Origin of the sequence: Pseudonocardia ailaonensis (assembly GCF_039531635.1) — a bacterium.
In the GTDB taxonomy this organism is placed as follows: domain Bacteria; phylum Actinomycetota; class Actinomycetes; order Mycobacteriales; family Pseudonocardiaceae; genus Pseudonocardia; species Pseudonocardia ailaonensis.
The window spans coordinates 1-56,507 of record NZ_BAAAQK010000012.1 but is presented as its reverse complement, the minus strand read 5'-3'; the positions used below and the strand labels follow the sequence as shown (position 1 = coordinate 56,507).

Below are 56,507 nucleotides of genomic sequence, written 5' to 3'. Positions count from 1 at the left end.
TCGATCGGGTCGGCGAACCCCGAGATCACCGCGTCGTCGTAGGAGATCGTCATGCGGGTGATCGGGGTGGCGCCGGTGGCGAGGACGTCGTCGAGCAGACCCCAGGAGGCCAGGCGGGCGAGGCCGTACTGCTGCATGTAGTGGGTGGAGACCGTGTCGGCCGGCAGGGCCGTGCGGTCGACGACGAGCACGCGGTGACCGGCGCGGGCCAGCAGCATCGCGACAGGTGATCCTGCGCAGCGGGCTCCGACCACGATCGCGTCGTAAGGCTCGTTCATCTTCTCTCGTCAGCTCCCCGATGGGTGACGGCCGATCCCGGGTCGAGTGGATCACCGTCGCCGTCGACGGGGCAGGAACGGCACAAGGGCTCGTCTGGCGGTACGAGAAATGTGTCTACGGGGGCCGGGAACGGAAGTCAACGACGGCGAACGGTCAATGGTGGCCCACTATCGCATCATGCACCGACCCGATCAGCCACCCATTTCGCCGTTCTCCACCCGCGGATTCGTCGCCATTCGGGAAACCGTTGTTCATCCGCTGTCCACCGCGGCCGGGGGTAATGGTGGGCATGGCTACCACGACCGATCCGCTGTCCGCCGTCGTCGCCCGCCTCGCCGCCGCGGGCGGGCCAGTCGACCTCGAGGAGCTCCGCCGGACCGTCGACACGATGGTCCCGTTCTGCAACCACGTCGGCGTCCGGGTCACCGAGCTGGCGCCGGACCACGGGCAGGCGGAGCTCCCCGTCCGCCCCGAGCTGCAGAACCACTTCGGCACCGTCCACGCCGGCGCGCTGTTCCTCGCCGGCGAGGTCGCCGGGGCCGCCGCCTTCGCGGGCGCGATGGCGCCGCGGATCACGCAGCTGCAGGGCTTCGTGCTCCGTTCCTCGAAGATCGCCTTCCTCAAGCCCGCGAACGGCCACATCCGCGCCCGCGCGACCCTCGACGAGCAGGCCGTCCGCGCGATCCTCGCCGGCGGAGCAGGCCGCTTCGAGCTCCCCGGTCTCGCGGTCCTGCACGACGACGCCGACCTCCTGCTGGGCCGCATCGAGCTCGACTACGTCGCCTGGCTCGGTGCCGCGGCCTGACCCCCTCGAGCGAACGGCACTCTCGCTCACACCTNGTGAGCGAGAGTGCCGTTCGCTCATGCGTAGAGGGAGGCGACCTGCTCGGCGTAGCGCTCCGCGACCACGGCGCGGCGGAGTTTCAGGCTCGGTGTCAGCGTGCCGTCCGCGATCGAGAGGGCGCCGGGGACGATCGCCCACCGGCGGACCGACTCGGCCCGGCTGACGAGGGAGTTCGCGTCGTCCACCGCGTCCTGGACCCCGTCCGGGGAGGCGCCGGGCTCCAGGAACACCAGCGCCGTCACGTAGGAGCGGCCCTCCCCCACCACGACGGCGTGGGCGATCCCCGGGTGCAGCCGGATCCGGTCCTCGAGGGGTTCCGGGGCGACGTTCTTGCCCCCGCTCGTCACGATGATCTCCTTGCGGCGCCCCGTGATCGCGAGGTAACCCTCCCGGTCCAGGGAGCCGAGGTCCCCCGTCCGCAGCCACGGTTCCGGCTCACCGGTGAGCGGCCAGTAGCCCGGCGAGACCTGGTCGCCGCGGACGAGGATCTCGCCGTCCTCGGCGATCAGCACCTCGCTGCCGGGCAGCGCCCGCCCGACCCGGCCGGCCTTCACCGCACCCGGCGCGCTCATGCTCACGCCACAGGCGGTCTCGGTGAGCCCGTAGGCGCCCAGCACCCGCACGCCGAGGGCCTCGGTGAACGCCGCCGTCGTCGGGTCCAGGGCGGCGCCGCCGCAGATCACGTGGGCGAGCCGCCCGCCCAGGGCCGCCCGCAGCGCGTCCGCGACCGGACCGGACCAGTCCGCCCCCGCCTCGACGGCCTCCGCTTCGAGGGCCGGCGTGAGGCCGGCCGCGCGGGCCCCCTTGCGGAGCTTCTCCAGCGCGTACGGCACGAGCACGAGGAACGAGGGGCGGAAGCGCGGCAGCTCCGCGGTCAGCTCCGCCGCCGAGGCCAGCAGCCCCGTCCGCACCCCCGCCCACAGGCAGCCGTGCGCGGCGACCCGGCCGAAGACGTGCGAGAGGGGCAGGAACAGCAGGGTCGACGCGTCGGGGGCGGCGAAGAGCTCCGGGAGCAGCGCCACCACGTTGCCGGCGGCCGCGAACAGGTTCCGGTGGGTGAGCACGCAGCCCTTGGGTGCGCCCGTCGTCCCGCTCGTGTAGACGATCGTGGCGACGTCGTCCGCCCCGACCGCGTCCGGGTCCGGGGTCGGCGCCGCGGTGACGGCGAGCCGGGCCACGGCGTCGCCGAACAGCTCGCCGCCGGACATCGCCGCCTGCGCGGGGGTCTCGGCGAGCACCCGCGCCGCGCCCGAGTCCGAGAGCACGTGCGCGACCTGGGCCGGCGACGACGTCGGGTAGATCGGCACGGTGACCGCGCCGGTGGCGAGCACCGCGAGATCGAGGACGAGCCACTCGGGGGTGTTCCCGCCGAACAGGGCGACCCGGTCGCCGGGGCGGACGCCGTCGGCGACCAGCCCGGCGGCGACGGACCGGACCAGGCCGGCGAGGACGCGGGCCGAGGTGTCGGTCCACTCCCCTCGGGCCGGTGCGGCGAGGACGGGCCGTGCGCCGGCGGCGTCGAGCCGGCGCAGGATCTCGGCGGCGATCCCGCCGCGGTCGGGCAGGGTGACGAGCGGCGGGTTCAGGACGGCGGTCACGAGAGGGCTCCCCTGGAGGCGTAGCTCGCGGAGCCGACCATCGGCCCGCGGCGTGGCTCGCGGAGCCGACCATCGGCTCGGCGAGGGGGCCCGGGCGTCAGGCCCCGCTGACCGGCGCCGGTGCCGGGTGGGTGTCGACGCGCAGGCCCGGTTCGGCGATGCGGATCGGGCCCGGGTACGCCGCGGCCGCGTCGTCGCGGCGGGACGCCAGCCAGGCGGGGTCGGTGGAGACGAAGTGGGTGAGGACGAGCTCGCCGACCCCGGCCTCGGCGGCGGCGGCCCCGGCGTCGTGGCCGGAGAGGTGGCCGTGCGGCCCGGTGTCGGTGGCGGCGAGGGTGGCTTCGGCGAGCAGTAGGTCGACGCCCGAGGCGAGTGGCCGCAGCCCGGGTGTGACCCCGGTGTCGCCGGTGTAGGCGAGCGAGGAGCGGCCGCTGTCCACGCGTACCCCGCAGTTCGCGGCGACGTGCCGCAGCGGGTGCAGCGACACTCCCGCGTCGCCGATCCCGAACTCGTCCCCGGCGGCGTACTCGACGACGTCGAAGGCCAGGTCGAAGGCGCGGTCGAGCAGCGGCATCGTGGTCACCGGGAACAGCGACGACAGCCGGTCGAGGACCGCGCGGCCGCCCTGCGGTACGTACAGCGGGACGCGCGGGCCGTTCAGGTCGAGGTGCCGGGCGGCGGAGACGGGATCGCCCGCGCGCTCACCGATGACCTCCTGCAGCCGCCGGTAGAGCAGCGCCTTGCCCAGCGGCAGCAGGTCGTAGCAGTGGTCCGAGTGCAGGTGGCTGATCACGACGCCGTCCGGGACAACCGCGGGCCCGAGCGCCGAGAACGCGGTGGCGATCCCCGGGCCGCAGTCGAGCAGCAGCCGGGTACCCCCGTCCGTCTCGACCAGGTAGCCGGAGCTGGCCTGTCCCTCGGCCGGCATCCCCGACCGGCACCCGAGCACCGTGAGCCGCACACGCGCCCCTTTCCTCGCAAGGCGACCGGAGCCTGCACCGGCCGTCCCCGACAACCTCGCGGACGGGAGCGGAGCCGGCAAGGAGCGATCCGCAACCGTGCGATTCAGCCCGCCGATCACCGCTGCTGGCGGAACCCGCCCCCGAACTTCGAGGTGTAGGTGAAGGGACCCGCCTGGTCGAGGGCCGCCAGCAGCGCGTCGACCAGCGGGGTGCGTTCCTCGGCCCGCCACACCACGTGCAGGCCCAGCGTCGGGGTCGGTTCGGTGAGCGGCAGCGCGACCAGCCCCTGCGCGGGTGCCCGGGCCGCGCGGGAGGCCGAGGCGAAGCCGACCACCTGCCGCGCCGCGACGAGCACTCCGGTCGCCACCGGATCGTCGACCTCGCCGCTGATGGTGAGCTTGATCCCGGCGCGCTCGGCCGCGCCCATGATCGCGTCGTGCATCGCGGGGCTCTGCTCGCGGCGGAACAGCAGGCAGGGCTGTCGTTCGAGCAGCCGCATCGGCATGCAGTCCCGGTTCGCCCACGGGTGCCGCTCGCCCACGAGCGCGACGATCGGGACCGTCATCAGCTCCTTGGACGCCACCTGCGGGCTCACCGGCCGGCCGTAGACGAAGCCGACGTCGAGCTCCCCGGAGACCACGCCGTCGATCTGCGGGCCGGTGCGGCGCTCCCAGAGCTGGGTCTGCACGCGGGGGTGCTCGGCGTTGAGGTGCGCCAGCGCGGCGGGCAGGACGTCCTGGCCCGCCGGGAAGTTGAACCCGATGTTGAGGGTGCCCGCGCGGCCCATCGCGACGGCGTGGGCCGCGGCGACGGCGCGGTCCACCTGGTCGAGCAGCTTGCGGGCCTCCTCGCGGAACGCCTCGCCCGCGGGTGTCAGCCGGACCTCGTGGGAGCTGCGGCGCACGAGCTCCACGCCGACGTCGCGCTCGAGGCGCTGCAGCTGTTGGGACAGTGAGGGCTGCGCGAGGTGCAGGCGCTGCGCCGCCCGCCCGAAGTGCAGCTCCTCGGCGATCGCCAGGAACGACCGCAGGTACCGGAACTCCATCTCGCCCGCCCTCGTGCGGAGTCGTCGGCTCCGCCTCGTGCGGAGTCGCGGCTCCGCCCCGTGCGGATGGTCGGCTCCGCCTCCGGGCGGATGGTGGCTCCGCGCTGCGCCGAGGGGTCCGCCTGCCCGACCCGGTGCGCGGGAACCGTAAGCCGCGCCGGTCGTCGCCGGACGACGCCGAGGGGCCCGGCAGGCGAACGCTCCGTGACCAGCAGCTCCACGTGCGGGTGACGGCGCAGGTCAGGCCCGGTGTTTCGGCCCCCGACCGAACCGATCACATCATCGCCGTTCACTCTCGCCCTCGGCCCCGCGCCGGGGCGGCCCTAGCGTCGGCCTCCCGATCACCGACTCCTTGGGGGCCTCGTGCTGCTCGAGATCACCGCGCGCCGGGCGGTCGCCGACGACGTCGTCGAGCTTGCGCTGTCCGGTCCCGACCTGCCCGGCTGGGCGCCCGGCGCCCACGTCGACCTCACCCTCACCCCGGACCTCGTGCGCCAGTACTCCCTGTGTGGTGGCGGGCCCGACCACTACCGCGTCGCCGTGCTGCGGGAGGCCGCCGGCCGCGGCGGATCGGCGTTCGTCCACGACCGGCTGCACGTCGGCGAGCTGGTCGAGGTCGGCCTGCCGCGCAACACCTTTCCCCTCGTCGACGCCCGCGGGTACCTGTTCGTCGCGGGCGGCATCGGCATCACCCCGATCCTGCCGATGATCGACGCCGCCGAGGCCGCGGGCGCGGACTGGCAGCTGCTCTACGGCGGCCGCACCCGGTCGTCCATGGCCTACCTGGAGCGGCTGGACGACCCTCGGGTGACGGTGCAGGCCGGTGGGCTGCTCGATCTCCGCGCCGCCGTGGCCGGGATCGCGCAGGCCCCGGGCGCCGCCGTGTACGGCTGCGGACCGGCGCCGATGCTCGACGCGCTGCTGGCCGCCTGCCCCGCCGCGCACGTCGAACGCTTCACGCCGGTGGAGGTCGACCTGCCGGAGCGGCCGTTCGAGGCGGTGCTGGCACGCAGCGGTGTGACGGTGCAGGTGCCGGCGGGCACGAGCCTGCTGACGGCGGTGGAGGCGGCGGGGATCGACGTCCTGCAGTCCTGCCGCGAGGGCACCTGCGGCACCTGCGAGGCCGTGGTCCTCGACGGCGAGCCCGAGCACCGCGACTCCGTGCTCGACGAGGCCGACCGCGCCGACGGCGGCGTGATGATGGTCTGCGTCTCGCGCGCCCGCGGCCCGCGCCTCGTGCTGGATCTGTAGTCCGATCGATCCTCCCGCAAGTCCGATCGTCGCAGGTCGGAGGCCCGATCGGAGCCTCGCCGCAGGGCCCGCCGAACCCGTCCGACGCCCGCTGTTCACCGCCGCTCCATTCCGCGCTGCTGACATCCGCGCCGAACCACCGCCCCAGGAGGAGACACCGTGAGCCGTATCCAGATCGAGGGACTGACCCGCCGCTTCGGTGATGTCACCGCCGTGGACGGGGTCTCCCTCGACGTGGCCGACGGCGAGTTCCTCGTGCTCCTCGGCCCGTCGGGCTGCGGCAAGTCGACGCTGCTGCGGATGATCGCCGGGCTGACCCCGCCGACCGGCGGCCGGATCCTTCTCGACGGCCGGGACATCACCGCCGTCGAACCGCGCGAGCGGGACCTGGCGATGGTGTTCCAGAGCTACGCGCTGTACCCGCACCTCACCGTCGCGAAGAACATCGGCTTCCCGCTCCGCGCCCGCCGGCTGCGGCGCGCCGACCTGGACGCCAAGGTCGCCGAGGTCGCCGCGGTGCTCGGCCTGGAGGGGCTGCTCGACCGGCGTCCGCGCGCGCTGTCCGGCGGCCAGCGCCAGCGCGTCGCCCTCGGTCGTGCCCTGGTGCGCGACCCCGGCGCCTTCCTGCTCGATGAGCCACTGTCCAACCTGGACGCCACGCTGCGCACCGCCACCCGCGCCGAGCTCACCGACCTGCACCGGCGCCTGCGCTCGACCTTCGTCTACGTCACCCACGACCAGGTCGAGGCGATGACGATGGCCACCCGGATCGCGGTGCTGAACGGTGGGCTGCTCGAGCAGGTCGGCACGCCCGAGGAGGTCTACGACGCCCCGGCCTCGACCTTCGTCGCCGGGTTCATCGGCTCCCCCGCGATCGGCCTGCTGCCGGCCGAGCTGCGCAGCACCGCCGGTGAGCTGCGGGCGACCGGTGCGGGCGTCGACGTGCCCATCGGTGCGGGTGAGGACAGCGCGGACGTCCTCGTCGGGGTCCGGCCCGAGCACCTCCGCATCGGTGCCGCCCTGGGCACCGGTGCCCCCGAGTTCCGCGGCACCGTCCGGCTCGTCGAGAACCTCGGCGGCGAGGAGGTCGCCCACATCGCCGTCGGAGACGGCAGGAGCAGCTCCGCGGTGGGCGACGGCCGGATCGCCCTGCGCGGGCCGCGTCCCGTCGGCCTCGCCGTAGGCGACGCCGTGACCCTCACCTGCGATCCGGCCCGGATCCACCTGTTCTCCGCCACCAGCGGCCGTCGTCTGGTGCGCGCCCCCGAACCCACCCGTGCCGCACACGCGGTCGCGGTCTGACTCCCTGGAGGAGCCCGTGCGTCCCATCCGTCTCGTCGCCGCCATCGCGGCCGCGTCAGCCTTGCTGCTGGCCGGCTGTGGTGTGGGGGGTGCTGGCAGCGCTGACGGCACCGCCGGCACCGTCGCCCGTGCCCCGGAGCTGGCCCCGGACCAGAAGGTGTCCATCACCTTCGAGTCCTACAACTTCGGCCAGGCCGGCGCCTGGACCGACACCTTCACCTCGGTCCTCGACGCCTTCCGCAAGCAGTACCCGAACATCACGGTCACCGCGCAGAAGCCGCAGGGCACCAGCGCGAACCCGGCCGCCGACGCCGTCTCCAGCGTGCAGACGCAGGCGGCCACCGGCAAGGCCCCGGACGTCGCCCAGCTCGGCTTCTCCGACCTCGGCTTCACCGTGAACCAGCTCGGTGCCAAGCCGCTCGACGACCTCGTCGGCGCGGACGCGCTGAACCAGACCTTCGGCGGCACCAACCCGTACTCCCCGGCCGCGTCGAAGCTCGGTCAGCTGAACGGCAAGACCTACGGCGTGCCGTTCGTCCTCTCGACGCCGGTGCTCTACTACAACGCCTCGATCTTCACCGCCGCCGGCCTCGACCCGGCCAAGCCCCCGGCCACCTGGGCCGAGGTCGCCGCGGCCGCCGCGAAGATCAAGGCGGCCACCGGCAAGGAGGGCGCCTACGCGGACTGTGTGACCACCCAGGCCAAGGACTGGTGCCTGCAGAGCATCATCCGCTCCAACGGCGGCCGGGTGCTCTCCGAGGACCGCACGAAGCTCCAGTACGCGGACCCGCAGTCCGTCCAGGCGATCAGCACCCTGGCCGACATGGTCAAGTCCGGTGCCAGCCCGAAGTTCAGCCAGCAGCAGGCCGTGGAGGCCTTCACCCGCGGTGACCTGGGCATGATCCTCGAGTCGTCCTCGCTGCAGGCCACGTTCGCCAAGGGCGCCAAGGGCGCCGGCTGGGACCTCAAGGGCGCGGCCACGCCGTCGTTCGGTGCCACCCCGTCCGTCCCGACGAACTCCGGTGCGGCCCTGTTCGTCCTGTCGAGCGACCCGGCCAAGCAGCGCGCGGCCTGGGACCTCATCACGTTCCTGACCAACGACCAGTCGTTCACGACGATCGCGCAGAAGATCGGCTACCTGCCGCTGCGCACCGGGCTGATGAACACGACCCTCAAGGACTGGGCCGCGACCAACCCGACGACCGGGATCAACATCGCGCAGCTCAACCGGATGGAGCCGTGGGTGTCCTTCCCCGGTGACAACTACCTGCAGATCCGCGACGGGATGATGGACGCCGTCGAGAAGGTCGTCCTGCAGGGCGCGGACCCGCAGAGCACCCTCACCGCGGCCCAGCAGCGGGGGCAGGCCCTCGTCCCGGGGACCAAGTGACGTCCCTGGCGGTCCTCTCCGACCTGCACCTGACCGGGGACCCGGCCTCGGCCGCGGCGTTGCGCGAGGCGCTCGCCGTGGTCGGGGCGGGGGCCCGGCCGGACGCCCTGCTGCTGCCGGGTGATCTCACGGCGGAGGGGGCCCCGGCGGCCTACGCGCTGCTGACGTCCCTCCTGGACGAGCTGGAGATCCCCGTCGTGCCCGTGATGGGCAACCACGACGAGCTCGGGGCCTTCACCGCGGCGTTCGGCGCGCCGGACCGGGTCGTCCGCGTCGGCGGCGCCCGCGTCGTCGCGCTCGACAGCACGATCCGCGGCCATCATCACGGCCAGGTCGACCCGGAGCAGCGGGAGTGGCTCGCCGCCGAGCTGGCCACCCCGGCCCCGGAGGGCACCGTGCTCGTGCTGCACCATCCCCCGCTGCCGTCGCCGGTCCCGTCCGTGGACCTGCTGCGGCTGCGGGAGCCGGGGACGCTCGGCGAGGTGCTGGCCGGCACGGACGTCCGCATGGTCGTCTGCGGGCACGCGCACTACGCGGGGGCCGGGGCCCTGGCCGGGATCCCGGTCTGGGTCGCGCCGGCGCTCTACTACCGGGTGGACGCGTTCCCGCCGGCCGGGCGGCTGCGCGGCCTGTCCGGCCCGGCGATCAGCCGGATCGACCTCATCGACGGCAGCGCGGTGGCGACCGCGTCGCCGCTCGGCGGGGACACCGTCTACGACGTCGACGCCGCCGAGCGGGTGGCGTGGATGAAGGAGCGGATCCCGGCATGACCCTCCTGGAGGTCCCGGCCCCGCCGCGCCTCTCCGCACCCGCCGCCGTCACGATCCCGTGGTGGCGGCGGGTGGCCCGCGCCGCACCGCCGTACCTGTTCCTCGCGCCCGGCCTCGCGTTGCTCGTGGTCTGGACCTACCGGCCGTTGGTCTCCGCGGTGCAGCTGTCGTTCTACTCGTGGAACCTCCTCCCGACGAGCCCTGCGCGTCCGGTCGGGTTCGACAACTTCGGCCGGCTGTTCGCCCTTCCCGACTTCGGCGCCTCGATCGGCCGCACCGCCGTGCTGATCCTGGGGCTGCTGCCGTTCACCCTGGTCGTCCCGGTGGTCGTCGGCCTGCTGGCGCGGCACGTCCGGGGTCGGGCGGCGACGGTCTACCAGGCGCTGGTCTTCGCGCCGATGCTCGTCGCCCCGGTGGCCGGCGCGGCCGTCTGGCAGTGGATGCTCGACCCGCGCGCCGGCCTGGTCAACCGGGTGCTGGGCACGACCACCAACTGGTTGCAGGAGCCCGGTTCCGCGCAGCTGGCGGTCATCGTGATCACGGGCTGGCACGTGCTCGGCTTCGCGACGCTCGTCGTCGCCGCCGGGCTCGCCGGCATCGACTCCGAGTACTCGGCGGCGGCCTCGCTCGACGGCGCCACCCGCTGGCAGACCACCCGCTGGCTCACCCTGCCGCTGCTCTCGCCGACGCTGTCCTTCCTGCTGCTGATGACGCTGCTGCTGGCCGCACAGTGGAGCTTCCCGCTGATCAACACGATCACCCACGGCGGTCCCTCGGGCGCGACCACGAACATCTACTTCCTTTTGTGGGACTACGCTTTCGGCTCCTTCGACGCCGGGCTGGGCGCGGCCGCGGGCCTGGTCTTCTTCCTCGGCTTCGGGCTGATCGCCCTGGTGCTGGTCCGCCTCACCGAACGGTTGTCCTTCCATGACTCCTGAGCTGCTCGTCGAGGTCCCCGGCCCGGTCCACGCCCCCTCGGACGGCGCCGTGGTGCTCCGGGAGTCCCGGCTGCGCGCGGCGCTGGGCCACGTCGTGCTGGGGCTGCTGGGTGTCGCCTGCATCATCCCGCTGTACTGGCTCTACGCGACCTCGCTGCGGGCTCCGGAGAACATCTACTCGCTCAGCCCGTTCCCGTGGCCCCTGTCCGTCGCGAACTACGTCGAGGCATGGGGCGCGGTGAACCTGCCGCGGCTGCTGGTCAACACCTTCGTCATGGCGGCGATGGTGGCGCTCGGCCAGCTGCTGACCGGGCTGCTCGCGGGATACGCCTTCGCGGCGTGGAGGTTCCGGTTCCAGAACGCGCTCTACCTCGTGTTCATCGCGACCTGGCTGGTGCCGTTCCAGGTGACGATGGTCCCGAACTACGCCCTGCTCAACCAGCTCGGCGTCCTCAACACCATCGCCGGCGCGATCATCCCGAACCTGTGCACGGCACTGGCGGTGATCATGCTGCGCACGCACGTGCGCTCCATCCCGCAGGAGCTGCTCGAGGCCGCCCGGATGGACGGCCGCAACGCCTGGGCGACACTGTGGACGGTCGTCGTCCCCAACCTCGGGCCCGCGCTGGCAGCACTCGGCGTGCTGCTCTTCATCAACGCCTGGAACGAGTACTTCTGGCCGGCGCTCGTCCTGCAGCGCACCAACGACGTCCTCCAGCTGGCCCTGCACAGCTTCATCGGGCCCGAGGGCACCCAGTGGGGCCCCCTCATGGCCACCGCCGGCCTCGCCTGCCTCCCGGTCCTGATCCTCTACCTGGTCCTGCAGCGCCGCATCGTCGACGGCTTCGTCCGCTCCGGCCTCAAATAGCGCGTTATGGAGCCACAACTGTCGTTCGGAGGCCCCGAAACGACAGTTGTGGCTCCATAACGCGGGTCAGGTGAGGGTGAGCGGGAGCTCGCGGAGGCCGCGGATCAGGAGGTTCGGGCGGTAGACGGGCTCGCCGGCCAGGTCCGGGGTGTGTACCCGGCGCGCCAGTTCGCGGAAGAGGATCTCACCCTCGAGCCTCGCCAGGGCGGCGCCCATGCAGTAGTGGATGCCGAGGGCGAAGCCGAGGTGCCGCGGCGTCGGGGCGGTGCCGGCGTAGCGGGTGACGTCGAAGGCGTCGGGGTCCGGGAACGCGCGCGGGTCGCGGTTCGCCGAACCGACCAGGACGCAGACGTTGTGTCCCTCCGGGAACGTCCGGTCCCCCACCGTCAGCTCCCGCTTCGCGGTGCGGGTGGTCATGTGCACCGGCGAGTCGTAGCGCAGCACCTCGTCGACCGTCGGGCCGGCGAGCTCGGGGTTCTCCCGGACGAGCGCGAGCTGCCCGGGGTTGCGGGCGAAGGCGAGCAGGCCGTTGCCGACCATGTTCACCGTCGTCTCGTGGCCGGCGATGAGCATCGTGACGCAGGTGGCCAGCATCTCGCTCTCGGACAGCACGTCGCCCGAGTCGTAGACCTGCGTCAGGCCGCTGACCAGGTCGTCCTTCGGCCGGACCCGGCGCTCCGCGATCAGCTCGCGGAAGTGCTGCAGGATGTCGCGGGAGGCCTCGTCCCGGGCCGCGCACTCCGCGGCCGACAGCACGAAGTCCGGGTCGAAGCCGCGGGCCAGGTGCGGGCCGACGCGGTGCACGAGGTCGACGTCCTCGACGCCCAGCAGCTCGCAGATCACGATCAGCGGCAACGGGTACGCGATCGCCTCGATGGCCTCGACCGTCCCCTCCGCGAGGGCCGCGTCGAGCAGCCCGGCGACGAGCGCCGTGATCCGGGGCCGCAGGTCGGTCACGCTCTTCGGGGTGAACGCCTTGCTCACCAGGCGGCGCAGCCGGGTGTGGTCCGGCGGGTCCATCCAGAGGAACGAGGTCGGCAGGTCGACCTTCGCGGCCTCGGGATGGAACAGGTCCGCCTCGTCGCGGTGGCTCCACAGCGTCTCGGAGAGGATCTGCGTGCACTCGGCGTGGCGGGTCACGAACTCGACCCCGAACCCGCTGTCCAGGAAGGGTGTCGCCTCCCGGACCAGGGCGTAGCGCGAGTACGGGTCGGGGCGGTGCTCGGGCGCGAACGCGTCGAACACCGGTGGGGCTGACGTCACGGGGCTTCCTCTCACCGGATGGGGGTGTCGCCGTCGAGCGCACCGTGCCGACCCGTCCGAGAACTGAACCGGAAATGGACGGAAAGCGTCGCCGACCGACCGGTCGTCGAACCTCGATCGCGGTTCCTTATGGACCGATCCCCGTGCGCCGCAGGGCGTTGAAGTGCGCTTGCATTCTTGGTCGGCTGAATGGGCCGGATGCCGCGACGCGAGGAGAATGCGATGACCGCACCGCCGACCCACCGCACCGAGGTGACCGTTCGCGGCTACGAGATCGACGCCCTCGGCCACGTGCGGCACACGGTCTACCTGGACTACGCCGAGCACGCCCGCTGGGAGTGCCTGCGCGCCGCCGGGCTCTCCGCGCAGACCCTGCTGACCCACGGCGTCATGCCGATCATGCTCGAGACCACGATCAGCTACCGGCACGAGCTGCGCTACGACGACGTGGTGCACGTCGGCTGCGAGTTCGAGTGGGGCACCGGCAAGACGGCCCGCATCGTCCAGCCGCTCGTCCGCGACGAGGACGGGACGGTGGCCGCCGAGGTGCGCAGCGTCTCCGGCCTGCTCGACCTCGGCTCCCGGAAGCTCGTCGCCGATCCGCTCACCACTCTCCGCGAGCTCGCCTCCGCGCCCGAGATCCTGGGGCTGTAGCCGTGCGGTCCATCGTGATCGGGGGCGGCATCGCCGGTCTCCTGGCCGCCCGGGTGCTCGCCGAGCGCGGCCCGGTGACCATTGTGGAGCGAGATCCCGGCGGGGGTGCGCGACGCGGGGTGCCTCAGGGCCGCCACCTGCACGGGCTGCTCGACGGTGGCCGGGAGATCGTCGAGGAGCTGCACCCCGGCTTCACCGCCGATCTCGTCGCCGCCGGCGCGCTCACCGCGGAACCGTTGGTGCACACCCGCTGGTACCTGCACGGGCGGCGTCTGCACCCGACCGGCACCGGGATGCGTTCGGTCCTCGCCTCGCGGCCGCTGCTGGAGGACGTCCTGCGCCGGCGCACCGACGCCGCCGTGCGGACGGGCACCGCGGCCGGTCTGGAGCTCGACGCCGGCCGGGTCCGCGGGCTGCTGCTCGCCGACGGCGAGGTGCTCCCCGCCGATCTGGTCGTCGACGCCTCCGGGCGCGCCTCACGGCTGCCGGACTGGCTGGCCGAGCTGGGCCTGGCCCGGCCGCGGGAGGACCGCGTCGACGTCGACCTCGGGTACGCCACCCGCACCTTCCGCCGCCACCCGCACCACCTCGGTGGCGACCTCAACGCCCTGGTCTCGACCGTGCCGCGCTCGCGCGGCGGCGGCGCCATGGCGATCGAGGGCGACCGCTGGCTGGTCACCCTGGCCGGGCTGCTCGGCGACCATCCCCCCACGGACGACGCCGGGTTCCGCGCCTTCGCCGCCTCCCTGCCGGCCGGTCCGGTCGGCGAGATCGTGGCCGAGGCCGAGCCGCTCGACGACGCGGTGCCCTACCGGTTCCGCGGCTCGCGGCACCGCCGCTACGACCTGCTGCCCTGCCTGCCCGAGGGCCTCGTCGTGCTCGGCGACGCGGTCTGCAGCCTGAACCCGCTCTACGCGCAGGGCATGACTCTCGCCGCCCAGCAGGTGAAGGCGCTGCACGCCTGGGACGGGCGGCGCGCGCGGGACCTGCACCGGACCATCGGCCGGCTGTGTGCGACCGCCTGGGAGATCGCGACCCGCGCCGACCTCGCGCTGCCCGAGGTGCACGGTTCCCGCCCGCTGCCGGCCCGGGTTCTCGACGGCTACGTGAGCCGCGTGCAGCGGGTGGCGCACGCCGATCCGGTGGTGGCGCGGGCGCTGATCCGCGTCGCGAACCTCGCGGATCCCGCCGCGGCGCTGCTCGCCCCCGAGATCCTCCGCCGGGTGCTGCGCCCGGGCGCGGACCACCCGGTCGCCCACGAGGAGCGGACGGGGGTGCCGGCATGAGCGCGCGGCCCTCGGTGCCCCGGGCCGCGCCGCGCGGCGAGCCCACGCTGCACGAGCGGCTCGACGCGGTCGCCGCCGAGCACCCCGACCAGCTGATCCGCTTCCACTCCGAGCGGACCGAGCTGACGTACGCGGAGCTCGTCGCCTCGTCCAAGCGAGCCGCCGCCCGGCTCGACGCGGGGCCGGGCGAGGCCGTCGGGATCCTGGCGCCCAACGGTCCCGAGTTCCTGCAGACGGTGTTCGCCGCCTCCCGGATCGGCGCCGCGGCCTGCCCGCTCCCGCTGCCGGCCGGGCTGCGCGACCTCGTGGAGTACGGCGAGCGGACCGCGCGGATCGTCGCGGCCGCCGAGATGCGCTCGCTGGTGCTCTCGACGCGGCTGCGCCGGATGCTCGGACAGCGTGCCGAGGCCTTCGGCGCCAAGGAGATCCTGGACTCCACCGAGCTGGTGGCGCCGGGCCGCGAGACCGCGCCCGTCGCCGTCGATCCCGAGCTGCCCGCGATCCTGCAGTTCACCTCCGGCAGCACGTCGGCACCGAAGGGCGTGCTGCTCACCCACGACAACGTGCTGGCCTGTGCCGAGTCGATCACCGAGGCGATCGCGCTCGGCCCGGCGGACGCGCACGCCTCCTGGCTTCCGCTCTTCCACGACATGGGCCTGTTCGGCACGCTGACCGGGATCTTCACCGGCATCCCCGTCAACCTGTGGAACCCCACCGCGTTCGTCAAGGATCCCGGCCGCTGGCTCGCAGAGTTCGCGCAGACCCGCGCCACCATCACGACGATGCCCAACTTCGCCTTCGACGCCCTGCTCGACGCCGACCCGGCGGGGCTCGACCTGTCCGCCTGGCGGGTCTGCTTCAACGGGGCGGAGATCATCCGGCCGGAGTCGGTGCGCGCCTTCGCCTCCCGGTTCGCCGGCGCCGGCTTCCGCGCCGAGGCGATGACGCCCGGGTACGGCATGGCCGAGGCCACCCTCGTCGCGACGCTCCCGCCGCTGGGCCGGACCCCGGTCGTCGAGGCCGTCGACCGGCACGAGCTCGCCCGCGGGCGGGCGGTGAAGGGCGACAAGGAGATCGTCGGCCTGGGCCGGGCGGTGCCGGGCATGGAGATCCGCATCGCGGGCGGCTCCCCCGACGGCAGCGTGGGCGAGGTCGAGCTGCGGGGCGCCGCGGTGACCAGCGGCTACCTCGACGACCCGGTTCGTCCCGCCGACGACGGCATCTTCACCGCCGACGGCTGGCTGCGGACCGGCGACCTCGGCTACCTGCGCGCGGGCGAGCTGTTCTTCGCGGGCCGCGCCAAGGAGATGATCACCGTCCGCGGGGTGAACACCTACCCGTCCGACGTCGAGGCCGAGGTCTCGCAGGTCAGCGGTGTGCGGCGCGGACGCTGCGTCGCCTACGCGGTGCTGGAACCCCACGAGCACGTCGCCGTCGTCGCCGAGACCGCACTCCCCGAGGCGGAGCACGACGCGCTCCGCCGCGCGATCGCCGCGCGGGTCCGCCGCGCGCTGGGCCTGGCGACGGGGTCGTCGCTGACGGTCCACCTCACCGCCCCCGACTCCCTGCCCCGCACCACCAGCGGAAAGCTCCGCCGGCTGGCGACGGCGGCACTTCTCGAGAGGTCAGCATGACCAGCGTCGTCCCGGGTATGGGCGCAATGCACTCCCTCGATGTCTTCCGGCACTACGACCGCAGCCACTGGAAGCTCGACCAGCTCGACCTCGCCGCGATCGACAGGTCGCTGGTGAGGCCGGAGCACGTCACCCTCGTGAAGAGCGCGGTGATGGGCGAGTCGAACGTGATCGCGGCGGTGCACGGCTTCCTCAACGAGTTCGCCGACGACTACGACTTCTCCGCCTTCGCGGTGATCTGGGGCTACCAGGAGGTCCAGCACCACTACGCCTTCACGTCGTGGCTGCAGGCCGTCGGCGAGGACGTCGACTCCCGCGCCGTCGCCGCGATGCGCGCGCCCTACGAACCGGGCACCACCCCGTCCGCCACGCTCGCGACCAACATCATCTCCGAGCTGACCGTGAACCACGTGTACCGCGCCGTCGCGGAGTGGGTGGACGAGCCGGTGCTCGCCGATCTCCTGCTGCGCGCCAGCCGGGACGAGGCGGGCCACGCGCGGGAGTTCCGGCACTTCGCCGCGCAGCGCCTCGCGCAGCACCCCGACGAGCTGGCGAGCGTGCTGGAGACGCTGTACTTCTACACCTCCGACGCCACGATCAAGCATCCCGTCAGCGTGTTCAAGTCCGGTCTGGACGCGCTGGAGGGCCACGAGACCATCGACACCGGCTTCCGGATGTTCCTCGACGAGCTCGCCGGCACCGGTGGCCTCGACGAGCTGCAGGGCAAGATCCGCAAGACCTTCGGCTCGCTCACCGGCAGGGACCTCTCCAGCAACGGCAAGGTCCGCCGGGCGCTCGCGGAGACGCTCGCATGACCGTCGCCCTCCCCTGGCGCACCCGCGAGGACCACCGCTGCTTCGGCTGCGCGCCACGGAACCCGCACGGCCTCGGGCTCACCTTCGAGCAGGCGGGCGACGCGCTGTGGACCGAGTTCGACCTCGGCCACCATTACGAGTCCTATCCCGGCGTGGTGCACGGCGGGATCGTCGCGCTGATCTGCGACGAGACGATGGGCAACCTGATCGTGCTGCGGAACGGCACCCCGGCCGTCACCACCAGTATGCGCATGCGGTACATCGGTACCGTCCATGTCGGACTCCCGCACCGGGTCGCCGCGACCCTCACCTCTGCGTCCCCCACGCTGATCGGCGCCGCGGCCGATGTCACCGACGCCCGCGGCGACCTCGTCGCGAGCGCCACCGCCACCTACCACCGGAGCGCATCATGACCACCTCGACGGACACCCCCGCCCAGATCACCGACACCGTCCGCGGCATCGTCGCCGAGGTCCTCGCCGTGCCCGCCGACGCGCTGTCCCTCGACACGGACCTGCGCGGCGTCGAGGGCGCCGACTCGATCAAGGTGCTGCGGATGATCGCCCGCATCGAGCGCGAGTTCGACGTCGAGCTGGAGGACGAGGACGTGTTCGGCGTGAGCACGATCGCCGAGGTCTCCGACGTGGTGCGGAAAGCGCTGTGACCACTGTCGAGCAGCACCCCACCAACCAGCACTACGACCTGGACCCGCGGGTCTTCGGGCTCTTCCTCGACGAGTCCCGCAAGTACAGCTCCGGCTGGTACCTCGGGCCCGAGGACTCCCTGGAGCTGGCGCAGCAGCAGAAGATGAACCTGGTCGCCGATCTGGTGCACGCGCAGGCCGGCAGGCGGGTGCTGGACATCGGCTCCGGCTGGGGCGCGCTCGTCCTGCACCTCGCGGGCGTCCGCGGTTGCGACGTCACCGGGATCAGCCCGGCGCCGAAGCAGCGGGAGTTCGTGGAGAAGCGGGCCCGGCAGCGGGGGCTCGCCGACCGGGTCCGGATCGTCACCAGCCCGTTCGAGGACGCCACCGGCCTGCCGACGAAGCTCGACGCGATCACCGCGCTGGGATCCGTGGTCCACATGCCGGACCTGCCGGCCGTGTTCGGCAAGGCCCGTGGCCTGCTCCGGCGGGACGGGCTCATGTACGTCTCGGAGTCCTGCTTCCGCAGCCAGGCGATCCGCGCGCGGTTCGACGAGGTCGAGGGCACGGACTTCGTGCGCGAGGCGATCTTCGGCAACGGCGAGCTGCGGCCGCTCTCCGAGCTCGTGGCCGCCGCCGAGGACGCCGGGTTCTCGATCGAGACCAGCGTGGACCTCACGAGGCACTACCACCGCACCATCGAGCAGTGGATCGAGAACGTGCGGGCCAACCGGGCGGCGCTCGAGAGGATCCAGCCGGGCATCGCCGCGCAGCTCGAGCACTATCTCGACATCTCCAACGCGGGCTGGGGCTACACCACCAAGCACTACGCGCTGGTCCTGCGGAACGCCCGGTGAACGGCCTGCTGACCGCGGCCCAGCTCGCCCCGGCCGTCGACACCTACCTGGGGGCGACCACCCCCGAGCGGCGCTGGGACGCCGAACGCTCCTTCGCCTGGGAGGCCGCGGACGCGGACCGGCTCACCGAGGGCCAGCGCTCGGCCGTCGAGTTCGTGACGGTGATCGAGGACCACCTGCCCGGCTACTTCGACGTCTACCACCGGCACTTCCCGGTCGACGGCACCGTCGCGCCGGAGGTGTTCGCGCACAACCGCGAGCTGTACCACTTCACGGTGCGCTGGGCCTCCGAAGAGGACACCCATGCCCGCGCGCTCGCCCGCTACCAGCGGGAGTCCGGGATCGCGGAGCGCGACGCCCTGCGCACCGCGCTGGCCGGCGTGGGCGCGGCCCCGTTCGACCTGCCCTTCGAGCACCCGGTGCAGTTCTTCGCCTACGCGCTGGTGCAGGAGAAGGCCACGCAGATCTACTACCGGCAGCTGCGGTCCGCCGTGGACGAACCGGTGCTCGTCGACCTGCTGACCCGGCTCTCGCGCGACGAGGCGCGGCACTTCACCTTCATGGCGGACGTCGTGACCCGGTACCTGCACGCGTTCGGGGACGAGGTGGTGGAGCCGGTCCGGGACGTCATCGCGACGTTCCGGATGCCCCTCGCGGACACCCTGCGCGGGTACTGGCGGTGGGCGCTGAAGATCGCCGACACCGCCCGCTACGACCACACGGACGCCTACGACGGCCTGATCGCCGTCCTGGACCGCGCCACCGAGGCCAGGTCCGACAAGCTCTCCGAGCTGGTCCACTTCGTCAGGGCCGCCCGCACCGTCGTCTGACATCGTGAGTGGCAATAGTCGCCATGGCGACTATTGCCACTCACAGGGGTTCAGAAGGTGATCGGGAGTTCCCGGACGCCGCGGTGGATGAGGCTGGGCAGGTACTCCAGCTCACCGGTCGCGAGCTCCAGATGCGTGGTGCGGGCGAGAAGCGCGCCGAAGCAGGCCTCCGCCTCGATCCTCGCCAGCGGGGCACCGAGGCAGAAGTGCAGGCCCAGGCTGAACCCCAGGTGGCGACGGGCGGGGTGGCTGCCGGCGTAGCGGGTCACGTCGAACTCGTCCACCCGCTCGAAGACGCGCTCGTCGCGGCTGGCCGACGCCATCAGGACGACCACCCCGTCGCCCCGCCGGAAGCGCCGCCCACCGACCTCGGTGTCGCCCAGGGCCACCCGGATCGTGAACTGGGTGGGGGCGTCGTGGCGCAGCACCTCGTCGACCGCCGCCGGGACCAGCTCGGGCCGCTCCCGCAGCAGGTCGGCCTGGTCGGGCGCCCGCAGCAGGGCGAGGACACCGTTGCCGACCAGGTTGACCGAGGTCTCCGTGCCCGCGACGAGCAGCAGCAGCGCGATCCCGACGACCTCAGCGGGCTGCAGGACCCCCTCGGCGATGCCGGCGGCGAGGCTCGAGAGCAGGTCGTCGCCGGGTTCGCGGCAGCGGCGTGCGACGAGCTCGCCGAAGTACGCCGCGCAGCCCTGGGCCGCCTCGATCCGGGCGGCCTTGTCGGCCTCGGTCAGCAGGTCGTCCGGGTCGGTGCCGCGGGCGATCGCCAGCTCCCAGGCGCGCAGCATCGGCCGGTCCGCCTCCGGGATCCCGAGCAGGCGACCCTGGATCATCGCCGCGGCCAGGGGCTCGGACAGGCCCGCGATGGCGTCGAGCTCCCCGGCGGCCAGCGCGGTGTCCATCAGCCCCTCGACGATCCGCGCCGCGGTCGGGCCGAGCTCGGCGACCGCCCGCGGGAGGAACTGCCGGGTGAGCAGGCCGCGGAAGCGGCCGTGCTCGGGCGGGTCCATGCGGACGAAGGAGCCGGGGATCCGGGCGCCGGGATCGCGGAACGGGCTGATCCCCTCCGCGTAGCCGTGCCCCCAGACGGGGCTGGTGAGGATCTCGGCGCACTCCGCGTACCGCGTGACCAGGTGGACCGGGACGTCGTCGAGCAGGTAGGGCAGCAGCGGGCCCTCGTCGCGGGCCGCGCGGTAGGCCGGGTACGGGTCCGCCTGCTGCGCGGGGTCGAAGGCGGCGAACAGGGCCGTCGAGCTGGTCATCGGTGTGTCTCCGTGATCCGCACGGGCAGCTCCGCCATCCCGCGCACGACGAGGTTCGGCCGGTAGCGCGGCCGTTCGGTCAGCAGCTCGACCTCGACACCGCGGGCGACGAGCGCGCGCAGCACGGACTCCAGCTCGAGGCGGGCGAGGGCGGCACCGAGGCAGTGGTGCAGGCCCAGCCCGAACGCGAGGTGCCGGCGGGCGACGCCGCGCTCGGCGTAGCGGGTGACGTCCAGGACGTCCGCCCGCGGGAAGGCGGCGTCGTCCCGGTTGGCGGCGCCGAGCAGGAGCAGCAGGCTCTCCCCCGCCTCGAACCGGCGACCGCCGACCGTCAGCGCGGTGCGGGCCGTGCGGGTGGTCAGGTGCACCGGCGGGTCGAACCGCAGGATCTCGTCGACGGCCGGGGTCGCCAGCTCGGGGTCCGCCCGCAGCAGGTCGAGCTGCGCGGGATGCGCGGCCAGCGCCCGGACGCCGTTGGCCACCAGGTTGACCGTGGTCTCGTGGCCCGCGACGACCAGGATCAGCAGCGTGCCCAGCAGCTCGACCGGCGACAGGCGGTCCCCGTCCTGCGCGGAGCCGGAGCGTGCGGAGGCGACCATCTGCGCGGAGCCGGAGCTCGCGGAGGCGACCGTCGTCTCCGCCCGGACCAGGGCGGTCACCAGGTCGTCCTGCGGCTCGACGCGCCGGCGCGCGGCCAGCTCGCCGAAGAACTCCGTGAAGTCGTGGACGGCGGTGGTCCGCGCGGCGAGCTCCTCGGGTGTGAGCAGCACGTCGGGGTCGAGGCCGCGCGCGATGCCCGCGGACATCCGGCGCACGTCGTCCTCGGCCGCGGCGGGCACGCCCATCATCCGGCAGATCATCCGCAGCGGCAGCGGATAGGCCAGGGCCTCGACCAAGTCGACGGTGCCCTTCGCGACGGCCTCGTCGAGCAGGCCGGCGACGATCGTCTCGGCGTCGGAGCGCATGCCCTGGATCCGGCGCGGGGTGAACGCCTGGGCCACGAGCCCGCGCAGCCGGGTGTGGTCGGGCGGGTCCATCCAGAGGAACGAGCCGGGCAGGTGGACCTCGCTGTCCGGGTGGAGCAGGCGGGCCTCCTCGGCGTGGCTCCACGCCGGGTCCGCGAGGACCGTCTCGCAGTCGGCGTACCGGGAGACGGCGTGGGTGCCCAGCGGTCCCGGCGGGAAGCCGGGGGTGTCCCGCAGGACGGCGTAGGAGGGATAGGGGTCGTGGCGGTGGGCGACGTCGAGGGACGCGGCCACCGCCGCGGCGACGTCCGACGGGGAGGGGACGAGAACGCTGGTCGAGTCCACGGGCGGATCCGTTCGGGAGGTGTGCACCGGGGGCGCACCGAGCCTGCGCGACCGGCGATCCGCCCGGCAACGGCGGCCACCGACGCCTCTGGGCCCATCGGCGGGACGAATCGGGCCAGGGAGTGTCCGGCGGATCGCCGTCGAGCCCGCGGCGGGCCGGCCGTGGTCCGTCAGACGCTCCTAGCCCACCCGCACGATCGCCGACGCCGGGCCGCGGACGTTGATCCGCCCGTTCCAGCGGACCTCCTCCAGCTCGGCGTCGGCGAAGCGACGGGCGAAGCGGGAGAACGCGATCCGGGCCTCCACGCGGGCCAGTGCGGCACCGAGGCAATGGTGGGCGCCGGCCCCGAAGGACACGGCTCGGTGCGCGTCGGGACGGTCGAGGCGCAGCTCGTCGGCATCGGGTCCCCAGAAGGCGGGATCGCGGTTGGCCGCCGCGAGGCAGGCGACGACCCACGCCCCGGCGGGGATCTCGGCGTCGCCGATCCGCAACGGCGCCAAGGTGATCCGCCGCATCAGGTGGACCGGGGTGTCGTAGCGCAGCAGCTCCTCCACCGCGGTGCCCGCCAGCGCCGGATCCGCGCGGAGCCGGCGCAGCTGCCCGGGATGGCGCAGCAGCGCGACGAGCCCGCCGGCGATCTGGTTCATCGTGGTCTCGTGTCCGGCGACGTAGAGGAACGCGACCTGGGCGACCAGCTCGTCCTCGTCGAGCACGTCGCCGTGGTCCTCGGCCTCGATCAGCGCGCTGAACAGGTCCGGCCCCGGGTGCCCGCGCTTCCACCGCGCCAGGTCGCCCACCAGCGCCGTCAGCTCGCGGCCGGCCTCGAGGACCCGCGCCTGCAACGCCGGATCGGGCAGGGGCTCCAGGCCCAGCGCCAGCACGCCGGTCAGGGCGCGGATCCGCTGCTGCTCGGCCACCGGGATCCCCAGCAGCTCGGAGATCACGGTGAAGGGCAGCGGGAACGCCAGCTCGTCGACCACGTCCGCCCGGCCCTTGTCCGCGATCCGGTCCAGGGCGGCGTCGACCAGGTCCGTGATGCGCGCCTCCAGCTCCCCCACCGCACGCCGGGTGAACGCGGCCGTGACCAGGCGGCGCAGCCGGGTGTGGTTCGGCGGGTCCTGGTCGAGCATCGCCAGCCCGCGCAGCATCCGGTTCTCGCGCCCGATCGAGCCCGAGTCCCGCTTCCAGCTCGGCAGGGCGCCCAGGTTGCGCTCGTCGACCGAGTGCGGGCCCCGCTGGACGGCGACGACGTCCGCGTGCCGGGACACGAGCCAGAACCCGAGCGGGTGCTCGTGGACCGGCGCGGCGGCGCGCAGGGCCGCGTAGTGCGGGTACGGATCGTCGGCGAAGCCGTCCGCGAAGAGGTCGAGGGTGAAGGCGTCAGCGGTCAACGTCGGTCCCGCGGGTCGAGGGGTCGTTCGAGGCCTCCTGAGGCTAGGAGGCCGAACGCCGCCGGTCCCGCGGACGAGGCACCGGCAATCGCGGGATCGGGCTCCGGAATCGCCTCCCCGGCGGGCGACGGGGCTGCACCGGCCGGCCACCCGAGCGGCCCCCAGGGAGTGTCTGACGGATCGCCGTCGAGTCCGCGGCGTTCCAGGTGGGTGCCCCGCAAGGCAGCGCCGGGCCCTCATACCGGGCGTATTCGGGTTCGGCGCCAACGCCGCGGGGTACCCGCCTGGGGCGTCGCGGGCCGACGGGGGTCCGTCAGACGCTCCCTAGCGTCCCGAGGTGAGATCCCCGGCCCGCTCGCGAGCCGGGCCGACGCCGAACTTCTCGCGGGCCGCTGCGGTGACCGGCGTGAACAGGTTGACCAGGTTGCCGTCGGGGTCCCGGAACAACAGCGCCCGGTTTCCCCACGGCATGTCGGTGGGTGGGGTGACGACCTCGTCGAGGGCGTCCCGCAGGCGGGCGAAGTCGGCGTCGACGTCGTCGACGAGGAACTCCACGATCACGGTGCGGTTGGCCGCCGGCACCGCGCTGCCCTCACCGAAGAGCGCCACGGTGCGCTCGCTGCCGATCGCGAGGGTGCCTGCCGCTGTCGGGACCTCGGCGAAGAGCTCGGTGCTCCAGACCGCCTCCGTACCCGTCACCCGTTCGTAGAAGGCGACGAGACCCGGCACGTCGGCGGTGATGATGCGGGCGGAGACGAACTCCATGACTGGCTCCTCGGGATCGCTCGGTGCCACCGGGGCCGGCGGCACCGCCGACGCTAGGACCCATACCGGGCGAGAACCGCCCGGTTTCTCTGACATCCTCGACGCCATGGCCCGCCCGACCAGCCGAGTGCTCGCGCTGCTGGAGATCCTGCAGGCCGGCGGGACCCGCACCGCGGGCGATCTCGCCGCGACGATCGGCGTCGACGAACGCACCGTGCGCCGCTACGTGGAACACCTCGTCGAGCTCGACGTCCCGGTGCGCTCCGAGCGCGGTCGCCACGGCGGGTTCCGGCTCGCCCGCGGCTACCGGATGCCCCCGCTGATGCTGACCGGCGAGGAGGCGGTCGCGGTGCTCGTCGGCATGGTCGCCGCCGACCGCGCGGGCCTCGTCCCGTCGTCCGCCGCGGCCGCGAACAGCGCCGCGGCGAAGATCCGTCGCGTCCTGCCGGAGCGGCTCGGCCTCCGCCTGGAGGCACTGCTCGAGGGCACCGGCGCACCGCGGGGACGTCGAGGGGACGTCCCGGAGACCGAGGTCCTGCTGGTCATCGCCCATGCCGCGCGGGAGCGGCGGGCGGTCGCGATCAGCTACCGCGCCGCCGACGGGCACCCCAGCGAACGCACCCTCGCCCCGTACGCCGTGGTCGCCCACCACGGCCGCTGGTACGTCCACGGCGCCGACTCCGCCACCGGCGAGGACCGGACCTTCCGGATCGACCGCATCCGGAGCGCGCGCCTGCTCCCGGCCACGTTCCCGGCACCCGTCGATCGCGATCCGCGCGAGCGCGTGCTGTCCGCGCTGGCCGAGGCCCCACGCCGGCACACCGTCCGGGTCCTCGTGCACGCCGATCGCGAGCACCTCGCCCGCCACCTCCCGCCCGGGCTCGCGACCGTCACCGCGACGGCCGACGACGGCTGGCAGCGGATCCGGCTCGAGGCCGAGCGCCTGGACTGGGTGCCCTCCGTGCTCGCCGGCCTCGACCGGACCTTCGTCGTCGAGGAACCCGACGCCCTGCGCGACCACGTCAGGGCCCTCGCCCGGCGCCTCCTCGACAGCGCCGAGGCCGCGGACGGCGGCGGCGTCCGCCACCACGGCGGCACGGAGCCCGATCACGGCACCTGACGAGCGGGAGATCAGCCGCCCAGCTCGGCGACGAGGCTGAAGCGGTCCCCGCGGAACAGCGAGCGCACCCGCTCGATGGGCCGGCCCTGCGGGTCCCACGAGACCCGGTTGAGCAGCAGCATCGGCAGCGCCGGGCCGGTCCCGAGCAGGTCGGCCTCCCGGGGGGAGGCGAGCACCGTCTCGATGTGCTCGGTCGCCCGGTGGAAGGTCACGCCGGTGCCCCGGATGTAGGCGTAGAGGGACGTCCCCGGGTCGAAGTCGGTGCGCAGCAGCGGGAACCGGGCCGCCGGCAGGAAGGTGCTCTCCAGGCCCATCGGCTCGTCGTCGGAGAGCAGGATCCGTTCCAGGTGCAGCAGCTCCGCGCCCGGCTCGATCTCGAGGTGGCCGGCCTGCACCGGATCCGCCGGCTGCGACTCCAGGGCGACGAGTGCGCGCCCCGGCGTGCGACCCTGGCGGCGGACGCCCTCGGTGTAGGACTCGATCGAGAGCGGCTGCACGATCTTGGGGCCCGCCACCACGGTCGCGCGCCCGTGGCGGCGCCGGATCCGGCCCTCGACGAGCAGTTCCTGCAGCGCCTGCCGGACGGTCTCGCGGGCGATCCCGAACCGGGCGGCCAGCTCCCGCTCCGACGGCACCGCGGCACCTTCGCCGAGCTCGTCGACCAGCCCGACGATCTCGATCTTCGCGAGGTAGTACTTCGGCACCGCCCCGCCCGCCGGCACCCCGGACCGGACCGGGCCGCCCCACATGCTCGTCATGCGAGCCGCGCGACGATCCGGAGCACGTCTGCAACCGTGGGCGCGGGCGCTCCGGGGATCTTGGCCGCGTCGTCGAACCGGCGCAGCCGCACGGCCGCCGGCCACCAGGGATGGTCGAGCGGCAGGCCGTCGGCCGTCGCACCGCCCTGGGTCCGCAGGGACTCCGTGCTCACAGCCGACAGGGGGTAGTCGTCCGTGGCGACGAGCCAGCGCTTGGCCTGCACGTGCGCGCCCACGAGCCACGCGACCCGCTCCCCCAGCCGCGGCGCGAGCCACCGTGCGCCGACCCGGTCGTGCGGCCCGTCGGGGAGCAGCGGGGACCGGGCCACGTCGTGCAGCAGGGCGGCGACGACCAGCTCGTCGTCGGCCCCGGCGGCCTCGGCGAGGCCGGCGGCCTGCAGCGCGTGGGAGAGCTCGTCGACGGGTTCCCCGGGGTCGACCACGCCGTCCAGCGAGGCCAGGACCTGCTCGATCTCGTCCGGCACACCGGCACCCTAGCTGGTCTGGACCAGTGGTCACGACTCGTTCACGGACCCTTCATCCCATCTGGTCTAGACCAGCTGCGGCGCACTCGTCAGGGTGGTGGTCATGCGAGTCGTGGTGGTGGGCGCCGGGATCCTCGGCACGGCCCACGCGTGGCAGGCGGTCCTGCGGGGACACGAGGTCGTGCACCTGGAGCGCGAGCGGGAGGCCCGCGGCGCCAGCGTGCGGAACTTCGGGCTCGTCTGGGTGTCCGGACGCTCCCCCGCCGAGCTGCCGGCCGCGCTCCGCTCCCGGGAGCTGTGGGAGAAGCTCGGGGCGGACGTGCCGGGGATCGGCTTCCGCCCCAACGGATCCCTCACCCTGGTCCGGACCCCCGCCGAGCTCGCGGTGGCCGAGGAGGTGATCGCCCGGGCCGATGCCGCCGACCGCGGCGTCACCCTGCTCGAGCCGGACGAGGTGCGGCGCCGCAACCCGGCGCTGCGCGGCGAGTTCCTGGCCGGTCTGCACTGCGAGCGGGACGCCGCCGTCGAGTCGCGGGTCGCACTCCCCGCGCTCCGTGCCCACCTGGCGGCGTCCGGCCGCTACACCTTCCACGCCGGGCGCGAGGTGGTCGGCATCGACGGCGGCACGGTGGTCGACGATCTCGGCGGCCGCCACGGGTCCGATCTCATTCTGCTCTGCACCGGCGCCGCCCTCGGCGGCCTGGTCCGCGAGCTGGTCGGCGAGCTGCCCGTGCGCCGGGTGCGGCTGCAGATGATGCAGACCGAACCGCTGGGTGAGGAGCTCACCACCTCCCTCGCGGACGGCGACAGCTTCCGCTACTACCCCGCGTACGCCGGGGCCGCGCTGGACCGGCTGCAACGGACCCAGCCCCAGACCGCGGTCGCCGCGGCCCACCGCATGCAGCTGCTGTGCGTGCAGCGCCTGCACGGCGGCCTGACGATCGGCGACACCCACGCCTACGACGAGCCCTTCGACTTCGACCTCGACGACGCCCCCTACCGCCACCTCACCGAGGTGGTCGAGGGGCTCCTCGGCCGCCCGCTGCCGGCGGTCACCCGCCGCTGGAGCGGCGTGTACGCCCAGGCCACGACCCCCGACGAGCTGGTGCAACGCGCCCGGACCGGCCCGGTCCACGTGGTCACCGGCCCCGGTGGACGCGGGATGACCCTCGGCCCCGCCCTCGGCGAGGCCACCGCCGACCTGATCGGACTGTAGAGATGGACTTCGCCCTCGCCGTGCTGGACATGGCCGGCACCACCGTGGCGGACGACGGCCTGGTCGTCCGCGCCTTCACCGCGGCGCTGGACGACCTGCGGGTCGGTGACGCCGAGCGCCCGCGCATGCAGCAGTACGTCCTCGACACCATGGGCCGCTCCAAGATCGAGGTCTTCCGCGCCCTGTTCGCCGCGGAGTCCGACGCGCAGCGGGCGAACGCCGCGTTCGCCGCCGCCTACGACGAGCTGGTCGGCTCGGTGGTCCCGATCCCGGGCGCCGAGGACGCGATCCGGGCCCTGCAGGAGGGCGGGACCAGGGTCGCGCTCACCACCGGCTTCGGCGCCGGCACCCGCGACGCGCTGCTCGACGCGCTGGGGTGGGCCGATCTCGCGGACCTCACCCTCTGCCCGGCCGAGGCCGGCCGCGGGCGCCCCCATCCCGACCTGGTGCTCACCGCCGTCCTCCGCCTGGAGATCGACGACGTCCGCACCGTCGCCGTCGCCGGCGACACCACCTCGGACGTCCTGACGGGCCTGCGCGCCGGGGCCACCGTCTCGGCCGGGGTGCTGACCGGCGCCCACGACGCCGCCGCTCTCACCGCGGCCGGCGCCACGCACGTGCTCGACTCGATCGCCGACCTGCCCGGTCTCCTCGGCCATCGATAACGACTATCGCCGCAATACGGACAGCTATCGTGGCCGATTCAACGGTTCTTCATCTCGTGGACGTGAACCGCGTCGGAGTCGGTCAGGTTCCGCTGTCACCTTCTTCCGGCCGCACCCGATCGGGTGATGCGGACGGTGTGCCGCCGCGACGTCGTGGCCGGCTTCCGATCGATCGAACATGGAGCGACGCATGCGGAGAACTGTGATCGGCGCCGCCCTCGCGGTGGCGGCAACCCTGGTACTGGGGGCCTGCGGATCGGGCGGGGGCTCGACCGCGACGAACGCGTCCGGCGGGTCCGGCGCCGACGTGAGCAAGGCGGCGAGCCTCGCCGACGTGGGCGGGATGGACGCCCTGGTCGCCGCGGCGAAGAAGGAGGGTCAGCTCAACACGATCACCCTCCCGGCCAACTGGGCCAACTACGGCACCATCATGAAGAGCTTCACGGACAAGTACGGGATCACGATCACCAACGCGAACCCGGACGGCTCCAGCCAGGACGAGATCAACGCCGTCAAGCAGCTCAAGGGCCAGGACCGCGCCCCGGACGTGCTCGACCTCGGCCAGTCCTTCGCGATCGGCGCCGCCAAGGACGGGCTGCTCGCGCCCTACAAGGTCGCGTCGTTCGGCGACATCCCCGCCGCGGCGAAGGACCCCGACGGCAAGTGGTTCAGCGACTACGGCGGCTACGTCTCGATCGGCTACGACCCGGCGAAGGTCCCGAACCCGCCGATGTCGTTCGCGGACCTGCTCAAGCCCGAGTACAAGAACATGGTCGCCATCAACGGCAACCCGACGCAGGCCGGTGCGGCGTTCGCCGCGGTCTACGCCGCGTCGCTCGCCAACGGCGGGTCGTTCGACAACATCGGGCCCGGTGTCGACTTCTTCGGCAAGCTCAAGGCGTCGGGGAACTTCGTCCCGGTCACGGGGTCGCCGTCGACGGTCCAGAGCGGCCAGACCCCGATCCTGATCTGGTGGGACTACCTGCAGGAGTCCTCGGTGGCCAGCCAGCTGCCGTCGTGGAAGGTCGTCATCCCGACCGACGCCACCTACGCGTCCTACTACTCGCAGGCGATCAACGCGACCGCCCCGCACCCCGCCGCGGCGCGGCTGTGGGAGGAGTACCTCTACTCGGTCGAGGGCCAGAACCTCTGGCTGAACGGCTCGGCGCGCCCGATCCTGCTGCCGAAGCTGGTCAAGGACGGCACGGTCGACAAGGCCGCCCTCGCGAAGCTGCCGCAGGCGCCCGCCGGCGACCCGACCTACCCGTCGGACGACCAGCAGACCAAGGCCAAGGCCGTCCTCTCCCAGCAGTGGACCCAGGCCGTCGGTGCCTGACCTGACCACCACGCCGCAGGACCCCGCCGCGCGCGGTGGGGTCCTGCGGTCCCTCACGCCGTGGGCGGGCCTGCTGCCCTTCGCCGCCTACACGCTGCTGTTCCTCGGCGTGCCGGTGATCGCGATCGTGGTCGGCGCGCTGCAGGACCCCGACACCGGGGCCTTCACGTTCGCCAACCTCGGGATCGCGACCAGCGGCGTCTACGCCAAGGGCTTCGTCACCAGCATCCAGCTGTCGATCGTCACGGCCGTCGTGCCCGGGATCGTCGGGCTGCTGGTGGCCTACGCGGTGCAGACCAGCCGCAGCTCCGTGCTCAAGCGGGCGGTGTCGACGGCCTCCGGGGTGTTCGCGAACTTCGGGGGCGTCCCGCTCGCCTTCCTCTTCATCGCGACGCTCGGCAGCAGCGGCATGGCCGTCGGCTGGCTGAAGGCGCTGGGCTTCGACCCGTACGACCACGGCTTCAGCCTCTACACCTTCACCGGCATCGCGCTCGTCTACATGTACTTCCAGATCCCGATGATGGTCCTGGTGATCACGCCCGCCCTGGAGGGGCTGCGGCCGGCCTGGCGCGAGGCCGCGGACAACCTCGGGGCGAGCTCCTGGCAGTACTGGCGGATCGTCGGCATCCCGGTGCTGTTGCCGTCGTTCCTCGGCTCGGTGCTGCTGCTGTTCGGCAGCGCCTTCTCCGCCTACGCCACCACCCAGGCCCTGACGAGCGGCAGCCTCGCCCTCACGCCGATCCAGATCGGCTCGTTCCTCAACGGGAACGTCCTGTCCGGACAGGAGAACGTCGGCAAGGCACTCGGGCTGGGCATGGTCGTGATCATCGGCGCCGTCATGGTCGTCTACAGCCTGGTGCAGCGGAGGGCGTCGCGATGGTTGCGCTGAGCGTTCCCGAGGCGGTGCCGGCACGTCCCGCCCGGCGCCGGCGAAGCACCGGCGCGAGCTGGCTGCGGTGGGTCGTGCTTGTCCTGACCGGCCTCTACTTCCTGGTGCCGCTCTACGCGGCGCTCGACTTCGCGGTGCAGACGCCCGACGGCCCGTCGCTGCAGGTCTTCGGCGGCATCCCGGGCCAGGCGGGCTTCCTCGACGCGTTCGGGCTCTCGCTCACCCTGGCCCTGGTGACGACCGTGATCACCCTGGTGCTCATGGTCCCGACCGCGATCTACGTCCACCTGCGGCTGCCGCGGGTGCAGCGGCTGTTCGAGGGCATCACGATCCTGCCCATCGTCATCCCGCCCGTGGTCCTGATCGTCGGGGTCCTGCAGGTGGCGCCGGGCGAGCTCAAGGGCACGCCGATGCTCCTCGCGCTGGTCTACGCCGTGCTGGCCATGCCGTTCGCCTACCGGTCGCTGGACTCCGGCCTGCGCGCGCTGTCGCTGACCACGCTCGTCGAGGCCTCCCGCTCGCTCGGGGCCGGCTGGACCACCACGCTGTTCCGGGTCCTGCTGCCCAACCTGCGGTCGGCGCTGCTGTCGGCGACGGTCCTCACCGTCGCCCTGGTGCTCGGCGAGTACACGATGGCCAGCCTCGACCAGTACGAGACGTTCCCGGTGTGGGTCGTCGTGTTCGACCAGGACAACGCCCACGTCTCCGTGGCGGTGTCCCTGCTCGCCCTGATCGGCACCTGGATCCTGCTGCTCCTCATCTCGCTGATCGACCGGCGGCGCCGGTCCCCGAACTCGGGAGAGTCATGACCGAGACATCCGTGCACACCGGGACCGCGCAGGCCGGGACGTCCGCCGCGGCGGCGGGCGGCGCCGCGGTGCTGCTCCGCGACCTGCGCCGCACGTTCGGGGCCACCCGGGCGCTCGACGGGCTGACCCTCGAGCTGGCGGCGGGCGAGCTCGTCGCGCTGCTCGGCCCGTCCGGCTGCGGCAAGACGACCGCGCTGCGCGCCCTGGCCGGCATGGAGACCGTCGACAGCGGCGAGATCCTCGTCGACGGGCGGGACATCACCGGGGTACCCACCCGCCGTCGGGACATGGGGATGGTGTTCCAGAGCTACAGCCTGTTCCCGAACCTCTCCGCGGCGGACAACGTGGCGTTCGGGCTGCGGGTCCGCGGCCGACGCGGCGCGGCGCGGGGCGCGCGGGCCCTCGAGCTCCTCGACATGGTCGGCCTCGCCGACCACGCCGCCAAGTACCCGCACCAGATGTCCGGCGGCCAGCAGCAACGCGTGGCGCTGGCCCGCGCGCTGGCCATCGAGCCGCGCGTCCTGCTGCTCGACGAGCCCCTCTCGGCCCTGGACGCCAAGGTGCGCCTGCAGCTGCGAGGGCAGATCCGGCTGCTGCAGACCCGGCTCGGCACCACCACCCTGTTCGTGACCCACGACCAGGAGGAGGCCCTGTCGATGGCCGACCGGGTCGGGGTCATGCGCGCCGGGCGGCTCGAGCAGATCGCCGCGCCGAACGAGCTCTACGACCGCCCGGCCACGGACTTCGTCGCCGAGTTCGTGGGCACCACCAACCGGCTGCCGGCCACCGTGACGGCGGACGGGGTCACCGCGCTCGGCGGCCCGGTGCCTGGCGTCGAGACCGGTGCACGAGGCGCCGGCACCGCGGTGGACCTGCTGGCCAGGCCGGAGTCCCTCGAGCTGAGGGCCGTCGACCACGGCCCCGGCATCGTGACCGTGAAGACCTTCCTCGGCGCCACCACCCGGGTCGGGGTCCTGCTCGACGAGGACCTCTCCGTGCTCGTCGACGTGGCCAGCCCGGTCGCCGCCGAGCTCACGGTCGGGCAGTCCGTGGAGGTGTCCGTCGCCCCCGACAGCCGGCGCCGCCTGCTCGTCGCCGACCGCCGGCCGTGACGGGGCGTGATCCTCGGCGGGACCTTGCCGAGGCAGGCGAGACCGGCGCGCGTGCTCCTCGATGACCGGCGGGCGTCAGGGGGCGTGCGCCACGCCCGGCGGACCGTCACCCCCTGCACCCCTGCGGGTGGCCAGCACGGTCACCACGCTGCCCAGCGACACGACGGCGGCCACCAGGAACGCCGCCGAGTACGACCAGGACGCCGCCACCGCGCCGCTGGCCAGCGGCGCCACGACACCGGCGACGTCGAAGGCCATCTGGTACCAGGCGATCGGAGGGCCGGAGCGGCCGGCCAGGACGTCCCCGAGCATCGCGCCGCCGGCGACCGTGCCGAGCGAGGCCGCCAGGCCGGAGAGCGCCATCGCGACCAGGTAGCCGGGCACGGTCTCGTCGACGGCGAGCAGCACCGCCGATCCGGCGGCGACCACCCCGCCGATCGCGAGCGGCCCCCGCCGGCTCCACCGGTCGACCAGCCGCCCGCTGACCGGCGCACACGCCACCTGCACGACCCCCGCGACGAGCAGACCCACACCCGTCCAGAACGGGTCGCGGTGCAGCACGGCCGCCACGAACAGCGGGATCACGGTGAACCGCAGCCCGTTGCCGATCCACGCGTTGGCGAACTGTGTCGCGATCGCGACGCCGAAGCGTCGGTCGGCCCAGGCCTCGCGCAGCCCCATCACGGCCGCGACCGCGGGGACCTCGGCGGTCTCGGTGCGCCGCAACCGGCCCAGCATCGCGACGGCGAACAGGCCGCCCACCAGCAGCAGACCGCCGTAGATCAGCAGCGGCGCGGCCAGCGACACCTCCGCGATCAGGCCGCCGACCAGCGGCCCGGCCACCCCGCCGGCCAGGAAGCCGGCGTGGAACGTCGCGGTGGCGCGACCCCGCGCGTCGGCTGGGGCGACCCGGTACAGCAGGGTCTGGCCGGCGACCGAGGTGAACACCGTCGCGGCGCCGCCGATCGCCCGCCAGATCAGCAGGCCCTCGAACGAGCCCGCGAGCCCGGCCAGCAGGCTGGTGACCGCGGTGACGGTCATCGCGACCGCCATCAGCGGGCCCGGGCTGACCCGCGCCGCGATCCGGGAGGCCCACGGCGCAGCGATGATCCGCGCCAGCGCGTAGGCGCTGACCACGCCCGACGCCGCGAGATCGGACACCTGGAACGCCGCCGCCAGCACCGGGATCACGGGCGCGGCGATCCCGTACCCGAGCCCGATGCAGACGTTCACCCCGGAGAGGACGAGAACGGCCCCCGGCATCGGCGCCCGCCCGCCCGCACCAGGGAACCTCAATGCGCCCACAGGCCCTCGAATTCGCCGTTACGGATCCATGACGCGGGCATCGGGGTCAGAACTCGCGGAGGGTGTCGCGGAGGGTTCCGCCGCTGTACGCGGAGCGGGTGAGGCCGCGCCGCTGCAGCGCGGGCACCAGGCCCTCGGTGATCTCGTCGACGAACCGGCGGGTGATGCTGCCGGTGATCAGGAAGCCGTCCCCGCCGACCTCCGCCATGACCTCGCCCATCTGGGCCGCAACGGAATCGGGGGTGCCGACGAACGTGACGTTCTTCATCGACCAGCCCAGCGCCGCCTCGCGCGGGGTACGGCCGGCGCGCATGAAGTCCGCCAGCGTGGAGCGGTGCCCGTTGGTGGTCAGGTCGCCGAACTCCTCGTCGAGCCCGAACTGCGACAGGTCGTTCTCGGTGAGCGCGGAGATGTGCCCCAGGCTGGACTCGATCCGGGCGTCGATCCCGGCGAGCATCCGCTGCTTCTTGGCCTCGGCGCGCTCGACGGTCTCGGCGAGCACCGGCTGCGTGATGAACATGATCGTGAGCTCGTCCGGGTCCCGGCCGTACGCCACCATCCGGGCACGGATGTCGTCGCGGAAGGCCTTCATCGCCTCGACCGAGTGGGTCTCGGCGGAGAGCAGGGTGTCGGCGTAGCGGGCGGCGAAGTCCCGGCCCGCCGGCGAGCCCCCGGCCTGGCACAGCACCGGATGGCGCTGGGGCGAGGCGACCATGTTCAGCGGGCCCCGGGAGCGGTGGAAGCGGCCCTCGAAGTCAATGGTGTGGACCTTCGTGTGGTCCACATAGGTCCCGGTCTCGGGGTCCATCACGAGGGCGTCCGGCTCCCACGAGTCCCACAGCTGCCGCGCGACCTCGACGAACTCGCCGGCCACCTCGTAGCGCAGGTCGTGCTCGGGCAACGTGTCCATGCCGTAGTTCTGCGCGGCCCGGTCCTCGCTGGAGGTGACCATGTTCCAGCCGATCCGCCCGTGCGAGAGGTGGTCGAGGGTCTGGAACCGGCGCGCCAGGAGCCACGGCGGGTAGAAGGTCGTGGAGCAGGTGGCGATGATCCCGATGTTGCGGGTGGCGTCGGTGAGCGCCGGAGCGAGGATCATCGGGTCGTGCTTGGGGGCGTAGAGCCCGTACTTGAGGTCGACCCGCGAGGATCCCTCGAACGCGTCGGACACCATCGAGGAGTCCTCGAGCATGACGTAGTCGAAGCAGGCGCGTTCGAGCGAACGGGCGAACTCGACGTGCGCCTCCCCCGTCGGCCAGTCGGCGCCCTCGGTGCTCGACCACGGGGAGGCCCACGGCGGGTTGGAGAAGTTGCAGAACCAGCCGAGATGGAACATGGGTCCGACCTTTCAGAAAGCGAGCAGGTTGTCCCGCAGGAGCGGGCTCGCGTACTCGGTGCGGGTGAGGCCGCGGCGCTGCAGCTCCGGCACCAGCCCGTCGCAGATCTCGGTGATGTAGCGGCGGGTGAGCTGCCCGGAGCCGCTGTAGACCAGGAAGCCGTCGCCGCCGACCTCGGCCATCACCTCGGCCATCTCCCCGGCGACGGCGTCGGGGGTGCCGACGAGCTCGAGCGACTCGGTCTGGTCCCCCACCGCGGCCTCGCGCAGCGTCTTGCCCTGCGCACGGTCGAGGAAGGTCTGCAGGATGCTCTGGCTGCCGTTCGTGGACGCCGCCGCGATCGCGGGCAGCGGCTCGTCGAGCGGGAAGCGGCTGAGGTCGAGATCGCCGCCGGACATCAGCAGCAGCCGCCTCTCCAGCCGCTCGCTCTCCAGCCCGTAGAGCCGGTCGCGACGGGCCAGCGCCTCCTCGTGCGTCTCGGCCACGATCGGCGAGACGATGTAGAAGACCTTGACCGCCTCGGGATCCCGGCCTGCCTCGACCGCGAGGCGGGACATGTCCTCGCGGTAGGCCCGCATCGCCTCGATGCCCTTGGGGATCGCCACCACCGCATCGGCATGGCGAGCGGCGAAGGCCCGCCCGACGGGTGAGCCACCGGCCTGCAGCATCACCGGCCTGCCCTGCGGCCCGGGCAGGGTGTTCAGGGGCCCGCGGCTGGCGAAGTGCTTGCCGCGGAAGTCGATCCGGTGGACCTTCTCGTGGTCGACGTAGGTGTCCGTGTCGTGGTCGACGCGCAGTGCGTCGGGCTCCCACGAGTCCCACAGCTGTTCGACGAGCGTGGCGAACTCCTCGGCGATCTCGTACCGCTCGTCGTGGGGCGGCAGGTCCTCCATGCCGAAGTTCTGCGCCGCGGCGGACCCGGCCGAGGTGACGATGTTCCAGCCGGCCCGCCCGTTCGTCAGGTGGTCCAGTGTGGACATCGTGCGGGCCAGCAGGTACGGCGGGTAGAACGACGTCGAGCAGGTCGCCACGACTCCCAGGCCGCGGGTGACGTGGGCCAGCAGCGGGACCAGTGGCACCGGATCGTGCTTGGGCGCACGCACCATCTGCCGCAGCTCCGCCTCGAACGTGCCGCCGTAGGTGTCCGACAGCGCGGTGGAGTCCTCCAGCATCACGAAGTCGAACCCGGCGCGGTCGAGCTGGCGGGCCATGTCGAGGTAGAAGTCCCCGTTGGCCCAGGTGCGGCCGGCGTTGCCCGCCCAGGGCTTGTTCCAGGCCGGGGTCATGTAGTTGGTGAACCAGCCGAGATGGAACATCAGACCCCCTCTTCGACGACGGGTGTGCGCCCGCGCAGCGCCGAGATGCACACCGCGACCAGCGACAGCACCGCCAGCACCCCGACGGTGAGCGGGAAGGCGTGGGCGTAGACGGTCAGGTCGGCGGCACCGAAGTCACCGGTCCGGCCCGAGAGCGCCCCGGCCCGCAGCGCCTCCGGCAGCCCCGCGGTCAGCAGCATCAGCGCCACCGCCGAGCCCAGCAGCGCGGCCGAGTTGTCGATCATCACGCGGAACCCGTTGGCCATGCCGCGCTCCCAGGGCCGCACGCCGATGTTGATCACGGACGCGTTCGTCGTCTGGAAGATGCCGTTGCCCAGGCCGATCACGAACAGGGCGCCGGCGACCGGGAGCCCGGAGCCGCCCAGGGCGAAGGCCGTGGCCAGCAGCGCCGCCCCGACCACCGCCACGAAGGCGCCGGCCGTGGCGAGGACCCGGGCCTGCATGTGCGCCGCCCAGCGCCCGGCCAGCGGCCCGACGAGGATGTTGCCGCAGGCCTGCGCGGTGATGCAGAGCCCGGCCGACAGCGCCGTCAGCCCGTGCAGGCTCTGCAGGTACAGCGACACCAGCAGCGGGCCGGCGGCGAGCCCGAGGTTGAGCAGCGCCGTGGTGGCGTAGGCGCTGCCGCGGAAGCGGACCAGCACCAGCCGCAGGTCGAGGATCGGGTTCGGCACCCGCCGCTCGATCATCACGAACGCGACCAGCCCGAGCACCGCCGCGGCGGCCGGCACGAGGAACGACGCCGAGCCCACGCCGTCGCCCACCCGGTTGACGGCCAGCACCACCCCGCCGACCCCGACGATCGAGGTCACCGTGCCCCAGACGTCCGCCCGGATCCGGCCGTTGGTGATCGGCCGGGTGCGGCGCAGGGACACCGCGGACCACACCGTGCCCAGCAGCGCCAGCGGCACGGTGAAGGCGAACACCGCGCGCCAGCCCAGGCTCTCGGTGAGCACCCCGCCCAGCAGCGGGCCGAGGGCCACCGCAGTCGACATGATCGTGATGTTCCAGCCGATGCCGCGGGAGACGTGGCTGGCCGGGAACGCGTCGACCAGCAGCGCCGTGGTGTTGGTGATGACCGCGGCCGCCCCGATGCCCTGCAGCGCCCGGAGCGCGATCACCGGGCCGGGGGCGGTGCAGAAGCAGATCGCCAGGGTGGCGACGGTGACCAGGGACAGGCCGCCGACGTACATCGCGCGCCGACCCACCACATCGGACAGCCGCCCCAGCGGCAGCATCAGCGTGGCCGTGAGCAGCTGGTAGGCCAGCACGAACCAGTCGCCCTGCGCCGGCCCCGCGTTCAGGTCACCGACCATGTGCGGCAACGCGAGCGGGACCATGCTCACGCTGGAGAAGGTGACCCACATTCCGAGCCCGGTCACCGAGAGGACCCGCCAGGCGTACCGGAGGTCCGCGGACGGGGCCGCTGGGTCGATCCCGAGTGCCATCAGAACTCGAGCAGGTTCTCGCGCAGCGTCGAGCCGGAGTACCCGTCCCGGGTCAGGCCGCGCCGGCGCAGCGCCGCGCCGAGGCCGTCCGCGATCTCGGCGACGTAGCGGCGGTGCAGCGAGCCCGAGATGAGGAACCCGTCGCCGCCGGCCTCCTGCATGATCTCGTCCATCTGCCCGGCGACGGTGTCGGGCGTGCCCACGAGGTCCACGGACTTGCGGGTGTCCGAGGTGACGAACTCCCGCAACGTCTTCCCCGCCGCGAGCTTCTTGAACAGGGCGAGCGAGCTCTGCGTCGCGTTGGTCTCGATGTCCGGGAACGGGGCGTCGAGGTCGTACTTCGCGAAGTCCTGCCCGGTCGCGTAGGACAGCGACGCCAGGTTCTGCTCGACCGCGCCCGCCATCGCCTTGCGGCCGCGCTCGGCCCGGTCCTGCGCCTCCCCGTCCGTCTCGCCGAGGACCGGCGTGATGATGAAGAGGACCTTGCACTCCTTGGGGTCCCGGCCCGCGGCGATCATGTGGTCGGTGACCTCCTCGCGGTAGGCCTTCATGTCCTCGACGCCGTTGACCTGCGCGATGATGGTGTCGACGTTCTTCGCGCCGAACGCGCGCCCGGCCTTGGAGCCGCCGGCCTGGCAGAGCGCGGGCCGGCCCTGCGGAGACCGCGTCGTGTTGAGCGGGCCGCGCGAGGAGTAGAACTCGCCCGCGAAGTCGATCGGGCGGACCTTCGATCCGTCGGCGAACACGCCGCGCTCCTCGTCGAGCACCACCGCGTCGGCGTCCCAGGTGTCCCAGAGCTTGCGGCACAGGTCGATCCACTCGTCCGCCATGCGGTAGCGCTCGTCGTGGTCGAACAGGGTGTCGTGCCCGAAGTTCTGCGCGGTGCGGACGTTGTGGCTGGTCACGAGGTTGAGCCCGAACCGGCCGTCTGTCAGGTGGTCGATCGTCGCCGCGGTGCGTGCCGCCATGAAGGGCGGATGGAACGACGTGGTGACGGTGGCGAAGAAGCCGATGTTCGACGTGTGCTCGGCCAGCATCGGGATCAGCGGCAGCGGGTCCTGCTTGGGCACCGAGCGGGCCGCGGCGAGCCACCAGTCGTGGTTGCTGCCGTATGAGTCCGGGACGAACGAGCCGTCCTCGAACATCATGTAGTCGAAGCCCGCCCGCTCCAGCGACCGGGCCACGTCGACGTAGAGCTGCGGCTTGTTCCACTCGGTGCCGCCGTTGCCGCTCCACATCTGGTTCCAGGACTGCACCTGGAAGGACAGGAACCATCCGAGGTGCATCATCAGAACGCCAGGAGGTTGTCGCGGAGCAGCTGGTGGGAGAAGTTGCTGCGGATCAGGCCGCGCCGGCGCAGGGCCGGGGACAAGCCGTCGGTGACCTCCGCGACGTAGCGGCGGTGCATCGGCGTTCCGACGATCAGGAACCCGTCGCCGCCCACCTCCTGCATGATCTCGTCCATCTGCGCGGCCACGGTGGCCGGTGTGCCGCAGAGGTGCACGGCGTCCGTGGCGCTGTGGGCGAGGATCCGCTCGCGCAGCGTCTGGGTGCCGTCGCCCTTGAAGTTGGCGAAGCTGCTGCGGTGCCCGTTGGAGATCAGGTCGTCCGGCAGCGGCTCGTCGAGCGGGAACTGGGAGAGGTCGATGCTGGCCAGGTGCGAGCGCCCGGCGAGCAGGCCCTCGATGTTGGAGTTCTTCGCCCGCTCGCGGCGGGCGAGCTTCTCCTCGGCCTCGTCGTCCGTCTCGCCGAAGACCGGGGAGACCAGGTACATCACCTTGATCGTGTCCGGGTCCCGGCCGTGCTCCACCGCGCGGCGGCGGATGTCCTCGCGGTACGCCTTCATCTTCTCGACGCCCGGCGGGTTGGCGATGATCGCCTCGACGTACTTCGCCGCCAGGTCCTTACCCTGGTCCGACCCGCCGGCCTGCAGGAACACCGGCCGTCCCTGGGGCGACGGCGTGGTGTTGAGCGGGCCGCGCGAGGAGTAGAACTTCCCCTCGAAGTCCAGGGTGTGGACCTTGGTGTGGTCCGCGTAGACGCCCTTCTCGACGTCGGCGAGGACCGCGTCCGGCTCCCACGAGTCCCACAGCTTGCAGGCGAGCTCCACGAACTCGTCCGCCATCTCGTAGCGCAGGTCGTGCTCGGGCATGTCGAACCCGAAGTTCTTCGCCGCGTACGTGCTGGAGCCGGTGACGATGTTCCAGCCGATCCGGCCCTTCGAGACGTGGTCCAACGTGGACATCAGCCGGGCCACGGTGAACGGGTGGTAGAAGGTCGTGGTCAGCGTGGCGACGATGCCGAGCTTCTCCGTGAACTGGGACAGGATCCCCGCGAGGACGGCCGGGTCCTGCTTCGGCGCCGCACTCGCCGTCCTCAGGTAGTACTCGCTGGATCCCTGGTAGGCGTTCGGGATCTGGACCGAGTCCTCCATCATCAGGAAGTCGAACCCGCCGCGCTCGATCGAGCGGGCCAGGTCGATGTACTGGTCCGGCATCATCCAGTCCGTGGCGCCGGTGCCGGCCCACTCGGAGTTCCAGGCCTGCACCCCGAACCCGTTGCCCAGGAACCACCCCAGGTGGAACATCTTCGCGCTCATCTTCCGTACTCCTGTCCGATCCTTCAGAACTCGCGCAGGTGGTCCCGCAGGTGGGTCCCCGCGTACTCGGTGCGGACCAGGCCGCGGCGCTGCAGCTCGGGCACCAGCCCGTCCGTGATCTCGTGCACGTACCGCCGGTTGGTCGGGCCCATGACCAGGAAGCCGTCGCCGCCCACGAACTCCATCGCCTCCTGGAGGGTGTCCGCGGCGGTCGCCGGGCTGCCGACGACCTCGATCGCCTCGGTCCGGTAGGCGGTGAACGCCTCGCGGAGCGTCCGGCCGTTCGCGAACTTGCGGAACGTGGCCAGCGTGCTCTGGTGGCCGTTGGTCACCGCGTCGTCCGGCAGCGGCCGGTCCAGGTCGAACCGGGAGAAGTCGATCTCCATGGTGGCCGACCAGTTGACCATCTGGGCCTTGATCTTGGCCTCGACGTCGGAATTCATCATGGCTTGCAGCTCGCGGGCCTCGTCGTCGGTGTCGGCGAGGATCGGCGAGATGATGAACAGGACCTTGATGTCGTCCGGGTCCCGGCCCGCTTTCTCGGCCAGCTCCCGGATGTCGTCGCGGTAGCGCTTCATGTCCGGCAGGCCCTTGGGCAGCGACAGCAGCACGTCCGCGTTGCCCGCGGCGAACGCCTTGCCCGCGGGCGAGCCGCCGGCCTGGCAGATCACCGGATGGCCCTGCGGCGGGCGCATCAGGTTCAGGGGGCCGCGGCTGCGGTGCCAGCGGCCCTCGAAGTGGATCGGGTTGACCTTCGTGTGGTCCACATAGGTCCCCGACTCCTGGTCCATGACGAAGGCGTCCGGCTCCCACGAGTCCCAGAGCTGCTTGACCACCTCGACGTACTCGGCGGCCCGCTCGTAGCGCTCGTCGTGCGGCGGCAGGGCGTCCATGCCGAAGTTCTGCGCCGCCCGGTTCTCGCTGGAGGTCACGCAGTTCCAGCCGAACCGGCCCCCGGAGAGGTGGTCGATCGTCGCCGACGTGCGCGCCAGCAGCCACGGCGGCACGAACGTCGACGACATCGTCGCGATCACGCCGATCCGCTTCGTCTCGCTGAGCAGCATCGAGGCCAGCAGTGCCGGATCGCCCTTGGGCGCGTAGCCGCCCTGCGCGAGCGACGCCTCGGCCGTGCCGCCGTAGGTGTCGGACACCATCAGCGAGTCCTCGAGCATGAGGAAGTCGAAGCGGGCCCGCTCCAGGGCCCGGAGGAAGTCGACGTGCGAGTCGCCCGTCATCCAGTCCCGCTCCTCGCTGCCGCTCCACGTCGAACGCCAGTCGTGCGGGGTGAAGCTCTTGAACCAGGCCAGGTGGAACTTCGCGGCCTCCACCGTGGTCATCAGAACTCCAGCAGGTTGTCGCGGAAGTGCTCGTGCGTGTAGCCGGTGCGCATCAGCCCGCGGTTCTGCAGGGCCGGCACGAGCCCGTCCGCGATCTCGCCGATGTAGCGGCGGTTGTGCGGCTGGTTCCAGATGAGGAAGCCGTCGCCGCCGACCTCCTCCATGGCCTCGCCCATCTGCGCCGCCACCTCGTCGGGCGTGCCGATGAGCTCCATGGACTCGGTGCGGTAGGCCACGCAGGCCTCGCGCAGCGTCCGGTCGCCGGCCCACTTGCGGAAGTTCGCGAGGGTGCTCTGGTGGCCGTTGGTCGCGACGTCGTCGGGCAGCGGCTTGTCGAGGTCGAACGTCGAGAAGTCGATCTCCATCGAGCCCGACCAGCCGATGAGCTGGCCCTCCGGGTGCTGCCGCACCGCCTCGTCCTTGGCCGCCTTGCGGTCCAGGGCGTGCTGGTGGGTCTCCCCCAGGATCGGCGAGACCACGTACATGACCTTGGTCTGGTCGGGGTCGCGGCCCTCGGCGGCCACCCGCATCCGGATGTCGTCCCGATACTCCTTCATCGCCGGGACGCCCTTGGGCAGCGCCATGACCATGTCCGCGTACCGCGAGGCGAACTGGCGGCCGGCGGGGCTGCCGCCGGCCTGGGTCAGCACCGGGCGGCCCTGCGGCGGGCGCAGCGTGTTCAGCGGGCCGCGCGACTTGTAGTACTTGCCCACGAAGTCGATCGGCCGGACCTTCGTGTGGTCCACGTAGACCCCGCGCTCACGGTCCATCACCAGCGCGTCGGCGTCCCAGGAGTCCCAGAGCCGGGTCACCAGGTCCACGTACTCGTCCGCGCGGGCGTAGCGCTCGTCGTGCGGCGGGAGGGCGTCCATGCCGAAGTTGCGGGCCGCCAGGTCCTCCGACGACGTCACGATGTTCCAGCCGATCCGGCCGCGCGACATGTGGTCGAGCGTCGCGACGGACCGGGCGAGCATCCACGGCGGGTAGAACGACGTCGACATCGTGACCGAGATGCCGATGTGCTCGGTGGCCCGGGCCAGGATCGGCGCCAGCGCCACCGGATCGCCCTTCGGCGCCCAGCCACCGCGCTTGAGCGTGGCCTCGGAGCTGCCGCCGTAGACGTCGGACACCATCGACGAGTCCTCGAAGAGGATGAAGTCGAAGCAGGCCCGCTCGAGGGTGCGGACCTTGTCCACGTAGAACGTCCCGTCCATCCAGCGGCCGGCGTCGGTGCCGTCCCAGCCGGACTGCCAGGTCGTCGGGATGAAGCTGCCGAACCAGCCCAGGTGGAACATGTCGGGTCCCGTCATGACGTCTTCGCCTCCCCGCCTGCGGTCACGGCCGCGTAGTCGATGCGGCGGTCGGTGCGCTGCGCGTAGCCGTGGATGTCGGCACGCATGGAGTAGGGGGACATGACGCGGGCGAGGAAGATGTTCGAGGCGCTGTCCACGAGCATCGTCTCGGCCTTGCTCCACAGCGGACCGGCCTGCGGGCCGATCGCGTCCGTGGACGCCAGGCCCTGCTTCATGACCTGGGCGAAGGCGTCGTACTCCGGGCCGGACCAGAACGAGGTGTTGCTGCCGCCGCCGACCTGGGTCAGCAGGTTGAGCTCGTAGGGCGGCGACATCGTCACCGCCGAGCCGGTGCCCATGCTGGCCTGCAGCCGGCCGCCGAGGCCGTCGGAGAACACCTGGGCCGCCGGCACCTGGTTGATCTTCACGTCGAAGCCCGCGTCCTTGGCCGCCGCGGCGAGCACGACCGCCGAGTCCTGGACCGACGGCGACGCGTTGCTGACCGTGAGCGTGAACGTGAGCGGCGTGGCGATGCCGGCCTGGGCCAGCAGCGCCTTGGCCTTCGCCGGGTCGTAGGTGTACTTCGGCAGGGCCGAGCCGTCGTAGTACGGCTGCTTGTCGTCGAGCAGGTGCTGGTAGGCGTACGCCCGGCCGTGGTAGACGTCCTTGACGATCTGGTCGTAGGGCACCGCGTAGGCCAGTGCCTGCCGGACCAGCTGGTTGTCGAACGGCGCCTGCTTCGTGTTCATCGTGATGCTCTGGTAGAGGTTCGACGTCGCCGTCGGCGTGAACACGTCCTTGTTCGAGGCGAGGTCCGCCTGGTCGGAGGGCCGCAGGTCCAGTGCCACGTCGGCGTCGCCGCGGGTGAGCATGTTCGCCCTCGTCGCCGCGTCGGGCACCACCCGGCGGATCATCGTCTTGACCGGCAGCGGCCCGAACACGTAGTTCGGGTTGGCCACCATCACGATCTCCTGGTTCGGGGTGACGCTCTTGAGCATGTACGGCCCGAACCCGACGTTGCCGTTGAGCATGTCCGAGACGCCCCACTTGATCGCGTAGGGATCGTCGGCCGTGGCGTGCTGCTGCAGGTAGGTGCTGTCGTAGATCGACCCGATGTTCTCGGCCAGGTTGCCCAGCAGCGTGAAGCCGTAGCCGGGCTGCTCGATCGTGAACGTCACCGTGTACTTGTCGACGGCCACGACCTGCTTGTCGATGTCGGTCAGCATCGGGGCGTAGTACCCCGGCATGCCGCCGCCCTTCGACGAGAACTTCCGCTTGAAGGACCACACGACGTCCGCGGAGGTGAGCTCGTTGCCCTGCTGGCTCTTCAGCCCCTGGCGCAGGTGGAAGGTGAAGACCTTGCCGTCGGCGCTCACGTCGTAGCTCTGGGCCAGGAACGGCTCGAAGTGGTACAGGTCCTGGACCTTGACGTTGGCGCCCTGCTCGTCGACGTACGGCTTGCGGATGAGCTGGGCGTGGAGGCTGTTCGTCACCTCCTGGTTGTCGGTGCCGTTGGTGAACCCGTAGTCGCGCACGACGTTCGACGCCTGGTCACCGGAGACCACGACGATCGTGTCGCGCGACTGCCCGGTGCCGCCCGCGGAACCGGAGTCGGCGCAGGCGGTGGCGACGAGGCTGATGGCGAGGACGGCGACGGCGGCGCGGGCGAGCCGGCGCAGGCCGGGTGGAGCGGACATGAGGGTTCCTCGGGGGTGGGAGAGGTGGGGCGGGCAGTGCTCACCGTCGGACGCCGCCGGTGCCGTCCGAGAGGTCACGGAAGAGGTGGAGGGGGTGCGGACGGGGTCAGCCGGAGCCGGTGCGGCGCAGCGTGAACCGGTTGGTGAGGACGGAGGAGGCGGCCACCGTGACGCAGAGGGCGGCGGCCGGGAAGGCGGCGGACCACCACTTGCCCACCGCGGCGTCACCGGCACCGTGGGCGATCATGGAGCCCCATTCCGGCGTGGGCGGCGGGAGCCCGACGCCGAGGAAGCCGAGCGCGGCGGTCAGCACGATGCTGATGCCGAGGATGACCGAGACGTTGAGCAGGGCCGGGCGGACCGAGTTCGGCAGCACGTGCTTCACGATCAGCCGCAGCTCGTGCTGCCCGGCCTGGCGGGCGGCGTCGAGGTAGGCGTCGCCGCGCACCCGGAGCACCTCCGTGCGCGTGAGCCGCGCCTGGATCGGCATGAGGATCACGGCGATCGCGAGCACCATCGTCACGGTGTTGGTGCCGAAGAAGGACACCACGACCAGGCCGACGATCACCACCGGGATCGCCTGCAGCAGGTCGAGCAGCCGGGAGACGGCGCGCGCCAGCGTGCCGACGGGACCGCGGCGGGACTCGTTCATCCCGACCGCGAGGCCGACGACCACGCCCAGCGCGGTGGCCAGGATCGTCGAGAACACTGCGATGAGGACGTCGATGCGGGTCCCGGCCAGCGTCCGGGAGAACACGTCCATGCCGGTGGAGTCGGTGCCGCCCCAGTGCTCGCCGCTCGGCGGACGGGAGGGCAGGCCGACCACCGCGGTGGGATCGTGGGGCGCGATCACCGGCCCGAACAGGGCCACGACCAGGACGAGGCCCAACAGGACGGCGGCGGCCCAGGTGCCGAACCCGGGCCCGGGGCGGCGGCGGTCCGCCGGCGCGGGCGGGGCCTCGGCGGTGATCGGTGCCGCCGGCGGCGGCAGGGTGGAGGTCATGATCCACTCCCCTGGACTCCGGGCCGGCGTCGCGGGTCGAGCAGCATGGTCGCGACGTCGGCGAGCAGAAAGACGATCATCGAGATTGCCGCGACCAGCACCAACGTGCCCTGCAGCGCGGTGAAGTCCAGCCCGGCCACCGAGTTCACCGCGTAGACGCCGAGGCCCCCGATCCCGAACAGCTGCTCGATGATCACCGTGCCGCCGAGCAACGTGCCGAAGATCGTGCCGAACACCGCGATCGTGGGCGGCAGGGCCCGGCGGTAGATGCTCGCGAGCACCATCCGCCGCGGTGCGCCGGTGGCGACGCGGAACAGGGTCGCCCGGTCCTCGGCCGCCGGCCCGAGCGCCCCCAGCAGCTGCTTGAGCAGCAACGGGGCGAGCGAGACCACCAGCACCACGATCGGCAACAGGTAGTGGCTCAGGATCGACGACGTGACCGCGAACCTCCCGGCGAGGATCGAGTCGAGCAGCGGGAAGTGCGTGATCGGGTCCGGCTCGACCAGGCCGGGCCGGGTCCGCCCGTTCGGGGCCGGGACGATCTGCAGCGTGGCGTAGAACAGGAAGATCCCGATCACGCCGATCACGAAGTCCGGGATCGCGCCGGCCGCCTGGGAGTAGCCGGACACGATCCGGCCCGCGGGGCTGCGCGGCGCGACGACCACGGCCAGGGACAGCAGCAGGGTCACCAGCACCAGGATCACGAAGGACACCAGTGCCAGCTCGACGGTCCCCGGCAGCCGGGCCATGATCTCGTCGAACACCGGCCGGCCGTTGACGATCGAGTCGCCCAGGTCGAACCGGACGAGGCCCGCGACGAAGTGGCCGAGCTGGGTCCAGATGCCGCCGTCGAGCCCGAGCTGCTGCCGGACCGCCTCGTAGGTCCCGGGGGTCGCGTCGGGGCCGGCGATGACCCGCGCCGGATCGCCGGGGATGAGCCGGACCAGGAAGAACGCGATCAACGCGAAGACGAGGATGTGGACCGGGAGTGCGAGCACCCGCAGGGCCCACCAGCGCTGGCGCCGGAGCGCGGCGAGGACGTCCCCGCCGGTCGTCCCGGCGTCGGCGACGGCGGCGGTCACGAGGCCACCGCCTCGATGCGCCCGCCGCGGCGGGCCGCCCCCACCAGGAACCGGGTGTACTCGTGCTGCGGTGCCTCGACGATGTCGTCGGTCGAGCCGCGTTCGACGATCTCCCCGCCGCGCATCACGATCAGCTCGTCGACCAGGAACGCGGTCGCCGGGATGCCGTGCGAGACGAAGAACAGCCCGGCCCGGTTGCGCTCGGCGTAGTCCTTGAGCAGGTTGAGGACCGAGCCCTGCACCGAGACGTCCAGCGCGGACACGACCTCGTCGCAGAGCAGGACCCGGGGCCGCACGACCAGGGCCCTCGCGATCGCGAACCGCTGCCGCTGCCCGCCCGAGACCTCGTGCGGGCGGCGCGCGGCGAGCGCCGGGTCGATCTGCAGGGTGGTCAGGACCTCGTCCACGCGGTGGTCCGCCTCGTCGCGGTCCAGCTCGCAGAGCACCATGGCGGGGGTCCGTACGGCGTCCCGCAGGGTGCGGAGCGGGTCGAACGACGAGCTGACGTCCTGGCTGACCAGCTGCACCGCGCGCCGGAAGTCCCGCCGACCGGTCCGCGAGCTGAGGTGCTGTCCCAGCGGGATCCCGTTGTAGTGCAGGCTCCCCTCGTCGGCGCGCTCCAGCCCGCAGAGCATGCGGGCCAGCGTCGACTTGCCCGAACCGGACTCACCGATCACCCCGATCGTGCGGTCCGAACCGATCGTCACGTCCACGGCGGCGACCGCGCGGTGGCGGGCCCGGTTGACGACGAAGGTCTTCTCCACCGCCTCGGCGGTGATCTGGACCAGCCCGCGGTCCCCGACGGGTTCGGCGGGGGGCCGCTGGCGCAGCACGCGCATCCGCGGGGCCTTCACGCGACGCTCGACCGGACGAGATCCGCGCCGGTGTCCACGGTGTCGAGGGTCGGGAGCCGGTGCGCGTGGCGGGCCTCGAGGTCGGGGACGCACCGCAGCAGGCCGCGCGTGTAGGGGTGGCCGGCGATCGCCTCCAGCTCGGCGGAGCGGCCCTCGTCCACGATCTCGCCGTGGTACATCACCATGATCCGGTCCGCGAACTCCTGGCAGAGCCGGATGTCGTGCGACACGATCAGCAGCGAGGTCCCGGTGTCCGCGGCCAGGTCGCGGAGCAGCTCCATCACCGCGCGCGAGAGCGAGGCGTCGAGCGCGCTCGTGGGCTCGTCCGCGATGAGCAGGCGCGGCTCGCACGCCAGGGCGAGGGCGAGCATCGCGCGCTGGCGCATACCGCCGGAGAGCTCGTACGGGCGGCTGCGCAGCACGCGGCGCGTGTCGGTGAGCCCGACCCGCGTCAGCCAGGCCCGGGCCCGGTCGGCGGCATCGCGCCGGCCGCAGCCGGTCGCGCCACGGATCACCGTGGTCAGCTGGCTGCCGACGGACCAGACCGGGTCGAGGGAGGTCATCGCGTCCTGGAAGACGACGGCCATGCCCGGGGTGCGCCGCGGCACGCCCGTGCGCGGGGCCCGGTCGAGGGCGGCGCCGTCGAAGCCGAGCACCTCGGCCGTCATCCGCGCGGAGCCGCCGAGGAAGCCGGCCACCGCCATCGCGAGCGACGTCTTGCCGGAGCCGGACTCGCCGACGAGGGCCACCTGCTCGCCCGTGCCGATGCGCAGGGACGCGTCCCGGACGGCGGTGGTCTCCCCGGCGGACGTCGGGTAGCGGACGGTCAGCCCGCGGACATCGAGCAGCGGTCGATCGGGGTCGAGCGCGGGGCGGGGACCCGGCACCGGATGTTCAGTCACTTCTCTCGTCCTTCTCGGCGGGGGCGGAGCGGGGCTGCGAACGTCGCGTTACGGCAACCGGCCGGACGTCGTCGGCGGGCGGTGAGTGCGAAGCCTGCGGATGCCGTGTTTCCGCGACAAGCACGCTGGGCGTAACCGCTCTATTGCGCCATCGGTCGCTGGGGCTCCGACGCTGGTCAGCGCGTTTCAGCGGGTCCGGTGGAGGCCAAGACCGCCACTTTTCGCCGTGTCACACACGTCACACTCTGGCCCTGGACCGGTTTCCGTAACCTCGTCGGCGAGCGGTGACTCGCCGTTCACCATCAGGCGCGGGTGTCCGGGCGGCGTCGCCCGTCCGGCACTCAGGGGCCCCATCCGCGCACATCCGCGGATGCAGGAGGTGCCCGTGACGCAGCCCGTTCCCCGGCCGGGTGACGACGACGAGGCCCGCCGTTCCTATCGCGTCGCGCGGGGGCGAACCGCACCCGCGGACACCTCGCCCCGGCGCATCTACGAGCTGCTCCGCGCGAGCATCCGGGACGGGTCGATCGGTGCGGGCGAACAGCTCGAGGAGCACATGCTCGTGCGCACCTACAACGGGAGCCGCAACTCGGTGCGCAAGGCGCTGCAGACGCTCGCGGAGGAGGGGCTGCTGGACCGGACCCGCCGGGTCGGCACCAGCCTCGCCCGCACCATCGTCCCGATCGCGCCGACCGACATCGGGCCCCGTGTGTACGCGGGCACCCGGCGCGTGGGACGGCTCAAGGTGCGCAACCTCGAGTGCACCCGGGTGACGGCCGGGCAGGCCGTGGCCGGACGGTTGCACGTCGAGCCCGGCGCCGAGGTGCTGCGCCTCGAGCAGCTCGGGTTCTACGACGGTGAACCGCTCTACCTGCGCACCGGCTATCTCGTCACGGACCGGTCCGCGCGGGAGTTCCTGACCCTGCTCGACACCCTCCACGTCGACTTCCCGCCGCTGCCGGTCGTGTTCGAGACCGTCTTCGGGCGCGCGTACGGGGCCAGCATCTACTCGGTGGAGGCGATCGCGCTGCAGGAGCGGATCGCCGCGCTGCTCGACGTGCCCGCCGAGTCCCCGGCCCTGCTGCGCGAGCTGACGACCACGGACGAGTCCGGCCGGCCCTTCGAGCTGAGCTTCACCTACTTCCGCACCGGCCGGGTGGCCCTCACCGGGATCGGCACGTTCGCCGAGTCCGGGTACGCGGCGGAATGAGCCTGTGACCCGGAACTCGTGGCGTTAATCCGCCGCGATCCGGCGATCGGTGCTGGTCCCCGCATCGGGCCGGTGGTGGCACAGACGCGCAAATCGCACGAACGGAGGCCGTAATACCGCGGCAACACCCGCCGGGTTCCGTAGGCGTCACCGGCACCCAGGAGGCCCCGATGATCGTCCCGGACCTGACCGACTCCCATGCGCTGCGCCAGGCGTACGGCACCTTCCCCAGCGGCGTCACCGCCGTCTGCGCCCTGCGCGACGGCGTCCCCGTGGGGATCGCCGCCAGCTCCTTCGTGTCCGTCTCGATGGATCCGCCGCTGGTGTCCGTGTGCGTGCAGCACACCTCGACCACCTGGCCCCAGCTCGCCGACCTGCCCCGGCTCGGGCTCTCGGTCCTCGGATCCACACACGACACCGCCTGCCGGCAGATCGCCTCGAGGACGGGTGACCGGTTCGCCGGGATCGCCTACACCGCAACGGAAGAGGGCGCGGTCCTGCTCCACGACGCGGCCGCCTGGCTGGACTGCTCGATCTTCCGGGTCGTCCCGGCCGGCGACCACGACCTGGTGCTGCTGCGGGTCGAGGCGCTGCAGACCCACGCGGAGGTGGCCCCGCTCGTGTTCCACGGCAGCAGGTTCCACGGGCTCGCCGCCCTCGCGGCATGAGCGCCCAGCCCGAGTCGTTCCGGCCACCGGACGAGATCGGCCGCGCGGTCGCCGCACTGCGCGCCGGCCGGCCCGTCCTCGTCGCCGACGCCGGGGACCGGGAGAACGAGTACGACGTGATCCTGCCGGCCGCGCTGGCCGAGCCGCGCTGGACGGCGTGGGCCGTGCGGCACACCTCGGGGCTCCTCTGTGCGCCGCTGACCGGCGAGCGGGCGGACGCCCTGGCCCTGCCGCCGATGGTCGAGCACAACCAGGACCCCCGTGGAACCGCCTACACCGTCTCCGTCGATGCGGCACAGGGGATCTCGACGGGGATCAGCGCCGCCGACCGGGCCCGGACCGCGCGTGTGCTCGCCGATCCGGCGACCCGCCCGACGGACCTGGTCCGCCCCGGGCACGTGCTGCCGCTGCGGGCGCGCGCCGGTGGCGTGGTCGAGCGGGCCGGGCACACCGAGGCCGCCGTCGACCTCTGCCGGCTCGCGGGCCTGCCGCCCGTCGCGCTGATCGCCGAGGTCACGGCCGGCACCCGCGTGGCGGGGCCGGAGGACATCGCCCTGCTCGCGGCCCGGGACGACGTGCCGGTGCTCGACATCGCCGACGTCGTCGACCACCGCCTGCGCCACGGTGACGGCGAACGCGGCCGGATCACCCGCGGCGCCGTCGTCCGGCTGCCGACCCCGAACGGCGTTCTCGACGCCGTCGGCTACCGGGACGAGGTCACCGGCGCCGAGCACCTGGCGCTGGTCGGGCGCCGCACCGCCACCCGGCCGCTGGTCGCGGTCCACGGCGAGTGCCTGCTCGGCGACGTCTTCGGCGGTCTGACCTGCGACTGCGCGGCCCGCCTGAACGCCGCCACCGCCACGATCGCCCGGGACGGCGGGGTGCTGGTCTACCTCCGCCGCCCCGGTGCCCGCGCCGTCGGCTGCCCGGACCCGCACGCCTGGACCGCGGCCGACGACGGCGCCGCGGGCGCGATCCTCGCCGACCTCGAGCACGACGCCGTGCGGCTCCTCCCCGGGCCGACGGCCGCCGGGCGGCTCGCCCGGCCCGACCTGACCGTGGTCGACGTGCCGGCGGTCGCCCCCGTCGTCGGGATCGCGGCCGCCGCTGCGATCCCGCCCTCGATCCGCCTCCTGGAGATCTCGTGACCACCACCGTCGTCGTCGGAAACCCGAAGCCGGGATCGCGCACCCGCGCGGCCGGGGAGCTGCTGGCCGAGAAGCTGACCGGCGCGCCGCCGGACACCGTCCTGGAGCTCTCCGAGCTCGGTCCCGGCCTGCTCGGCTGGGGCGACGAGGGGGTGGCCACCGCGGTCAAGACGGTGCAGGCGTCGTCGCTGGTGGTGTTCGCCAGCCCGACCTTCAAGGCCACCTACACCGGGCTGCTCAAGCTGTTCCTGGACCAGTTCGCCGGGGGCACCGGCCTGCGGGACGTCGTCGCCGTACCGCTGATGCTGGGCGCCGGACCGGCCCACGCGATGGCTCCGGACCTCACCCTGAAGCCGGTGCTCTCCGAGCTGGGCGGCACCTGCGCGCTGCCCGGGCTCTACCTGATCGACTCCACCTTCACCGAGGACGGGGTGGTCCGCGACTACGCGACGCGGTGGGAGCCGGTGGTGGGAGCCCTGACCCGCCTGCGCTGACGACCCGGTCGCGCTCCGGGGCGCGTCCGCCGCTCAGCCCTCCCGGGGGCTGCGGAGCAGGCCCAGGCGAGCCGCGGACTCGACGGCCTCCCGCCGCGACACCGCGCCGAGCTTGGCGTAGAGGGCCTTGACGTGGGTCTTCACCGTGTTGGCCGAGACCCCCAGCTCGGTGGCGATCTCGGAGAGTGGGCGGAGCGACGGCAGGTGGACGAGCACCGCGTGTTCCCGTTCGGTGAGCGTGGGCAGGTCCGGCAGGCCGTCCCGGCCGCGCACCGCGAGCGCCTCGGCCGCGAGGGCGTCGAGCTCTCCCGGCACCCCTCGCCGGCTGCGCATCAGCGCCGTCACCGCCGCGGTGGCCGTCGTCAGCGGTCGCAGGACGCCGATCTCCCGCGCCGCGCGCAGGGCCGAGGCGAGTGCGCGCTCGGCCCGGCCCTGCCGGGCGGCGCCGAGGGCGATCGCGCACTCCAGCAGCCACGCCTCGACGGGGGTCCAGGGCAGACCGGCGGGGGCCGTCCCGTCGAGGACCGGGGCCAGGAGGCGGCGGGCGGCGTCGAACCTGCTGATGAGCGCGGGCCCGGTCGCCCGCATCACGGCGAGCTCGGCGCTCCCCGCGAGCCGGGTGCTCGCCCACGAGACGACGGAGCCGGCCCCCTCGCGGTGGCCGAGCCGGACGGCCATCCCGTGGGCCAGCATCGCGACCAGCGCGATCTGCTCGTCCCGGGCGCGGTCGACCGCCGTGGTCGTGCGGGCCCGGTGCATCAGCTCGGCGCCGGCCTCGCGCTCGCCGAGGTCGAAGCGGGCCGCGGCGCGCAGCGCCTCGAGGAACGGGGTGAGCACGAGCGCCGGACCCAGCCGCGCGGCGTACTCGTCCGCCCGGGCCAGCCCCGCGAGGGTCTCCTCCGGCCGGCAGCGCATGAGGTCGGCATAGCCGGTGAGCACGACGGCCAGGGTGCCGCCTTCGGTGTCGTCCCACCGGCCCGTGCCGGAGCCGAGGTCGGAGGCGTGCTCGGCGAGGTCGGCCATCTCCTCGAACCGGCCCCGCAGCCCGGTCGCGGCCGCGAGCAGGGCGGTCGCGCGGGCCCGGGCGAACTCGTCGGTCCCGGGCTCGTCGAGGACGGAGCGGGCCAGCACCTCCGCCTCCTCCGCGTGGCTCGCGGCGATCGCTTCCTGGGCCTGGAGCAGCGGATCGGCCCCGAGGGGCCCGAGCGGCAGCGCCTCCGTTCCCGGCGGGTGGAACATCCGGTCGTGGGCGAGGGCGAGCCGCGCCCGGGCCAGCGCCAGCGCCGGTGCGCCCTCCGGGCTGCCCCGGCCGTCCGCCTCCGCCCGGTCGGCCCGGTCCACGCAGTGCCGGGCCGCGGCCAGCTCTCCTCGCCCGAGGTGGGCGTAGGCCGCGACCGCGAGCACCTGCGGGTCGGCGTCGAGCAGGCCGGCCGGGGCGACGGCCAGCGCGTCGAGCACCGCCGCTCCGTAGCCGCCCTCGACGAGGTCCGCACCGTGTTCGCGCAGCAGCGCGAGCACGCCGGGGACGTCCTCGGCGGCGCGCAGGTGCCGCACCGCGTCGACGGGCCGGTCGTGGGCGAGGAACCAGTCCGCGGCCCGCCGGTGGATGCCGCTCACGGCGTGCGGCCGGGTGCGTCGCAGGCTCGCCTGCATGTGCGAGCGGAGCAGGGGGTGCACCCGGTACTGCGCCCGGCCGGGCCCGTACGCGGTGACCAGCCCGGAGCCGCGTTCGAGGGCGTCGAGGATCTCGGCGGCGTCCTCGATCTCGGTGAGGGCGACCGCGAGCGGCGAGGGCAGCTGGTCGCAGATGCTCACCGCGTGCAGCAGGTGCACGGTCCGCTCGGGGAGCCGGGAGAGGATCTCGCTGACCAGGTAGTCGGCGATGGCCCGGTCGTTGCCGGCCAGGTCGGAGAGGTAGGCGTCCGCGTCCGCGGCGACGGCGAGCGACTGCGCGGCCAGGCGCACACCTGCGGGCCAGCCCCCGGTCTGCTCGACGAGCACGGCGACCTGGTCCGGGCGCAGGTCCGGACCGAGCGTGGCCAGCAGCTCGGAGACCTCGGCCGCGGTCATCGCCAGGTCGTCGGAGCGCACCTCACGCAGCCGCCCGGAGAGACGGAGACGGGGCAACGAGAGCGACGGGTCCCTGCGCGTGAGCAGGACGACCCCGACGGTATCCGGGAGCCGGCGGATCAGGTGGTCGACGACCACCCGCGCGGCGGTGTCGAGCTCGTGCACGTCATCGAGGACGAGGGTCACCCGGCCGGGCAGGGCCGCCAGCGCGGTGTCGACGCGGCCGAGGAACTCCGCGTCCGCGGTCGGGGACTCCGGCACCCTCAGCGTGCGCAGGGGACTGTCGGGAGGGACCACCGCGGTGGTGCACAGGGCGGCGAGGACCCCGGCCCACAGCCGCGGCTCGTCGTCGCGCTGGTCGAGGGACAGCCAGCCCGTCTCGTCCGGGTGCGCCGCCGCGAACTCGGCGACGACCGAGGTCTTGCCGTACCCCGCCGGCGCGCTGACCAGGATGACCGGGGTCGTCGCGGCCTCCAGCGCCGCCGTCAGCCTCGGCCGGTGCAGGTGCACCGGCGACGGGCGGGGCCGGGCCAGCTTCGCCGCGACGACCGTGTGCGGAGCGAGCTGTTTCGCGGCTGCGCCGCCGGACCTGCCCGTGCCGGACGCCGGGGCTCCACGCTCCACGTTGCCAGCCTTCCGCGATCGACGACCGGTTCGATCCCGCGAACTGCCCAACTTCCTCGAGAGACGCGGTGGCCCGAACGGCGGCACCGCGGGAACAGCGAATACGTGCTCGGTTCCGGTGGCAGCGGCGTTACCCGGCTACCGACGGTCTGTCCAGGAGCCGGCGCACCCCGGCCCGGGCCAGCATCAGGACCACGATCAGCAGCGACACCGAGAAGAAGCCGCCCAGCTCGACGCGTCCTCCGCTCACGAGGTCGACCGCCTCCAGGACCAGGAACTTGCTGCCGAAGAGCACCGCCCACAGCAGCAGCGCCGCCCCCACCTTGCCGGGGAGCCCCGACGCCTCCCGGAACCGGCGCTTGATCCGGTCCTTCACCGCGAGGACCGCCTCCAGGACGAGCTTCACCAGCACCGCGGTCACCAGCGACAGCGTGAAGGTCTCGCTGATCACCTGGGGCAGGTACTCGACGAACAGGTTGAGCACCACGACATAGACGGCGACGTCGACGACGCCTGCCGTGACCCGCTCGGACACCCCACGACCCTAGGGCCTGCGGCGGCCGCAGTACTCACCCGCGGCGGGTGAGCCCTGCGGGCACCGGGCGCCCGCATGCTCAGCCGCGATCCCGGTGCCCGGCCCGGCCGGCCCGATCCCCGAGCGATGGAGCACACCTCTCATGACGTCAGCCACCGCGTCCCCGGCCTCGGGCTACGGGGTCCACTCCGAGGTCGGAACGCTGCGCAAGGTACTGGTCTGCGCGCCCGGACGGGCCCACGAGCGCCTGACGCCGAGCAACTGCGACGACCTCCTCTTCGACGACGTGCTCTGGGTGCAGAACGCCCGCCGGGACCACTTCGACTTCATGGCCAAGATGCGCCAGCGCGGGACCGAGGTCCTGGAGCTGCACAACGTCCTCGCCGAGACCGTCGAGAACCCCGAGGCCCGCGCCTGGCTGCTGGACCGCAAGATCGTGGCGAACGAGGTGGGCCTGGGCCTGGTCGCCGAGACCCGCGCGTTCCTCGACGGCCTCGACCCCCGGACGCTGGCCGAGTACCTGATCGGCGGGCTGTCGACCCACGACCTGCCGACCGACCTCCGGCCCGGATACGTGGCGCTCGCCCGCGAGTCCACCGGCGTGCGCGAGTACCTGATGCCTCCCCTGCCGAACACCCTCTACACCCGCGACACCACCTGCTGGGTCTACGGCGGGGTCACGCTCAACCCGCTGTACTGGCCGGCCCGCCACGACGAGACGCTGCTCATGAAGGCGATCTACGAGTTCCACCCGGAGTTCGTCGGCGCGACGGTCTGGTGGGGCGATCCCGAGCAGGACTGGGGCCTGTCGACGTTCGAGGGCGGCGACGTGATGCCGATCGGCAACGGCGCGGTCGTGGTCGGGATGAGCGAGCGGACCTCGCGGCAGGCCATCACCCAGTTCGCGGCGGCGCTGTTCGCGAACGGCGCGGCGAACCGGGTGATCGTCGCCGGGATGCCGAAGCTGCGCGCGGCGATGCACCTCGACACCGTGTTCACCTTCGCGGACCGCGACATCGCCACCGCGTACCTCGACATCGTCGACGGCATCCACACCTTCTCGCTGCGCCCGGGCGACAAGGAGCCGGTCGAGGTCACCGAGGAGAAGGTGTCGTTCACCGACACGGTGGCCGACGCGCTGAACCTCAAGGACTTCCGCGTGATCGGGACCGGCGGCGACGCCTACGCGGGCGAGCGCCAGCAGTGGGACAGCGCGAACAACC

At 73.0% G+C, this 56,507-nt stretch carries 53 protein-coding genes (1 of these 53 running past the window's edge); 27 read left to right on the top strand and 26 right to left on the bottom strand.

Annotation, left to right across the window (positions count from 1 at the left end; translation table 11 throughout):
* Positions 1 to 278: the 5' portion of an NAD(P)/FAD-dependent oxidoreductase gene (locus ABD324_RS19000; RefSeq protein WP_344418546.1), read on the bottom strand. It extends 928 nt beyond the left edge of the window; only the first 278 of its 1,206 coding nucleotides appear in the window; its start codon is at positions 276 to 278; its stop codon lies off the left edge, out of view.
* A 290-nt stretch (positions 279 to 568) separates the two neighbouring features.
* Between ABD324_RS19000 and ABD324_RS18995 the strand changes: the two genes are divergently transcribed.
* A complete protein-coding gene (locus ABD324_RS18995; RefSeq protein WP_344418543.1) occupies positions 569 to 1,084 on the top strand; it encodes a YiiD C-terminal domain-containing protein in 516 nt (171 codons plus the stop codon).
* 56 nt (positions 1,085 to 1,140) lie between these two features.
* Here the strand turns inward: ABD324_RS18995 and ABD324_RS18990 are convergent, their stop codons facing one another.
* The 3 genes from ABD324_RS18990 to ABD324_RS18980 form a co-directional block, all read right to left on the bottom strand.
* Positions 1,141 to 2,721 carry an AMP-dependent synthetase/ligase gene (locus ABD324_RS18990; RefSeq protein ID WP_344418540.1) on the bottom strand — a complete coding sequence of 527 codons (1,581 nt, stop codon included), beginning with the start codon at positions 2,719 to 2,721 and terminating at the stop codon, positions 1,141 to 1,143.
* 97 nt (positions 2,722 to 2,818) lie between these two features.
* Positions 2,819 to 3,682: an MBL fold metallo-hydrolase gene (locus ABD324_RS18985; protein ID WP_344418538.1), complete on the bottom strand. Its 864-nt coding sequence runs from the start codon at positions 3,680 to 3,682 to the stop codon at positions 2,819 to 2,821.
* A 116-nt stretch (positions 3,683 to 3,798) separates the two neighbouring features.
* Positions 3,799 to 4,728, bottom strand: a complete 930-nt coding sequence (locus ABD324_RS18980; RefSeq protein ID WP_344418536.1) for a LysR family transcriptional regulator — start codon at positions 4,726 to 4,728, stop codon at positions 3,799 to 3,801.
* Positions 4,729 to 5,091: 363 nt separating this feature from the next.
* Here ABD324_RS18980 and ABD324_RS18975 point away from each other — a divergent pair, with 363 nt between their 5' ends.
* The 6 genes from ABD324_RS18975 to ABD324_RS18950 all read left to right on the top strand — a co-directional run bounded on the left by ABD324_RS18975 (position 5,092) and on the right by ABD324_RS18950 (position 11,247).
* On the top strand, positions 5,092 to 5,979 hold the full coding sequence (locus ABD324_RS18975; protein ID WP_344418533.1) for a PDR/VanB family oxidoreductase: 888 nt from the start codon (positions 5,092 to 5,094) through the stop codon (positions 5,977 to 5,979).
* A gap of 159 nt (positions 5,980 to 6,138) precedes the next feature.
* Positions 6,139 to 7,281: an ABC transporter ATP-binding protein gene (locus tag ABD324_RS18970; protein WP_344418530.1), complete on the top strand. Its 1,143-nt coding sequence runs from the start codon at positions 6,139 to 6,141 to the stop codon at positions 7,279 to 7,281.
* 16 nt (positions 7,282 to 7,297) lie between these two features.
* The gene (locus tag ABD324_RS18965; RefSeq protein WP_344418527.1) at positions 7,298 to 8,671 is read left to right on the top strand and encodes an ABC transporter substrate-binding protein; all 1,374 of its coding nucleotides are present in this window, start codon (positions 7,298 to 7,300) and stop codon (positions 8,669 to 8,671) included.
* Entirely contained in the window at positions 8,668 to 9,441 is a 774-nt protein-coding gene (locus ABD324_RS18960; protein ID WP_344418524.1) for a metallophosphoesterase family protein, read from the top strand. The genes ABD324_RS18965 and ABD324_RS18960 overlap by 4 nt, the downstream gene beginning before the upstream one ends.
* Entirely contained in the window at positions 9,438 to 10,379 is a 942-nt protein-coding gene (locus ABD324_RS18955) for a carbohydrate ABC transporter permease (protein WP_344418521.1), read from the top strand. The genes ABD324_RS18960 and ABD324_RS18955 overlap by 4 nt, the downstream gene beginning before the upstream one ends.
* Positions 10,369 to 11,247 (top strand): carbohydrate ABC transporter permease, encoded by an 879-nt coding sequence (locus ABD324_RS18950; RefSeq protein ID WP_344418518.1) that lies wholly within the window; start codon positions 10,369 to 10,371, stop codon positions 11,245 to 11,247. Before ABD324_RS18955 ends, ABD324_RS18950 begins: the two co-directional genes overlap by 11 nt.
* Before the next feature lie 66 nt (positions 11,248 to 11,313).
* On the opposite strand, the gene ABD324_RS18945 is transcribed toward ABD324_RS18950, so the two are convergent.
* Positions 11,314 to 12,510, bottom strand: a complete 1,197-nt coding sequence (locus tag ABD324_RS18945; RefSeq protein WP_344418515.1) for a cytochrome P450 — start codon at positions 12,508 to 12,510, stop codon at positions 11,314 to 11,316.
* A gap of 222 nt (positions 12,511 to 12,732) precedes the next feature.
* On the opposite strand from ABD324_RS18945, the gene ABD324_RS18940 reads away from it, so the two are divergent.
* Genes ABD324_RS18940 through ABD324_RS18905 form a run of 8 tightly spaced genes read left to right on the top strand, consistent with a single transcriptional unit; the run spans position 12,733 to position 19,229 of the window.
* Positions 12,733 to 13,164: an acyl-CoA thioesterase gene (locus ABD324_RS18940; RefSeq protein WP_344418512.1), complete on the top strand. Its 432-nt coding sequence runs from the start codon at positions 12,733 to 12,735 to the stop codon at positions 13,162 to 13,164.
* A 2-nt stretch (positions 13,165 to 13,166) separates the two neighbouring features.
* Complete coding sequence (locus tag ABD324_RS18935; protein ID WP_344418509.1) at positions 13,167 to 14,450, top strand: FAD-dependent oxidoreductase; 1,284 nt, start codon at positions 13,167 to 13,169, stop codon at positions 14,448 to 14,450.
* On the top strand, positions 14,447 to 16,084 hold the full coding sequence (locus tag ABD324_RS18930; RefSeq protein ID WP_344418506.1) for an AMP-binding protein: 1,638 nt from the start codon (positions 14,447 to 14,449) through the stop codon (positions 16,082 to 16,084). Before ABD324_RS18935 ends, ABD324_RS18930 begins: the two co-directional genes overlap by 4 nt.
* Positions 16,081 to 16,899: a ferritin-like domain-containing protein gene (locus tag ABD324_RS18925; RefSeq protein WP_344418504.1), complete on the top strand. Its 819-nt coding sequence runs from the start codon at positions 16,081 to 16,083 to the stop codon at positions 16,897 to 16,899. The genes ABD324_RS18930 and ABD324_RS18925 overlap by 4 nt, the downstream gene beginning before the upstream one ends.
* The gene (locus ABD324_RS18920) at positions 16,896 to 17,312 is read left to right on the top strand and encodes a PaaI family thioesterase (protein ID WP_344418501.1); all 417 of its coding nucleotides are present in this window, start codon (positions 16,896 to 16,898) and stop codon (positions 17,310 to 17,312) included. Before ABD324_RS18925 ends, ABD324_RS18920 begins: the two co-directional genes overlap by 4 nt.
* Complete coding sequence (locus ABD324_RS18915; protein WP_344418498.1) at positions 17,309 to 17,563, top strand: acyl carrier protein; 255 nt, start codon at positions 17,309 to 17,311, stop codon at positions 17,561 to 17,563. The genes ABD324_RS18920 and ABD324_RS18915 overlap by 4 nt, the downstream gene beginning before the upstream one ends.
* Positions 17,560 to 18,399, top strand: a complete 840-nt coding sequence (locus ABD324_RS18910; protein ID WP_344418496.1) for an SAM-dependent methyltransferase — start codon at positions 17,560 to 17,562, stop codon at positions 18,397 to 18,399. The genes ABD324_RS18915 and ABD324_RS18910 overlap by 4 nt, the downstream gene beginning before the upstream one ends.
* Entirely contained in the window at positions 18,396 to 19,229 is an 834-nt protein-coding gene (locus tag ABD324_RS18905; protein WP_344418494.1) for an acyl-ACP desaturase, read from the top strand. Before ABD324_RS18910 ends, ABD324_RS18905 begins: the two co-directional genes overlap by 4 nt.
* Before the next feature lie 50 nt (positions 19,230 to 19,279).
* On the opposite strand, the gene ABD324_RS18900 is transcribed toward ABD324_RS18905, so the two are convergent.
* The 4 genes from ABD324_RS18900 to ABD324_RS18885 form a co-directional block, all read right to left on the bottom strand.
* Complete coding sequence (locus tag ABD324_RS18900) at positions 19,280 to 20,491, bottom strand: cytochrome P450 (RefSeq protein WP_344418492.1); 1,212 nt, start codon at positions 20,489 to 20,491, stop codon at positions 19,280 to 19,282.
* A complete protein-coding gene (locus ABD324_RS18895; RefSeq protein WP_344418489.1) occupies positions 20,488 to 21,801 on the bottom strand; it encodes a cytochrome P450 in 1,314 nt (437 codons plus the stop codon). The genes ABD324_RS18900 and ABD324_RS18895 overlap by 4 nt, the downstream gene beginning before the upstream one ends.
* Positions 21,802 to 21,981: 180 nt before the next feature.
* Positions 21,982 to 23,193 (bottom strand): cytochrome P450, encoded by a 1,212-nt coding sequence (locus ABD324_RS18890; protein ID WP_344418486.1) that lies wholly within the window; start codon positions 23,191 to 23,193, stop codon positions 21,982 to 21,984.
* 324 nt (positions 23,194 to 23,517) lie between these two features.
* A complete protein-coding gene (locus tag ABD324_RS18885) occupies positions 23,518 to 23,958 on the bottom strand; it encodes a VOC family protein (RefSeq protein WP_344418483.1) in 441 nt (146 codons plus the stop codon).
* A 106-nt stretch (positions 23,959 to 24,064) separates the two neighbouring features.
* On the opposite strand from ABD324_RS18885, the gene ABD324_RS18880 reads away from it, so the two are divergent.
* Positions 24,065 to 25,078 carry a helix-turn-helix transcriptional regulator gene (locus tag ABD324_RS18880; protein WP_344418481.1) on the top strand — a complete coding sequence of 338 codons (1,014 nt, stop codon included), beginning with the start codon at positions 24,065 to 24,067 and terminating at the stop codon, positions 25,076 to 25,078.
* A gap of 11 nt (positions 25,079 to 25,089) precedes the next feature.
* Here ABD324_RS18880 and ABD324_RS18875 read toward each other — a convergent pair whose 3' ends face one another.
* Both ABD324_RS18875 and ABD324_RS18870 read right to left on the bottom strand, forming a co-directional pair.
* A complete protein-coding gene (locus tag ABD324_RS18875; RefSeq protein WP_344418479.1) occupies positions 25,090 to 25,836 on the bottom strand; it encodes a GntR family transcriptional regulator in 747 nt (248 codons plus the stop codon).
* Positions 25,833 to 26,321, bottom strand: coding sequence for an HD domain-containing protein (locus tag ABD324_RS18870; protein WP_344418477.1), 489 nt, complete (start codon positions 26,319 to 26,321; stop codon positions 25,833 to 25,835). Before ABD324_RS18870 ends, ABD324_RS18875 begins: the two co-directional genes overlap by 4 nt.
* A gap of 103 nt (positions 26,322 to 26,424) precedes the next feature.
* On the opposite strand from ABD324_RS18870, the gene ABD324_RS18865 reads away from it, so the two are divergent.
* The 6 genes from ABD324_RS18865 to ABD324_RS18840 all read left to right on the top strand — a co-directional run bounded on the left by ABD324_RS18865 (position 26,425) and on the right by ABD324_RS18840 (position 32,348).
* On the top strand, positions 26,425 to 27,537 hold the full coding sequence (locus ABD324_RS18865; protein ID WP_344418475.1) for a TIGR03364 family FAD-dependent oxidoreductase: 1,113 nt from the start codon (positions 26,425 to 26,427) through the stop codon (positions 27,535 to 27,537).
* A gap of 2 nt (positions 27,538 to 27,539) precedes the next feature.
* The gene (locus ABD324_RS18860; protein WP_344418473.1) at positions 27,540 to 28,202 is read left to right on the top strand and encodes a phosphonatase-like hydrolase; all 663 of its coding nucleotides are present in this window, start codon (positions 27,540 to 27,542) and stop codon (positions 28,200 to 28,202) included.
* Positions 28,203 to 28,392: 190 nt separating this feature from the next.
* Entirely contained in the window at positions 28,393 to 29,538 is a 1,146-nt protein-coding gene (locus ABD324_RS18855) for an ABC transporter substrate-binding protein (protein ID WP_344418471.1), read from the top strand.
* Positions 29,531 to 30,427 carry an ABC transporter permease gene (locus tag ABD324_RS18850; protein WP_344418469.1) on the top strand — a complete coding sequence of 299 codons (897 nt, stop codon included), beginning with the start codon at positions 29,531 to 29,533 and terminating at the stop codon, positions 30,425 to 30,427. The genes ABD324_RS18855 and ABD324_RS18850 overlap by 8 nt, the downstream gene beginning before the upstream one ends.
* Entirely contained in the window at positions 30,415 to 31,236 is an 822-nt protein-coding gene (locus ABD324_RS18845; RefSeq protein WP_344418467.1) for an ABC transporter permease, read from the top strand. Before ABD324_RS18850 ends, ABD324_RS18845 begins: the two co-directional genes overlap by 13 nt.
* Positions 31,233 to 32,348 (top strand): ABC transporter ATP-binding protein, encoded by a 1,116-nt coding sequence (locus tag ABD324_RS18840; RefSeq protein WP_344418465.1) that lies wholly within the window; start codon positions 31,233 to 31,235, stop codon positions 32,346 to 32,348. The genes ABD324_RS18845 and ABD324_RS18840 overlap by 4 nt, the downstream gene beginning before the upstream one ends.
* Before the next feature lie 75 nt (positions 32,349 to 32,423).
* On the opposite strand, the gene ABD324_RS18835 is transcribed toward ABD324_RS18840, so the two are convergent.
* From ABD324_RS18835 to ABD324_RS18775, 13 genes are all read right to left on the bottom strand, one after another.
* Positions 32,424 to 33,611 carry an MFS transporter gene (locus ABD324_RS18835; RefSeq protein WP_344418463.1) on the bottom strand — a complete coding sequence of 396 codons (1,188 nt, stop codon included), beginning with the start codon at positions 33,609 to 33,611 and terminating at the stop codon, positions 32,424 to 32,426.
* A gap of 88 nt (positions 33,612 to 33,699) precedes the next feature.
* A complete protein-coding gene (locus tag ABD324_RS18830) occupies positions 33,700 to 34,986 on the bottom strand; it encodes an NtaA/DmoA family FMN-dependent monooxygenase (RefSeq protein WP_344418461.1) in 1,287 nt (428 codons plus the stop codon).
* Positions 34,987 to 34,998: 12 nt separating this feature from the next.
* Positions 34,999 to 36,303, bottom strand: a complete 1,305-nt coding sequence (locus ABD324_RS18825) for an NtaA/DmoA family FMN-dependent monooxygenase (RefSeq protein ID WP_344418459.1) — start codon at positions 36,301 to 36,303, stop codon at positions 34,999 to 35,001.
* Complete coding sequence (locus tag ABD324_RS18820; RefSeq protein ID WP_344418457.1) at positions 36,303 to 37,769, bottom strand: MFS transporter; 1,467 nt, start codon at positions 37,767 to 37,769, stop codon at positions 36,303 to 36,305. The genes ABD324_RS18825 and ABD324_RS18820 overlap by 1 nt, the downstream gene beginning before the upstream one ends.
* Complete coding sequence (locus ABD324_RS18815) at positions 37,769 to 39,055, bottom strand: NtaA/DmoA family FMN-dependent monooxygenase (RefSeq protein ID WP_344418455.1); 1,287 nt, start codon at positions 39,053 to 39,055, stop codon at positions 37,769 to 37,771. The genes ABD324_RS18820 and ABD324_RS18815 overlap by 1 nt, the downstream gene beginning before the upstream one ends.
* 2 nt (positions 39,056 to 39,057) lie before the next feature.
* On the bottom strand, positions 39,058 to 40,368 hold the full coding sequence (locus ABD324_RS18810) for an NtaA/DmoA family FMN-dependent monooxygenase (RefSeq protein WP_344418453.1): 1,311 nt from the start codon (positions 40,366 to 40,368) through the stop codon (positions 39,058 to 39,060).
* A gap of 23 nt (positions 40,369 to 40,391) precedes the next feature.
* Complete coding sequence (locus tag ABD324_RS18805; RefSeq protein ID WP_344418450.1) at positions 40,392 to 41,705, bottom strand: NtaA/DmoA family FMN-dependent monooxygenase; 1,314 nt, start codon at positions 41,703 to 41,705, stop codon at positions 40,392 to 40,394.
* Positions 41,705 to 43,015 (bottom strand): NtaA/DmoA family FMN-dependent monooxygenase, encoded by a 1,311-nt coding sequence (locus tag ABD324_RS18800; protein ID WP_344418448.1) that lies wholly within the window; start codon positions 43,013 to 43,015, stop codon positions 41,705 to 41,707. The genes ABD324_RS18805 and ABD324_RS18800 overlap by 1 nt, the downstream gene beginning before the upstream one ends.
* Complete coding sequence (locus ABD324_RS18795; RefSeq protein WP_344418446.1) at positions 43,012 to 44,694, bottom strand: ABC transporter substrate-binding protein; 1,683 nt, start codon at positions 44,692 to 44,694, stop codon at positions 43,012 to 43,014. The genes ABD324_RS18800 and ABD324_RS18795 overlap by 4 nt, the downstream gene beginning before the upstream one ends.
* 106 nt (positions 44,695 to 44,800) lie before the next feature.
* Positions 44,801 to 45,697 (bottom strand): ABC transporter permease, encoded by an 897-nt coding sequence (locus ABD324_RS18790; RefSeq protein WP_344418444.1) that lies wholly within the window; start codon positions 45,695 to 45,697, stop codon positions 44,801 to 44,803.
* Positions 45,694 to 46,779, bottom strand: a complete 1,086-nt coding sequence (locus ABD324_RS18785) for an ABC transporter permease (RefSeq protein ID WP_344418442.1) — start codon at positions 46,777 to 46,779, stop codon at positions 45,694 to 45,696. The genes ABD324_RS18790 and ABD324_RS18785 overlap by 4 nt, the downstream gene beginning before the upstream one ends.
* On the bottom strand, positions 46,776 to 47,633 hold the full coding sequence (locus ABD324_RS18780) for an ABC transporter ATP-binding protein (RefSeq protein ID WP_344418440.1): 858 nt from the start codon (positions 47,631 to 47,633) through the stop codon (positions 46,776 to 46,778). Before ABD324_RS18780 ends, ABD324_RS18785 begins: the two co-directional genes overlap by 4 nt.
* Positions 47,630 to 48,535: an ABC transporter ATP-binding protein gene (locus ABD324_RS18775; RefSeq protein WP_344418438.1), complete on the bottom strand. Its 906-nt coding sequence runs from the start codon at positions 48,533 to 48,535 to the stop codon at positions 47,630 to 47,632. The genes ABD324_RS18780 and ABD324_RS18775 overlap by 4 nt, the downstream gene beginning before the upstream one ends.
* Positions 48,536 to 48,920: 385 nt before the next feature.
* Here ABD324_RS18775 and ABD324_RS18770 point away from each other — a divergent pair, with 385 nt between their 5' ends.
* From ABD324_RS18770 to ABD324_RS18755, 4 genes are all read left to right on the top strand, one after another.
* Entirely contained in the window at positions 48,921 to 49,745 is an 825-nt protein-coding gene (locus ABD324_RS18770) for a GntR family transcriptional regulator (RefSeq protein WP_344418436.1), read from the top strand.
* A 170-nt stretch (positions 49,746 to 49,915) separates the two neighbouring features.
* A complete protein-coding gene (locus tag ABD324_RS18765) occupies positions 49,916 to 50,413 on the top strand; it encodes a flavin reductase family protein (RefSeq protein ID WP_344418434.1) in 498 nt (165 codons plus the stop codon).
* The gene (gene ribB / locus ABD324_RS18760; protein ID WP_344418432.1) at positions 50,410 to 51,561 is read left to right on the top strand and encodes a 3,4-dihydroxy-2-butanone-4-phosphate synthase; all 1,152 of its coding nucleotides are present in this window, start codon (positions 50,410 to 50,412) and stop codon (positions 51,559 to 51,561) included. Before ABD324_RS18765 ends, ribB begins: the two co-directional genes overlap by 4 nt.
* Positions 51,558 to 52,055, top strand: coding sequence for an NADPH-dependent FMN reductase (locus tag ABD324_RS18755; RefSeq protein WP_344418430.1), 498 nt, complete (start codon positions 51,558 to 51,560; stop codon positions 52,053 to 52,055). The genes ribB and ABD324_RS18755 overlap by 4 nt, the downstream gene beginning before the upstream one ends.
* 33 nt (positions 52,056 to 52,088) lie before the next feature.
* On the opposite strand, the gene ABD324_RS18750 is transcribed toward ABD324_RS18755, so the two are convergent.
* Together ABD324_RS18750 and ABD324_RS18745 are read right to left on the bottom strand one after the other, a co-directional pair.
* Positions 52,089 to 54,749, bottom strand: a complete 2,661-nt coding sequence (locus tag ABD324_RS18750) for a winged helix-turn-helix domain-containing protein (protein ID WP_344418428.1) — start codon at positions 54,747 to 54,749, stop codon at positions 52,089 to 52,091.
* 130 nt (positions 54,750 to 54,879) lie between these two features.
* Positions 54,880 to 55,284 carry a hypothetical protein gene (locus ABD324_RS18745; RefSeq protein WP_344418426.1) on the bottom strand — a complete coding sequence of 135 codons (405 nt, stop codon included), beginning with the start codon at positions 55,282 to 55,284 and terminating at the stop codon, positions 54,880 to 54,882.
* A 142-nt stretch (positions 55,285 to 55,426) separates the two neighbouring features.
* On the opposite strand from ABD324_RS18745, the gene ABD324_RS18740 reads away from it, so the two are divergent.
* A partial coding sequence (locus tag ABD324_RS18740) for an arginine deiminase (protein WP_344418423.1) occupies positions 55,427 to 56,507 on the top strand: 1,081 nt, incomplete at its 3' end.

Bases quoted from the DNA above. Each gene is read 5' to 3' on its own strand.
- ABD324_RS18845 (WP_344418467.1), top strand. From the start codon at position 30,415: ATGGTTGCGCTGAGCGTTCCCGAGGCGGTGCCGGCACGTCCCGCCCGG.
- ABD324_RS18820 (WP_344418457.1), bottom strand. From the start codon at position 37,769: ATGGCACTCGGGATCGACCCAGCGGCCCCGTCCGCGGACCTCCGGTAC.
- ABD324_RS18825 (WP_344418459.1), bottom strand. From the start codon at position 36,303: ATGTTCCATCTCGGCTGGTTCACCAACTACATGACCCCGGCCTGGAAC.
- ABD324_RS18885 (WP_344418483.1), bottom strand. From the start codon at position 23,958: ATGGAGTTCGTCTCCGCCCGCATCATCACCGCCGACGTGCCGGGTCTC.
- ABD324_RS18880 (WP_344418481.1), top strand. From the start codon at position 24,065: ATGGCCCGCCCGACCAGCCGAGTGCTCGCGCTGCTGGAGATCCTGCAG.
- ABD324_RS18800 (WP_344418448.1), bottom strand. From the start codon at position 43,015: ATGACGGGACCCGACATGTTCCACCTGGGCTGGTTCGGCAGCTTCATC.
- ABD324_RS18920 (WP_344418501.1), top strand. From the start codon at position 16,896: ATGACCGTCGCCCTCCCCTGGCGCACCCGCGAGGACCACCGCTGCTTC.
- ABD324_RS18940 (WP_344418512.1), top strand. From the start codon at position 12,733: ATGACCGCACCGCCGACCCACCGCACCGAGGTGACCGTTCGCGGCTAC.
- ABD324_RS18925 (WP_344418504.1), top strand. From the start codon at position 16,081: ATGACCAGCGTCGTCCCGGGTATGGGCGCAATGCACTCCCTCGATGTC.
- ABD324_RS18980 (WP_344418536.1), bottom strand. From the start codon at position 4,728: ATGGAGTTCCGGTACCTGCGGTCGTTCCTGGCGATCGCCGAGGAGCTG.
- ABD324_RS18930 (WP_344418506.1), top strand. From the start codon at position 14,447: ATGAGCGCGCGGCCCTCGGTGCCCCGGGCCGCGCCGCGCGGCGAGCCC.
- ABD324_RS18860 (WP_344418473.1), top strand. From the start codon at position 27,540: ATGGACTTCGCCCTCGCCGTGCTGGACATGGCCGGCACCACCGTGGCG.
- ABD324_RS18840 (WP_344418465.1), top strand. From the start codon at position 31,233: ATGACCGAGACATCCGTGCACACCGGGACCGCGCAGGCCGGGACGTCC.
- ABD324_RS18815 (WP_344418455.1), bottom strand. From the start codon at position 39,055: ATGCACCTCGGATGGTTCCTGTCCTTCCAGGTGCAGTCCTGGAACCAG.
- ABD324_RS18855 (WP_344418471.1), top strand. From the start codon at position 28,393: ATGCGGAGAACTGTGATCGGCGCCGCCCTCGCGGTGGCGGCAACCCTG.
- ABD324_RS18765 (WP_344418434.1), top strand. From the start codon at position 49,916: ATGATCGTCCCGGACCTGACCGACTCCCATGCGCTGCGCCAGGCGTAC.
- ABD324_RS18810 (WP_344418453.1), bottom strand. From the start codon at position 40,368: ATGAGCGCGAAGATGTTCCACCTGGGGTGGTTCCTGGGCAACGGGTTC.
- ABD324_RS18900 (WP_344418492.1), bottom strand. From the start codon at position 20,491: ATGACCAGCTCGACGGCCCTGTTCGCCGCCTTCGACCCCGCGCAGCAG.
- ABD324_RS18830 (WP_344418461.1), bottom strand. From the start codon at position 34,986: ATGTTCCATCTCGGCTGGTTCTGCAACTTCTCCAACCCGCCGTGGGCC.
- ABD324_RS18790 (WP_344418444.1), bottom strand. From the start codon at position 45,697: ATGACCTCCACCCTGCCGCCGCCGGCGGCACCGATCACCGCCGAGGCC.
- ABD324_RS18950 (WP_344418518.1), top strand. From the start codon at position 10,369: ATGACTCCTGAGCTGCTCGTCGAGGTCCCCGGCCCGGTCCACGCCCCC.
- ABD324_RS18915 (WP_344418498.1), top strand. From the start codon at position 17,309: ATGACCACCTCGACGGACACCCCCGCCCAGATCACCGACACCGTCCGC.
- ABD324_RS18795 (WP_344418446.1), bottom strand. From the start codon at position 44,694: ATGTCCGCTCCACCCGGCCTGCGCCGGCTCGCCCGCGCCGCCGTCGCC.
- ribB (WP_344418432.1), top strand. From the start codon at position 50,410: ATGAGCGCCCAGCCCGAGTCGTTCCGGCCACCGGACGAGATCGGCCGC.
- ABD324_RS18875 (WP_344418479.1), bottom strand. From the start codon at position 25,836: ATGACGAGCATGTGGGGCGGCCCGGTCCGGTCCGGGGTGCCGGCGGGC.
- ABD324_RS18835 (WP_344418463.1), bottom strand. From the start codon at position 33,611: ATGCCGGGGGCCGTTCTCGTCCTCTCCGGGGTGAACGTCTGCATCGGG.
- ABD324_RS18955 (WP_344418521.1), top strand. From the start codon at position 9,438: ATGACCCTCCTGGAGGTCCCGGCCCCGCCGCGCCTCTCCGCACCCGCC.
- ABD324_RS18995 (WP_344418543.1), top strand. From the start codon at position 569: ATGGCTACCACGACCGATCCGCTGTCCGCCGTCGTCGCCCGCCTCGCC.
- ABD324_RS18805 (WP_344418450.1), bottom strand. From the start codon at position 41,705: ATGACCACGGTGGAGGCCGCGAAGTTCCACCTGGCCTGGTTCAAGAGC.
- ABD324_RS18865 (WP_344418475.1), top strand. From the start codon at position 26,425: ATGCGAGTCGTGGTGGTGGGCGCCGGGATCCTCGGCACGGCCCACGCG.